Origin of the sequence: Vibrio gazogenes (assembly GCF_023920225.1) — a bacterium.
GTDB lineage: Bacteria > Pseudomonadota > Gammaproteobacteria > Enterobacterales > Vibrionaceae > Vibrio > Vibrio gazogenes.
Genome location: NZ_CP092588.1, coordinates 865072 through 922742 on the forward strand (window position 1 = coordinate 865072; position 57671 = coordinate 922742).

48 protein-coding genes, 2 pseudogenes and 1 CRISPR repeat array (2 of these 51 only partly in view) are annotated in these 57671 nt (G+C 45.8%); of the genes and pseudogenes, 18 read left to right on the forward strand and 32 right to left on the reverse strand.

What is annotated here, in order from left to right:
- The 4 genes in view from cas10 to MKS89_RS19495 are tightly spaced (at most 4 nt apart) and all read right to left on the reverse strand, a layout consistent with a single transcriptional unit that may run on beyond the window.
- Positions 1-2071: the 5' portion of a type III-B CRISPR-associated protein Cas10/Cmr2 gene (gene cas10 / locus MKS89_RS19480; RefSeq protein WP_072955518.1), read on the reverse strand. It extends 182 nt beyond the left edge of the window; only the first 2071 of its 2253 coding nucleotides appear in the window; the start codon lies at positions 2069-2071; the stop codon falls past the left edge of the window.
- Positions 2058-3752, reverse strand: coding sequence for an RAMP superfamily CRISPR-associated protein (locus MKS89_RS19485; protein WP_072955515.1), 1695 nt, complete (start codon positions 3750-3752; stop codon positions 2058-2060). Before MKS89_RS19485 ends, cas10 begins: the two co-directional genes overlap by 14 nt.
- 2 nt (positions 3753-3754) lie before the next feature.
- Positions 3755-5641 carry a hypothetical protein gene (locus MKS89_RS19490; RefSeq protein ID WP_131814865.1) on the reverse strand — a complete coding sequence of 629 codons (1887 nt, stop codon included), beginning with the start codon at positions 5639-5641 and terminating at the stop codon, positions 3755-3757.
- A gap of 4 nt (positions 5642-5645) precedes the next feature.
- The gene (locus tag MKS89_RS19495) at positions 5646-5963 is read right to left on the reverse strand and encodes an STIV orfB116 family protein (protein ID WP_072955511.1); all 318 of its coding nucleotides are present in this window, start codon (positions 5961-5963) and stop codon (positions 5646-5648) included.
- A gap of 99 nt (positions 5964-6062) precedes the next feature.
- On the opposite strand from MKS89_RS19495, the gene cas1 reads away from it, so the two are divergent.
- Positions 6063-9113, forward strand: coding sequence for a CRISPR-associated endonuclease Cas1 (gene cas1 / locus MKS89_RS19500; protein WP_072955508.1), 3051 nt, complete (start codon positions 6063-6065; stop codon positions 9111-9113).
- Complete coding sequence (gene cas2 / locus MKS89_RS19505) at positions 9098-9391, forward strand: CRISPR-associated endonuclease Cas2 (protein ID WP_205409149.1); 294 nt, start codon at positions 9098-9100, stop codon at positions 9389-9391. Before cas1 ends, cas2 begins: the two co-directional genes overlap by 16 nt.
- 59 nt (positions 9392-9450) lie before the next feature.
- A CRISPR array of direct repeats spans positions 9451-9958; the repeat unit is 35 nt; unit sequence GTCTTAACGGCCTGTTTCGGCCAAGGTATTTCCAC.
- A gap of 534 nt (positions 9959-10492) precedes the next feature.
- On the opposite strand, the gene MKS89_RS19510 is transcribed toward cas2, so the two are convergent.
- Complete coding sequence (locus MKS89_RS19510; protein ID WP_278247319.1) at positions 10493-11500, reverse strand: 2-hydroxyacid dehydrogenase; 1008 nt, start codon at positions 11498-11500, stop codon at positions 10493-10495.
- Positions 11501-11682: 182 nt separating this feature from the next.
- Between MKS89_RS19510 and MKS89_RS19515 the strand changes: the two genes are divergently transcribed.
- On the forward strand, positions 11683-13356 hold the full coding sequence (locus tag MKS89_RS19515; protein ID WP_072955747.1) for a SulP family inorganic anion transporter: 1674 nt from the start codon (positions 11683-11685) through the stop codon (positions 13354-13356).
- 69 nt (positions 13357-13425) lie between these two features.
- On the opposite strand, the gene MKS89_RS19520 is transcribed toward MKS89_RS19515, so the two are convergent.
- From MKS89_RS19520 to MKS89_RS19530, 3 genes are all read right to left on the reverse strand, one after another.
- Positions 13426-13635, reverse strand: coding sequence for a hypothetical protein (locus MKS89_RS19520; protein ID WP_072955503.1), 210 nt, complete (start codon positions 13633-13635; stop codon positions 13426-13428).
- 445 nt (positions 13636-14080) lie between these two features.
- Positions 14081-16066: a sensor domain-containing diguanylate cyclase gene (locus MKS89_RS19525; protein WP_077316392.1), complete on the reverse strand. Its 1986-nt coding sequence runs from the start codon at positions 16064-16066 to the stop codon at positions 14081-14083.
- 129 nt (positions 16067-16195) lie between these two features.
- Positions 16196-16972: a hypothetical protein gene (locus tag MKS89_RS19530; protein ID WP_131814864.1), complete on the reverse strand. Its 777-nt coding sequence runs from the start codon at positions 16970-16972 to the stop codon at positions 16196-16198.
- A 354-nt stretch (positions 16973-17326) separates the two neighbouring features.
- Between MKS89_RS19530 and MKS89_RS19535 the strand changes: the two genes are divergently transcribed.
- Entirely contained in the window at positions 17327-17992 is a 666-nt protein-coding gene (locus MKS89_RS19535; RefSeq protein WP_072955494.1) for a phage repressor protein CI, read from the forward strand.
- Positions 17993-18251: 259 nt separating this feature from the next.
- Here the strand turns inward: MKS89_RS19535 and MKS89_RS19540 are convergent, their stop codons facing one another.
- Positions 18252-18683, reverse strand: a complete 432-nt coding sequence (locus MKS89_RS19540; RefSeq protein ID WP_072955491.1) for a GNAT family N-acetyltransferase — start codon at positions 18681-18683, stop codon at positions 18252-18254.
- A 347-nt stretch (positions 18684-19030) separates the two neighbouring features.
- Here MKS89_RS19540 and MKS89_RS19545 point away from each other — a divergent pair, with 347 nt between their 5' ends.
- Positions 19031-19657 (forward strand): helix-turn-helix domain-containing protein, encoded by a 627-nt coding sequence (locus MKS89_RS19545; protein WP_072955488.1) that lies wholly within the window; start codon positions 19031-19033, stop codon positions 19655-19657.
- Positions 19658-19822: 165 nt separating this feature from the next.
- Here the strand turns inward: MKS89_RS19545 and MKS89_RS19550 are convergent, their stop codons facing one another.
- Positions 19823-20236, reverse strand: coding sequence for a GFA family protein (locus MKS89_RS19550; RefSeq protein WP_072955485.1), 414 nt, complete (start codon positions 20234-20236; stop codon positions 19823-19825).
- 312 nt (positions 20237-20548) lie between these two features.
- Between MKS89_RS19550 and MKS89_RS19555 the strand changes: the two genes are divergently transcribed.
- A complete protein-coding gene (locus tag MKS89_RS19555; RefSeq protein WP_072955482.1) occupies positions 20549-20974 on the forward strand; it encodes a VOC family protein in 426 nt (141 codons plus the stop codon).
- 98 nt (positions 20975-21072) lie between these two features.
- On the opposite strand, the gene galM is transcribed toward MKS89_RS19555, so the two are convergent.
- From galM to MKS89_RS19570, 3 genes are read right to left on the reverse strand one after another with little or no spacing between them, the layout of a single operon-like run.
- Positions 21073-22125 (reverse strand): galactose-1-epimerase, encoded by a 1053-nt coding sequence (galM, locus tag MKS89_RS19560; RefSeq protein ID WP_072955479.1) that lies wholly within the window; start codon positions 22123-22125, stop codon positions 21073-21075.
- A gap of 10 nt (positions 22126-22135) precedes the next feature.
- A complete protein-coding gene (gene galK / locus MKS89_RS19565; RefSeq protein ID WP_072955477.1) occupies positions 22136-23296 on the reverse strand; it encodes a galactokinase in 1161 nt (386 codons plus the stop codon).
- An 11-nt stretch (positions 23297-23307) separates the two neighbouring features.
- On the reverse strand, positions 23308-24360 hold the full coding sequence (locus tag MKS89_RS19570; RefSeq protein ID WP_072955475.1) for a UDP-glucose--hexose-1-phosphate uridylyltransferase: 1053 nt from the start codon (positions 24358-24360) through the stop codon (positions 23308-23310).
- A gap of 799 nt (positions 24361-25159) precedes the next feature.
- On the opposite strand from MKS89_RS19570, the gene MKS89_RS19575 reads away from it, so the two are divergent.
- From MKS89_RS19575 to MKS89_RS19585, 3 genes are read left to right on the forward strand one after another with little or no spacing between them, the layout of a single operon-like run.
- Positions 25160-25360: a DUF1656 domain-containing protein gene (locus MKS89_RS19575; protein WP_072955472.1), complete on the forward strand. Its 201-nt coding sequence runs from the start codon at positions 25160-25162 to the stop codon at positions 25358-25360.
- A 4-nt stretch (positions 25361-25364) separates the two neighbouring features.
- Complete coding sequence (locus MKS89_RS19580; RefSeq protein WP_072955469.1) at positions 25365-26219, forward strand: efflux RND transporter periplasmic adaptor subunit; 855 nt, start codon at positions 25365-25367, stop codon at positions 26217-26219.
- Positions 26216-28267 carry an FUSC family protein gene (locus MKS89_RS19585; protein WP_072955465.1) on the forward strand — a complete coding sequence of 684 codons (2052 nt, stop codon included), beginning with the start codon at positions 26216-26218 and terminating at the stop codon, positions 28265-28267. The genes MKS89_RS19580 and MKS89_RS19585 overlap by 4 nt, the downstream gene beginning before the upstream one ends.
- Before the next feature lie 25 nt (positions 28268-28292).
- On the opposite strand, the gene MKS89_RS19590 is transcribed toward MKS89_RS19585, so the two are convergent.
- From MKS89_RS19590 to MKS89_RS19600, 3 genes are all read right to left on the reverse strand, one after another.
- Complete coding sequence (locus MKS89_RS19590) at positions 28293-28829, reverse strand: thioesterase family protein (RefSeq protein WP_072955744.1); 537 nt, start codon at positions 28827-28829, stop codon at positions 28293-28295.
- Between the two features lie 201 nt (positions 28830-29030).
- Entirely contained in the window at positions 29031-31793 is a 2763-nt protein-coding gene (locus tag MKS89_RS19595; RefSeq protein WP_072955462.1) for an immune inhibitor A domain-containing protein, read from the reverse strand.
- 99 nt (positions 31794-31892) lie between these two features.
- The gene (locus MKS89_RS19600) at positions 31893-32162 is read right to left on the reverse strand and encodes a hypothetical protein (RefSeq protein WP_072955459.1); all 270 of its coding nucleotides are present in this window, start codon (positions 32160-32162) and stop codon (positions 31893-31895) included.
- 713 nt (positions 32163-32875) lie between these two features.
- Here MKS89_RS19600 and MKS89_RS19605 point away from each other — a divergent pair.
- Positions 32876-34282, forward strand: a complete 1407-nt coding sequence (locus MKS89_RS19605; RefSeq protein ID WP_072955457.1) for a glycoside-pentoside-hexuronide (GPH):cation symporter — start codon at positions 32876-32878, stop codon at positions 34280-34282.
- 186 nt (positions 34283-34468) lie between these two features.
- Here the strand turns inward: MKS89_RS19605 and MKS89_RS19610 are convergent, their stop codons facing one another.
- The 4 genes from MKS89_RS19610 to exaC form a co-directional block, all read right to left on the reverse strand.
- Entirely contained in the window at positions 34469-35155 is a 687-nt protein-coding gene (locus tag MKS89_RS19610) for a gamma-glutamyl-gamma-aminobutyrate hydrolase family protein (RefSeq protein WP_072955455.1), read from the reverse strand.
- Positions 35128-36102 carry an amidoligase family protein gene (locus MKS89_RS19615; RefSeq protein ID WP_072955453.1) on the reverse strand — a complete coding sequence of 325 codons (975 nt, stop codon included), beginning with the start codon at positions 36100-36102 and terminating at the stop codon, positions 35128-35130. The genes MKS89_RS19610 and MKS89_RS19615 overlap by 28 nt, the downstream gene beginning before the upstream one ends.
- Positions 36103-36328: 226 nt before the next feature.
- On the reverse strand, positions 36329-36940 hold the full coding sequence (locus tag MKS89_RS19620; protein ID WP_072955451.1) for a YagU family protein: 612 nt from the start codon (positions 36938-36940) through the stop codon (positions 36329-36331).
- Positions 36941-37253: 313 nt separating this feature from the next.
- Positions 37254-38774 (reverse strand): acetaldehyde dehydrogenase ExaC, encoded by a 1521-nt coding sequence (exaC, locus tag MKS89_RS19625; RefSeq protein WP_072955449.1) that lies wholly within the window; start codon positions 38772-38774, stop codon positions 37254-37256.
- A 298-nt stretch (positions 38775-39072) separates the two neighbouring features.
- Here exaC and MKS89_RS19630 point away from each other — a divergent pair, with 298 nt between their 5' ends.
- Positions 39073-40893: a sigma-54-dependent Fis family transcriptional regulator gene (locus MKS89_RS19630; protein ID WP_072955447.1), complete on the forward strand. Its 1821-nt coding sequence runs from the start codon at positions 39073-39075 to the stop codon at positions 40891-40893.
- A 70-nt stretch (positions 40894-40963) separates the two neighbouring features.
- Here the strand turns inward: MKS89_RS19630 and MKS89_RS19635 are convergent, their stop codons facing one another.
- Positions 40964-41824 carry a prephenate dehydratase gene (locus MKS89_RS19635; protein WP_072955445.1) on the reverse strand — a complete coding sequence of 287 codons (861 nt, stop codon included), beginning with the start codon at positions 41822-41824 and terminating at the stop codon, positions 40964-40966.
- A gap of 146 nt (positions 41825-41970) precedes the next feature.
- On the opposite strand from MKS89_RS19635, the gene MKS89_RS19640 reads away from it, so the two are divergent.
- Positions 41971-42900 carry a LysR family transcriptional regulator gene (locus tag MKS89_RS19640; protein WP_072955443.1) on the forward strand — a complete coding sequence of 310 codons (930 nt, stop codon included), beginning with the start codon at positions 41971-41973 and terminating at the stop codon, positions 42898-42900.
- A gap of 50 nt (positions 42901-42950) precedes the next feature.
- Here MKS89_RS19640 and MKS89_RS19645 read toward each other — a convergent pair whose 3' ends face one another.
- Together MKS89_RS19645 and MKS89_RS19650 are read right to left on the reverse strand one after the other, a co-directional pair.
- Complete coding sequence (locus MKS89_RS19645; RefSeq protein WP_072955441.1) at positions 42951-43721, reverse strand: DeoR/GlpR family DNA-binding transcription regulator; 771 nt, start codon at positions 43719-43721, stop codon at positions 42951-42953.
- Complete coding sequence (locus MKS89_RS19650) at positions 43721-44449, reverse strand: glycerophosphoryl diester phosphodiesterase (protein ID WP_072955439.1); 729 nt, start codon at positions 44447-44449, stop codon at positions 43721-43723. Before MKS89_RS19650 ends, MKS89_RS19645 begins: the two co-directional genes overlap by 1 nt.
- A gap of 232 nt (positions 44450-44681) precedes the next feature.
- Here MKS89_RS19650 and ugpB point away from each other — a divergent pair, with 232 nt between their 5' ends.
- From ugpB to MKS89_RS19675, 5 genes are all read left to right on the forward strand, one after another.
- Entirely contained in the window at positions 44682-45989 is a 1308-nt protein-coding gene (gene ugpB, locus MKS89_RS19655; RefSeq protein ID WP_072955437.1) for a sn-glycerol-3-phosphate ABC transporter substrate-binding protein UgpB, read from the forward strand.
- A gap of 88 nt (positions 45990-46077) precedes the next feature.
- Positions 46078-46959 (forward strand): sn-glycerol-3-phosphate ABC transporter permease UgpA, encoded by an 882-nt coding sequence (ugpA, locus tag MKS89_RS19660; RefSeq protein WP_072955434.1) that lies wholly within the window; start codon positions 46078-46080, stop codon positions 46957-46959.
- On the forward strand, positions 46959-47807 hold the full coding sequence (ugpE, locus tag MKS89_RS19665; protein WP_072955431.1) for a sn-glycerol-3-phosphate ABC transporter permease UgpE: 849 nt from the start codon (positions 46959-46961) through the stop codon (positions 47805-47807). The genes ugpA and ugpE overlap by 1 nt, the downstream gene beginning before the upstream one ends.
- A 3-nt stretch (positions 47808-47810) precedes the next feature.
- Positions 47811-48917: a sn-glycerol-3-phosphate import ATP-binding protein UgpC gene (locus tag MKS89_RS19670; RefSeq protein WP_072955428.1), complete on the forward strand. Its 1107-nt coding sequence runs from the start codon at positions 47811-47813 to the stop codon at positions 48915-48917.
- Positions 48910-49719, forward strand: a complete 810-nt coding sequence (locus MKS89_RS19675) for an HAD-IIB family hydrolase (protein WP_072955426.1) — start codon at positions 48910-48912, stop codon at positions 49717-49719. The genes MKS89_RS19670 and MKS89_RS19675 overlap by 8 nt, the downstream gene beginning before the upstream one ends.
- A 104-nt stretch (positions 49720-49823) precedes the next feature.
- Here MKS89_RS19675 and lepB read toward each other — a convergent pair whose 3' ends face one another.
- From lepB to MKS89_RS19690, 3 genes are read right to left on the reverse strand one after another with little or no spacing between them, the layout of a single operon-like run.
- Positions 49824-50645: a signal peptidase I gene (gene lepB, locus MKS89_RS19680; RefSeq protein ID WP_077316245.1), complete on the reverse strand. Its 822-nt coding sequence runs from the start codon at positions 50643-50645 to the stop codon at positions 49824-49826.
- A gap of 31 nt (positions 50646-50676) precedes the next feature.
- Complete coding sequence (locus MKS89_RS19685; protein ID WP_106406920.1) at positions 50677-51423, reverse strand: carbon-nitrogen hydrolase family protein; 747 nt, start codon at positions 51421-51423, stop codon at positions 50677-50679.
- A gap of 36 nt (positions 51424-51459) precedes the next feature.
- Positions 51460-52338, reverse strand: a complete 879-nt coding sequence (locus MKS89_RS19690) for an alpha/beta hydrolase family protein (protein ID WP_077316246.1) — start codon at positions 52336-52338, stop codon at positions 51460-51462.
- A gap of 524 nt (positions 52339-52862) precedes the next feature.
- Between MKS89_RS19690 and MKS89_RS19695 the strand changes: the two are divergent.
- Positions 52863-53258: pseudogene (locus MKS89_RS19695) on the forward strand (transposase); the annotation flags it as partial.
- Positions 53259-53298: 40 nt separating this feature from the next.
- On the opposite strand, the gene MKS89_RS19700 reads toward MKS89_RS19695, so the two are convergent.
- From MKS89_RS19700 to MKS89_RS19725, 6 genes and pseudogenes are all read right to left on the reverse strand, one after another.
- On the reverse strand, positions 53299-53889 hold the full coding sequence (locus MKS89_RS19700; protein ID WP_072955420.1) for a DUF6988 family protein: 591 nt from the start codon (positions 53887-53889) through the stop codon (positions 53299-53301).
- Positions 53890-54014: 125 nt separating this feature from the next.
- The gene (locus tag MKS89_RS19705; protein ID WP_072955418.1) at positions 54015-54962 is read right to left on the reverse strand and encodes a DUF4365 domain-containing protein; all 948 of its coding nucleotides are present in this window, start codon (positions 54960-54962) and stop codon (positions 54015-54017) included.
- 124 nt (positions 54963-55086) lie between these two features.
- Positions 55087-55770: a hypothetical protein gene (locus MKS89_RS19710; protein ID WP_131814862.1), complete on the reverse strand. Its 684-nt coding sequence runs from the start codon at positions 55768-55770 to the stop codon at positions 55087-55089.
- Between the two features lie 131 nt (positions 55771-55901).
- Positions 55902-56486, reverse strand: a pseudogene (locus MKS89_RS19715) (LAPAL motif-containing putative phage structural protein); the annotation flags it as partial.
- 45 nt (positions 56487-56531) lie between these two features.
- The gene (locus MKS89_RS19720; RefSeq protein WP_235862469.1) at positions 56532-56861 is read right to left on the reverse strand and encodes a hypothetical protein; all 330 of its coding nucleotides are present in this window, start codon (positions 56859-56861) and stop codon (positions 56532-56534) included.
- A 643-nt stretch (positions 56862-57504) separates the two neighbouring features.
- On the reverse strand, positions 57505-57671 hold the 3' end of the coding sequence (locus MKS89_RS19725) for a HEPN domain-containing protein (RefSeq protein ID WP_072955738.1). The gene runs 715 nt beyond the window's last position; 167 of the gene's 882 nt are visible here — the last part of the coding sequence; its start codon lies beyond the right edge, outside the window; its stop codon occupies positions 57505-57507.

Below are 57671 nucleotides of genomic sequence, written 5' to 3' on the forward strand. Positions count from 1 at the left end.
AATCATCTAACCAAGCAAGGTCGGTGGTTCTGAGTTGTTCTGAGTTGTTCTGAGTCCGGAGGTACTGAGAAACAATAAGTGATTTCAACATTTGCGGTTGATGATCCTCTACATAATAATAGTTATCTGCTTTTGTCTGGTGATCGACCTCATGCCGTTTCGGATCCAGCATGTTCATTCGCTGGGCTATCTGGCGTAGCTGATACAGAAAACGATTGCTGGTTGTTTCATCACTGCGACGAAGACCGTCAATAACCCGATATAAACGACTCTGACTCTGATCGAAAAAGTCCGGCCATTGCGTCCCCCACTGCTGCTGCATACCATCTTGATTCACGATACGGATCGCAACCGCGTTTCTGCCATACTGACGCTTGGCAACTCCGGACAACAATTGTTGAACATCACGTAACACGCGCATTAGTGGCACATTCACATGGTTAAACTGCACCGCGGCTGAGATCGTTGGTTTGTACTCAAAACGTTTATGAACGGATTCAGTAAAATCATCATGTAGCTGCTGTACACAGTTGAGCGCGTAGGCACCGGGTAGCAAGGCAACCAAATCTTCACCACCGGCATACACTAAAAAGCCATGATGCTGAGCAACAGTTTTTTCGGCTTTACCGGTATAATCATGCAATGCCTGACTGATAGCGGCGACATGAGATGAATCATTCATATGTTGTTGAATCAATTGGCCAAACCTATCACCATCGAGGGCAATCACCGCATAATAACTATCCGGTGAGCGCAGCGTATTTGGCAATTTATCTTTGAGCGCGTTTAATGCCGCAATTTTTTCTTTCAGCCTTTGCTTTTGCTGTTTACCCCGAAGCCCATTCATTTCTGCCTGTAACAGGAAATCGTAGCAACTGTTTCCGTCTAACTGGCAAATTGCATATGACTCGTCTTCTGAATCACCCAAACAGTCTGAGAATTGCTGTTGGAAATGCTTCAAATAACGACTTTGACCACTATGTTTATCACTGCCGACCCGGACAAAATCTTTCAGGCAAGCCACTAATTCTGGATCTTGCGCTTGCTGAATGTACTGGCCAATGCGTAATAGCCAATCGACCGCAGACAGATAAGTTACCGATGGTACCCGGGCATCCAGTGACCAGCCCCGTAGACAAAGCGGCGGAGACTCTAACTGCTTAACCGCATTTTTTGAAGAAAATAACCAGTTGGTGATCCGGTGTTGCCACCCAATACTCTCTTCTTTAGCTGCTGACCGGGAAATATCCCCGATCGAAGCAGAAAAATATTCAAAATAAAAAGCGAAACGCCGTTTGAAATACGCGACTGCACTCAGCATCTCTTCGTCATCAACATCATGTTCCAGTCGAATCGTTTTATCCGTCATCTTCTGTGTTCTGAGTTGTGTCCAGAAATCCTGAACGACCGTCATCCGTAATGAAATACCTTTTCTCGGGACTGTCATCCCAGACATTTCTTGCAGTCCGGCAAAGTAATTACATTTCACCCCCGGCTCAGGTTCATCGGATGCAACATGCGCACGGAACAACTTACGGCTGGCCATAGCATCTACACCCGATGACAGCGAATCCGTGATGACCCATTGTATATCCCAATAGTGAGTCAGCTGACGTTGCCACACAGCATAACATTGCTTGATTTGTGCCTCACTGAAATCCGCCTTTTCTAATCGCGTTTTTACATCAGCATCAAACACAAATTGCCAGAGCTGGTTCCAGAATGTATAGATATCATGGATCACAAGTGCCGCATCTTTGCGGTCAAACATTATCGGCACTCGGGCAGAGAAACGGTTCGGCAAACGCGCATATTGCGGGCCACTATCTTTATCGACAAAAGCATCGACAAGGCTCTGGTTTTCTTCTGGCAAGATCGATTGAAAAACGAGTTCATCTGACGATTGGCCGCGGTATGCGTGAGTTATCGAACGCTGCCCGACCGCACACAATAAAGAGAGCAAAAATGAACCTGCCCAGAAATCACGGGTTCTGCGCCCACTGGTGATGAACTGCTGCACCGGTGTGATAGAAAAGTGGATATATCGGCACTGAGGACTATTTTGCTTCATGCGACGGGCGGCCTCCGCGATCAATTGAAAATTTTCGGGATACTTTCGGCTCTTCAGATTCTTTGCCGTTATCGGGCAAATAGGTGAGCAGATTGGCAACTAATACATTAAAAAAGCTTTGGGGATTCTCAGGATTCTCAGGATCCTCAGGATCCTCAGGATTCTCAGGATTCTCAGGATTCTCAGGATTCTCAGGATTCTCAGGATCCTCAGAACGATATAACAGATCAGTAACTGCTGAAGGATGAAACTTTACCTCTCCCTCTCTAGTCGAGAGAAAAGCAGATGTCTCAGTTTCCTTTGAAGGCAAGAAATCGGATGTTAATAGCAATACATTCAGCACAATGGTCTTATTCTGAGTCACAGTGAATGAAAGATAAACCATCGACCCTCGGCGGTTGATCACAATTTCCCTATCTGAATAAGATAAGGAAAGGTTCGTTTTAGCGACATTTAAGGGAAAACCAACCTGTAACCGAGCCGGGATCTCTTCTTTCTTTATCCAATCATGATCATGTTCTCCGATGGTCAAACGGGCATAGTGATATGACTGGCCAATGATCGCCAGCATTTGATTGGGTTCTATACCCGAGAATTCCAACTGAATCCATTTCGTGGCCGGAGAAAATGCCGGAATCGGCGGTAAGTCCGGATGCTCAGTCGCAGCATTGGAATCAATAACAGCATCTTCAATCAGTTCTTTGAGTCGTTCCCGTAATGTGTCAACCGATGCTGACGACACCATCTGTTGCTTGAGGCCTTCAATTGAAAACGAGCCAAAGCCTTTGCGGGAACGAGCGCCCAAACCACCAAACTCCGCCACACAAAGCAGCGCATATAACACTTGTTCACGCTGTTCCGGTGTCAAATCCGAATCAAGAAAAAGCTGTACACGAAACCTTTTATCTGTCGGAATCATTGGTTTGATACCACCAATATCATACTTTTTGGTTATATTTTCACGAGTAGGTATAGCGTTGAACTGTCGTTTGAAAGCTTGCCCCATCAGATATTGCACAGGGTCCACATATCGACTACATAACTTTGTATATTCACTTTTCCATTTTGCCGCTGGAACTTTTCCTTTCTTATCATCACGATAGTCTTTTGCCAACTGTAAATGCCCCTGAGCTTGCTGATTCGGGTCGGCAGGAAAAATCTGAATCCGCACCTTAGAGGCTCCGGCGCCTTTTTCCTCTTTATCTCCTGTTCCCCCCCAAATCTGACGTTCTTGTTGATGTAGTTCCTTAAGAGCCTTAGACTGCTCCGAGGGCGCATCAGCATATAATGCCCGCACATTGGACCATTGCATAGCCCGCCACCAGTATCTCAGTAACCCTTTCAAGCTACTCGCTGGCGGGAGAATCGGCGGTTCCTTGGTGACTTCTTTTATCAATAGCTCAATTTCACGCTGTATGTTTTCTATTTGATTTTTTAGTGACGTCAACTCCGCTGATTTTTCGTTGTTATACTGCTTACATATACGAGAGTGCTTTGTTATTTTGATATTTATTTGTTCCCAGAGCTTCGGATAGACTTGTTGCGGTGCTGGCGTTAATGCCGGAGAATGAAATCGTATATAACAGGTCATCATCTGTCCGGAGGTATTCTCATTATATTTATCTGCCAACCGATCTTTCAGCTTGTTTTGTAATTCACGTTTTTCTTCCGTCGTTGCCATCCTTATCCCCCCACTTTGGCTAAATCGTAATAGCGTAAATCAAACTGTATCGCCTGATATTGTCCATCAATATACTGTGCCTTAATATCCGTCGTGGTCGTCATTACACTGGCGACCACGCTGGCAACTTTGTTCCCTGACGTAAAATCAATCACCGTATCCCACGGGGCAACGGGTTCACTCGCCACAGTCTGGCGGACATCAGCCATACATTGCTCAAACTGGTAAAAATCTGTCCCGTATTCGTCAATGTTAAAATCAGGTTGAAGCACTGCCTGATCGCAGGGGGCAAAACAAGGATGCACAGAGAGATATTTACGCACCTTATCACTCAACACCGCAACCTTGGTCGTATTGCCATACCCGTCACTGATTTCTCTAGGATGCTCATTTTGAGCACACACAAATTCATCCGTCACTTGCACCAACGGCTGGTGCTCATCCTTCCGGTAAAACTGTATCCGGGCCTTTTCGATCCGGTTATACACCAGAAACAACGTAATCAGGTTGATCAGATTCCCCATCTGCCGATTACTGCCTTCAAGGTGAACTTTGTGATGAGAGGATTCATCTCGATGATTAGACACGAGGAGTGTAACCGGAGATTGAGACATATCTAAATGCTGTTGCCTGTCCTTTATATCATTCAGTTGCATATGATGTTCTAACGCGACAAAAAGCATCCGCCACTCTGTTCTTGGCCTGTCACAGCCGAAGTAATCCTGAGCAACATCATAAATACCGATTAATTCACTGAACTTCAACGACTGAGGAAGCGCTTGTTCTAAAGAGAGGTCTTGCTCTAAAAAAAGCGCAACATATTGACTGATCACCTGTACCAAATCGTAGTCATTAATTTGCAGAGACTTCTCCTCTTGCATATGCTCCAGTTCTTTCCTATCCCCTGAAAACAAAGGCTTATAGCGTGTTTCCTCTTTCAGCGGATTGAGTAACAATTCACAAGCACGCTGATGATCAAAACCACCTTGTTGCTTGCTTTCTTGAATCCGCTGAAGATTGGCACTAAACCACCGGAGAATTGCCGTTGCTCCGAGCATAAACTTAACCGCATTGTCACCTTTTTTATACTTTTCGAGCAATTTATCACCAAGCATACTCTTCGCGGCCTCGAATGCATCATTTCGAAAACATTTTTCAATCCGGTGTTCAGAGCACGTAGAGACAAATAAAATCAGATGATGATGCGACGAAGCATCACTTTCCGGCGCTTCGTTAGTCGGCACCGAATGTTGACGAACCTGCTGTAAAAACAGGTATCCGCCAATCAGAGCAAACCAAAAATAATGACCCACAGAGATCGGGTGCAGACAGATATGAATCACAATCCCGCTGACAGCAAACAACAGAGCCAGATAGAAATCCGGGGAGATTTTCAGATAATCCCAGGATGCATATCGCTCTCGCCCGCCAAACAGAGAATAGACAAACAGGCAAAGTACCAACAACATCACAATGCCGACCCACCAGGCGAATGTCACTGTGTGAAAATCAGACCAGTTCTTAAACTGTGCATTGATGATATCCTTACCGATATCCAGTACCACGGCAAATAATAGCAACGTTACCAGCAACAATATCCGAGAGCGATACGAGGGCAACTGATTGAATGCATGACGTGCGTTGGGCTGTCTTCCCAGCGCAATCCGTGTTTGCCAAAGAGTCATCATACTCAGTGCCGCCAGCAGGAAAAATAGCAAACCACCAATGATAAAAGTCATCCACTGAAAAGAGTTGCCTGTCTGCGGTCCCAACAACCAGACTTTCAGTTCAGTCGATAGCCAGCCGGTGCTGATCGCCGCAATCATGGCGCTCAGGACATAACCGACCAGCCGGATATTCTGCGACCGGAAAAATTTCATCTTATTCAATCGATTAGCCCTCCCTGACTAAACGCCCAAACTGAAATGTTCCTTCCGTAAATTCAACGAATGATTCAGTTGAACTCGGCAATCGCCGGAGTAACTCAAAGACGATCGCTTCATCACCGACTGCCATGTCGATTTCAATACGCTGATACGCAATACTGATCCCGATCAGCCCAGAAAGAAATTCGGCAGTACTACGGTGTCCAATGGCAGAAATAAAACCACCCGATAGTGTTTGTCTCACTTCGTCAACAGTTAGTGGCCCGGAATACTGATAGCTTCCGAATGCTGTTAACACCGGAGAATTCACAAGATAAACCGCCATCGATGCACCTATATGATAATATATTTATTTCATACCAGAAGGTAAAAACTAATCACCTATAGGAAGAACTGTCAACCTTTCATCAGGATATTTTCAGGAATGATCAGAGAAATTGATTTTAAACATTTACTGCCGCTCAAAGGAATTGATATTCGTCTACGCTGCTTATCCTCATTCGAATGCCCGCCATTTCACTATCCAGTCATTTCTGCCTGGTTGAGATATCTCCTCGATTTGGGAGATGACTACTCAAAATATTTTTGTATCGGGCTGGCAGAAAGCGGTAAAACCATATTCAGTAAAGGGGATGATTATCATCTGAGAATTATTCTGCTTTCACCTCCGGACTCACTGCTTGAGCATCTGTTCAGCCAGCTACAACGACTACCCGACAGCTTTACTCATATATCTGATGGACCGTTCGGACGGAATATGCAACTCATCGCCATCAATGATTGCTTTTCACTCATGCCTGTAACTCTCCCGGAGCAACTGAGCAGTTTTGATGAAGCTCGTTTAAACACTATCGCAGAGTCACTACAACCCATCGAACGCTTTGTCTGGCGCTGGGATAGCTTTGTACGTTTAAGGAAGCCTCAGAAAAAACACCAAAAACTCTCAGGTGATCACAGATTTTGCCGGGACAATCATGATTTTTCGACCTCCCTGCTACTGGAACGGGTTTTTTCATCACTGGCTGATCTGACCAACAAACATCACCATGGTGAACGCCCGACTCTGGGCGACATACCGGATCTCCGTCTGGTCAACTGCCACAGTTTCTGGATGGATAACACATACCAGAATGAGAACGGTCAACTTAAACCGATTGGCGGAGCCTACGGCGAACTGCAGTTTGAAGGAACACTTGATATCACCTGGTGGCGGTACATTATTCTCCTCCACTGGCTGGGCATGGGCCAGAGCCGGGTGTTCGGTCTGGGCCGTTTCAGTCTGCTGACGCCTGACGGAACGCCAATCTTACGCCACCCGCTACAACCGGCACTTCGCTGGAGTCATATGCTCCACCGGGAGCACTATATCGACAATGCTCTGAGTAAAAGTACCGGCACCGTACATGAACCGCTTCCGGATAAACCACAGCTACGCAAAATGGTTACGGCATTGCTCCAGCGTACTTACGTCGTCCCCGATTTACAGGGCAGCATATTACAACAGGAGGGTAAAGCCCCGCGTGCACTGGCTTCCCCGCCTCTGGCCGATCGTGTGCTGCAACGTATTGTCCTACAGGTCATTCAACACAGTACCGAACGCTTTTTCTACGATGGCAGCTATGGTTACCGACCAGCTCATTCCCGCCAACAGGCAAGGGATCATATCGTCAGTCTGGTACAGGCAGGTTACCGCTGGGTGTTCGAATCTGATATCGAAGATTTTTTTGACACATTAGACCGTGAAAAACTGGCACTGCGACTTCGGTGTTTACTCAATGATGACTGTTTAACCGACTATCTGCTGGCATGGATGTCCGCGCCGGTCATCTATCAGGGAGAAAAAATCATCAGAAAGAATGGCATTCCTCAGGGCAGCCCACTCAGCCCGCTGCTGGCAAATCTGATGTTGGATGACTTTGATAATGACCTGAAATTACAAGGTTTCAAACTGGTTCGGTTTGCCGATGATTTCATCATTATGTGTAAAAGTGAGGCCAGAGCAAAAGAGGCCCGTCAACAGGCAGAACGCTCTTTAAAAGAACACGGATTATCACTGAATCCGCATAAAACCCGCATTACAGAGATCGACCGGAGTATCCAGTTTCTTGGCTATCTGTTTGTGAATGACATGGTCTGGGACAACCCCAGAAAAGCGACCGCAAAAGATCTGTCCGTACCGCCGCATTCATGGCTGGCAACCTATTACGAACGGCAGAAATCAAATCAGGCAGTATTATCACAACCAGTCACAGAGACCGGACACGCTTTGGAAGACTCAACACTAATTCCCGTCGAAAGCTGTCATAACACATCAGTTGATGAACAAGAGATTGACAATAACTGCGACCTGATTGAAGACGACAATGCTCTCTATTCTGATGATGCCGATGAGCATGATACTGTAACAGACGATACTGAACCGGAGGTGATACCGGACAACCAAATGCCGAGCGACAGTTCAAATTCTCTGTTGACACCGGAGCTGACCACCACAGGCCACAGAGACAGCCGGGGAACAGGGATCTATATTTCGGGAGATCCGTGTATTATCCGCACCTATCGCAACCATATTATTGTTCAGCGAGGCGACAGAATTCTGACCGACACACCGTGGACTGCGGTCAGCCACATCATTCTGTTCGGCCATCATCAGTTAACCAGCCAGGCAATTCATCAGGCATGTGAAAACAGCATTGCCATCCACCACGCGACCGGAATGGGCCGTTATATTGGTGTCACAGCATCTCCCGAACTGACATCCGCCAATCAACAGCTTCCACAACAACAGCAACAACTGGATGATGAACGGCGGCTTTGGATCAGCCGTGCGCTGGTCATTGCCCGAATACGCAGTTGCCGTGAAGTCCTCCGCCGCCGTCATCGTCCGGAACAGCATGAATTAAAACGCTATCAGCAACAGGCAGAAACAGCGGCAAATTTGATGCAATTACGCGGTTATGAAGGCTCGGCAACCCGGCTTTATTTTGGGGCTCTACAAGAGATTTTACCTGACTGGGCTGGTTTTTCCGGGCGAAACCGTCTTCCGCCGCAAGATCCGTTCAATGCTTTATTATCGCTAGGATACACACTGATTTATGGCTATACCGACAGTCTGCTCAGAGCCAGCCACCTGCTCTCCTGGTCCGGAATTTATCACCAGCCCGGCGGGCGTCACGCGGCACTGGCTTCGGATATGATGGAGCCATTTCGCTATCTGGTAGAGCGCACGGCACTGACGCTGGTGAACAAAAAAATCCTGACGGAAAACGATTTCGAGATTCAGCCAGAAGGCGTGAAATTAAAAACGGCAGGACGCCAGCGCTATCTGTCAGCACTGTTACATGAACTGACTTATCAGACAAAAACCATATCATCACAGGCTGATTCGCTGTTTGAACAGTTACACAAACAGATTCACAGTCTGATCACAACCATTCGTACCGGGGAGACATTTCAGGCATGGCACAGCCGATAATTATTTACGCGGTCTGTTTTGATATCAGTGATGACCGGATCCGCCGCAATGTTGGCAAAATTTTGCTGGGCTACGGTGATCGGGTTCAGGAATCGGTATTTGAAATCGCCGTCAAAACACCCTATCAACTCCATCAGCTCATCGGACAGCTCCGTCCACTGCTGGAAGAATCGGACAAACTGCGCTTTTATCGTCTGTGCGCCAACTGTCGGGAACAATCTCACGTCATCGGAGAAGGCCGGATCGCCGACTGGCCGAACGCCATTATTATCTGCTAACCGCGGGTAAGCCCGCTTTTATTCTTTCAGAAATACGAAAGGCTGCCATGCAATATGGCAGCCTTTCGGCCTGTTTCGGCCAAGGTATTTCCACCAACCAGTTCTTACCTCAATCTATACCCAATACGTCTTAACGGCCTGTTTCGGCCAAGGTATTTCCACCAACCAGTTCTTACCTCAATCTATACCCAATACGTCTTAACGGCCTGTTTCGGCCAAGGTATTTCCACTTGTTACATCCTTGTTTCTGCAACAGATACATCGTCTTAACGGCCTGTTTCGGCCAAGGTATTTCCACGTGGATTTTGAAGCCGGGTATATCCAGGTAAAGTCTTAACGGCCTGTTTCGGCCAAGGTATTTCCACTGAGTACAACCGTCTTGAGGATGTACTCAAAAGTCTTAACGGCCTGTTTCGGCCAAGGTATTTCCACAGTTATTACTCATCAGGTTGGGGAAAAACTAAGGTCTTAACGGCCTGTTTCGGCCAAGGTATTTCCACTCAAACAAATTAAACATGAGACAAGCCATTTTGTCTTAACGGCCTGTTTCGGCCAAGGTATTTCCACAGCACTCACTGCAACCCCCATCAGACAAGGCCTGAAAACGATGATTTGGCGCATCTGTACGTTTATACATATCAAAATCCCCATTTCCAATCGATTTCAGTCAGGTTCAGCCAATTGACCAAATCCCATGTGGACAAGTGATCATAGCATCGAATCCCCCGACGGATAAAGTAAGATGATCACAAAACCACTTTGCAGCTGCAACCGAATAACCTTGTTCGATAACCAGATGTTCTCTTTGTAGCATGACTCACGCCTAAAAAATGAAAAGAACCACCTCACTATCGATTTTTATCAACAAAAAAAGCCAACCACAAAATTGTGATTGGCTATCAATATGAACAAAATAGGTTCACTAACAACGTCAGTTGGCTAGGTGACCCTCGGCTTAATAAGGGTCACTGTCATTATTGCAGTATACGTGCCAACTTTTAATGTCAATTTAACCATTTGATTTTAAATAGCTTGTATAAATATAAACCTCTTCTCAATACACTAAAACTCATATGCAATTTTCAAAATGCAAAATGATTTTTATTTTGCAACAACGAATTCAACCTCATTACCGCTGCGAATATTCTGCTGGAAGCTGTTCACATTGTCGAATGTCGTACCGGCGATCGATAATAAGGCTTCTTTAGTCAGAAATGCCTGATGGCCGGTAAACAGGACATTATGGCAAGCCGATAAACGGCGGAACACATCATCGGTAATCACAACATTGGATTTATCCTCAAAGAACAGTTCTTGTTCTTCTTCGTAAACATCCAGCCCCAGAGAGCCAATAACCCCTTGTTTGAGTGCTTCAATCGCATCAAGTGCATTGAGTAATGCGCCGCGACTGGTATTGATGATCATCACGCCCTTTTTCATTTTGGCAAAGGCCTGAGCATCGAGCATATGGTGATTTTCTTTGAATAGCGGACAGTGCAAACTAATCACATCCGACGCTTGTAATAGTGTGTCTAAATCGACGTATTCTGCCCCGAGCTCAAGTGCGGCAGGGTTTTGATAGGGATCATGCACCAATAACCGCATGCCGAATCCTTTCAGAATTCGCAAAGTCGCGACACCGATTTTTCCGGTTCCGATAATGCCGGCTGTTTTACCATACATGTTGAACCCGACTAACCCATCGAGTGAAAAATTGGCATCTCGGGTGCGCTGATAGGCTTTATGAATCCGTCGGTTCAGGGTCATCATTAAACCGACGGTATGTTCAGCCACGGCTTCAGGTGAATATGCCGGAACCCGAACCACCGTGATGTTGTGCTTTTTGGCGGCTTCCAGATCGACATTGTTATAACCCGCACAGCGCATTGCCAATAATCGGGTGCCATTTGCAGCTAAGGTCTGTAGCACCGGCTCAGACAGATCATCATTCACAAATGCACAGACAACCGGGCTGTTATGCGCGAGTCTGGCGGTCTTTTGATCTAACCGGACTTCATAAAACTCAAGCTCGAATCCATATGCTTGATTGGCTTGGGTAAAATACGCCTGATCATAAGCTTTCGAGCTAAATACTGATATTTTCATCACTTCATTCCTCAGACTGAACAATAAACGGCAGCGATTCTTATTGATGATGTTACGTTCATGTTGACTATTTTGCTGTCCTCTCTGGTTTTATACCGAAATCATGAAATTATTACTAGTTGCTCTTTACAGTGTAAAACATCCTTGTAAGATCTAGTCTCCTTTCTCTTTTAATGGTTATGGTCATGATTGCCTGTTATGAGTCCTATAAAGCCGGGCTCTTTCATCCTTCTCAATGGTTACGAAATATTAGCGCTGGCGTCATTGTCGGCGTGGTTGCTTTACCCTTGGCAATGGCGTTTGCAATTGCATCAGGTGTGAAACCGGAACAAGGTCTGTACACGGCTATCATTGCCGGCATCCTCGTTTCGTTGTTCGGTGGGTCGCGCATTCAAATCGCAGGGCCGACGGGTGCTTTTATCGTGTTATTGTCCGGTGTTGTTCATGATTACGGTATCACTGGCTTACAAATTGCAACCATGATGGCAGGTGTTTTCCTGCTGCTGTTGGGTATTACCAAACTTGGCAGCATTATTCGGTTTATTCCTGATCCGGTCATTATTGGTTTTACCAGCGGTATCGGGGTCATTATCTGGGTCGGACAATGGCAGGAATTCTTCGGTTTACCGCAAATTCATGGTGAACATTTTCATCAGAAACTGCTATCCATCTATCACGCTTTCCCTCAGTTAGACTGGCAAACGACCGGCTTGGCTTTGCTATCTTTGGTGATTGTTATCTATGGACCGAAGATCCCGAAACTGACCAAAGTCCCCGGTCCGTTGCTGGCGCTGGTGATCGTAACACTGTTACAGAACACGCTGCATCTCGACGGTATCCGTACCATCGGAACTGCGTTTGGTGGCATTCCTCAAGGGTTACCATCGGTGACGCTGCCACAAGCGAGTCTTGCTGATTTGATTCCGTTGATCGGCCCTGCATTTGCAATTGCGATGCTAGGAGCAATCGAATCTCTTTTGTCTGCTGTGGTTGCAGACGGGATGACCGGGACAAGACACAATTCAAATCAGGAGTTAATCGGTCAGGGGATCGCAAATATGGTTTCTCCCCTGTTCGGTGGCATTGCTGCAACAGGAGCGATCGCCCGAACGGCGACCAACATCCGTAACGGTGGCAATAGTCCGCTGGCTGGCCTTGTCCACACCGCCACCCTCATTATCATCCTACTCCTGCTCGCGCCACTGGCGGTCAATATTCCACTTGCTACCTTAAGTGCAATTTTGTTCGTGGTCGCGTGGAATATGAGTGAAGCTCGACATTTTCTCAAACTCCTGAGACGGGCTCCGAGAGCTGATGTCCTGATTCTGCTGATTACTTTCTTCCTGACTGTCTTTGCCGATCTGGTTGTGGCGGTCAATATCGGGGTCATTCTTGCTGTTTTGCACTTTGTTAAACGTATGGCGACAAGTGTTGAAGTCAAAGCCAGTACCAATGTTGAACTGGCTGATGAACTGGCACATCAAGGCATCACACAATTGCCACCTGAACTGGCAGTTTATGCGTTGGAAGGACCATTTTTCTTTGCCGCCGCAGATGCCTTTGAACGTGTCATGCACAGTATTTCGGACAAGCCGCAAATTCTGATATTACGTCTGAAATGGGTGCCATTTATGGACATGACTGGCCTACAGACACTGGAAGAAATGGTTCAGGATTTTAGACGTCGAAATATCCAAGTGATAATCTCCGGCGCCAACGCTCGGGTCACGTATAAATTACGCAAAGTCGGTATCATACAACAGATTGGTGAAGATTATTATTTCGCTGAATTTCAGGCAGCGCTACATACTGCATTACAAATTATCGGATCTACACCACATCCATCAACAGAGACATAACGTTTACAAGGTTTCAGAGGGAAGACTTCAGGACATACCACCTGAAGTCTCTTTGCTCACTTGAAAAGATCAGGAAGATTCCGGTTCAGCCAGAGCAACGAGCTGAGGTTTATAGACACCTTCAAAAGAGAGCAAGCGGATTTCGATTGTTCCGCCGAAGAATTCCAGCTCAACACGAGGATCTTGACTATCCTTCAGTTGCGCATCGAACGTTTCAAACAGGTCAGCCATAAAATTCCTGACCGCCTGCTCGGAATATTCCGAATAATTTTTCTTCATATTTATACCTGCCAACGGTTTTGTGAACTGATCGTGTCGCCAGTTTCATAATGAATTATTGATGTGAATCACGTATATCAAGATAAGCCAAGGAGCAAAACTCTAGGGGCTGTTGATCTTTCATGGTTGAATTTTGTTCAATCTGAACGGGTATTGATCGCGGCGCGGGGCATGCCGCTTAGCTATCCTAAGCAAATGACCCGTAACAAAGAGCAAGACACGTTCAGATGAACAGCCCCTAGAGGTTTCGTTTTCAAATGGAGATATTTTTATATTTTAAAGCCACAATGGTCAACCGATCACAATGTGTTTTTTATCCCCTTCATGTTCATTCTGACGCTATCTATCACAAATATGTAACTTTTAAATGACAATAAAATTGATATATTACAATGCTGCATCAGTAAAATAAGCCTGTCATGTAATAAATGGCTGTGTGCTTTGGTCATGATTTATGTTGGCGCATTTGAATAAGCCGGCGCTCGCCTGACTCAACTCGATTTTTACCTCTGCCTTTGGCGGTATACAAAGCCATATCAGCACGCTCTATCATCTGTTCGGCATTTTCATTGTCCTGCTGTGTCACAACTCCGAAGCTACACGTGCAACGTCCCACCACATCAAAATCATGATTCATAAATAACTGACGGATATTTTCTGCCAGAATACGAACGCCATGGTGATCCGTTTCAGGACATACCACCAGAAACTCTTCCCCTCCCCATCGGCCGGGAATATCGGTCTTTCTTACATGATGTTTCAATAGTTCGGCAATTTTGCATAACACTTCATCACCGATTTGATGACCGAAGGTGTCGTTCACGACTTTAAAATCATCAATATCAAACATAATCATCGATAAAGGATGCTTATGACGGTTTGCCCGAGATATTTCTCTTTCCAGAGTTTCATCTAATTTCAGGCGGTTATGCATTCCAGTCAACCGATCAGTGACAGACAGCACTTCAAGATGCTTACGGTCAGTAATATTCTGCTCTACAGTGGTATACCCAATCAGACGTTTATTGGCATCGTAAGTCGGTTCAATATAAGCCAGCACCCAATATACTTCACCGGTTTTACTTAGCTTTTTGATCTCTCCACTCCAGGATTGGTCAGCCAGAATGTTATCTTTTATATCGGCCGGGAGATGTTTAGAGACATCCGGGTGACAAAGTCGATAATATGATTGGCCTTGTAGCTCTTCGGCTGTACACCCAGAGGCCTGACAAAAAGCCTCAGACACAGATTCAAGATGATCGTCTAAATCAACGGTAGCATGAATCACATAATTATCGATGATTGTATTTGCTACCAATAGCTTATTAATCGTTTTCTGTGATTTAAAATACATAGAGAAAATATAATAACCAAATAAAATAAAGAAAATAACAAAACCGCCAATCATCACAATATGATGATCATGGATGGATTTCTTTAAAACCTCTAAATGTTTTTTCTCAACATAATAGATAATTTTCAACGGATAGTGGGGGGACTTGCGTTCTGCATCGCTGACATAAAATCTCGTACCACTGAGCTTACCACTTTTTTCCACATTTAATAATGTGTCAAAGGCCCCGATTTCATGATCATCAATAAATGTTCCTGAGGTTTCTGCACTAATCTTTTTCCAAACTTGAAGATGGTCAATTGGCATTTTAATTTGATATTTCAACTTATATTTTTTTTCGAGTGAATTATCTGAAGCAATTTTAAACCATTGTCCCATATTGTTTGAAATCCAGAGGTTTTCATTAATGTTATAAATACGACTCAATAAATTATCGACTTTATAACTGATGATCAGCACCCCTTTCAGGCTTTTATTTTTCGACATATTTTCTATCTTCTCACCGAGTACCAACACGGGTACATCATTAATTGCGTTGATACTTTCTTTCATATCGATACTGAGTGGTGAGATAAATATTTTCTTTCTGGGGAATCCCATAATATCGTTAAAGTAAGACACTTTTCTAATATTGGTCAGCTCCTTTTCCTGAGTAACTGAGACTCCTCTTGCCTTGTAACTGATTTTAATTTGTTCTTGTCCAGAAAAATCAACCCATTTTACTTCTGTATAGACTCGACGAGATTGAATAAAAGTACGCCATAGTGATGTGATTTTTTCAGTTTTCAGATGCCCGGATTGATCGAACTCCGCAGCAGAGAGTGTCCTTTTAAAAAAGTTCATATCACTCACACGCCATCTCAATGCATTTTCAAGCGCTTTTCTAGCACTGAATATTTGGTTACTTGCATTGTTAATCATGGTCGTATCGACTTTATATAACTCGACCCGATAAAGCATTGATAACAAAAATAAAAATGTACCTACCAGTAGGCTATAAAACAAAAATAGCTTCGGAAATTTTCTGGTCAGTATCACTTTAGAGCTTCCATCAGAATAAATCCTATGAATTACCATTCATAACTTCTTAGCCCAGAATTTAGCATGGATTACATTAGTATAAACTAAGTATGGTGCATCGTTACAATAACGCAATATCTGATTGATTTTTCGAGCAGAAGCAGATTGACCAATAATACGGATGCTCTACTCCGGGAGTTCGGCCTCACTGATCACAAGCTCTGACATTTTATCAACCATCGCCTGTGAAAATATCGTTTTACGTTCGGTTTCCCACACTGGTGAGGCGATACTGACCAGCACCAAACCTAAACCAACGTAGAGTGAGACCGGAAAGGATTCTTCCAGAGAAAGTGACGCCCCGGCGGCGGTGATCGACTGGGCCAAGAGTGATTCATGCCCAAGTCCTAACTGACTTAACAGTTGCTCATCGTTAATTAGGTATTGCAACATATGCAGCGATTCCCCAATTAATATTTCTACCGATGAAATGACATGTGTTGCCAAAGAGATGTCAATTTCAATGCTTAGGGCACCCAGTCCTAATGTCAAAATCTGTGGATGCCGATGACGAAAGTAGTCACCAGAGAGTAAAGTCGTGAGATGTTTTCGATATCCCGGTAACACCAAATAAGTGTTGTGATTATAAGTTTTTACGTAAGCCGTGATGTCCAATTCCGCACATAACTGCAACGGATCATAAGGTGGTATCGTGGGATGTTCAGGCGACCGTTGATACTTCCGGTGATACAGTAGTGACAAAAATTCCCACCATTCATTCGGAGATAAAATCGTGATATCAACCCTATCAGAGATATATTTCAGTGGAATATCCCGTGCAGCTTGTTGTGAAGAGAGTGCCGGCCAATATATCGGTGAGTGTTTCCAGTAAATTGGACACTTTCGAGATTTTTCAGTGACGCATGCGGACGTTTCAGTATCCAAATCGAATTCATTGCTCATCATCATTCCCAGTACAAAATATCATTCAGCCATTCAGTGCTGAAACCTAGCTGAAAAAAAGCCCTCAAATGAGGGCAAAGCAATGACCGGAATCGACAAAAGAATTTCGTCATCATCCGGTACAGCATAGGTTTCGCGTAAAACGGGTTGTGGATTTCTCCATCATAGGCAACAGCAATTGAACATTTTATTGATTCAAATGCGTAGATTATGGAGTGACTTCATAAAAAGTGTATTTAAGGCTATTTGCAGAAAAGCCATCATGTTATCCTGTTAAGTCATTGTTTATTCAGCATGTAATGCAGGCTTGCCTTTCTACATAACATGCTCATTTGAGGATATTATTGATCGCATATGAGTAAAAAACAAGTTTCATTGCCGCCTTTTGACTATCTTGCTGGGAAGCAGGTCACAGAAAAACTATGCAACATATTAAACGTCAAAAGTACGCGCGCTCTGTCCGAGCAACTCAACGTCCCGACATCGACTTTCGCGACATGGCATAAACGAAATGTCTGCCCTTATGAGCTGGCAATAAGACTACATTTACATAAGGGGATTTCTTTAAAGTGGCTACTGCTCGATGAAGGTGATCCTTATCCGAATGCTGCCGCTCATGAATATCATGTCAATGATGAACCAAAACGTCTGGTACATATTGATTTGTTTGCGTTGAAAAATGGACAACTCAATCATCGCGGAACGATGACATTGGATCAGTTCTTTTTAGATGAATTGGAGATTTCCAATGTCATTGCAGTCCGCGATGGGGATATGACTTATCTGGTTGATCAGGAAGCTACCCGAGCAGTCAGCGGCACTTATCTGCTCAATGTTGATGGCCTATTATCGATTAATGCGCTGCAACGTTTGCCGGGTAAACAACTGGCTCTGAACTTTGATGGTTCTGCTTTGACAGTCAACGAATCCGATATCAAAGTCGCCGGAAAAATTGTCTTATTCATGTCCCGTAGACAATCTCAGGCCGAGACCCTCGATAAGACAGGTGAAACGGTTTAGTTTCTGGGGGCTGTTGACCTTTCGTGGTTGAATTTTGTTCAATCTGAACGGGTATTGATCGCGGCGCGGGGCATGCCGCTTAGCTATCCTAAGCAAATGACCCGCAACAAAGAGCAAGACACGTTCAGATGAACCCTCTGGGCAGCATTTGTCGCTCATTTATCCAGCGTTAGGTCATGGTTCATGTAGATCGCTACACTTCACATGACCTGCCTTGACTAAATGCACGACAAATTGCTGCAAAAAACATCACGAAAGGTCAACAGCCCCTAGAGTATATATCGGGGTACCAGATGTGCATCAACCTTTCGGGATGTTCAACTTGTACAAAACCATGTTGAGCATAAAGGCCGTGCGCATCTTTCGTTGTGAGTAATATACGCCGTAGCCCCTGCAAGTCGGGGGCCTCAAGAATCGTTGCCATCAACCATTTACTCAACCCTTTTCCGCGATGCGCTTCCAAAATAAACACGTCCGCCAGATAAGCAAAAGTGGCTTGATCCGTGATCACTCTGGCAAAACCAACCTGCTCTCCTGAATCTAAATACACCCCAAAGCAAAAGGCATTTTCAATCGCTTTGCGAAGTACAGACTCCGGAATATTTTCAGCCCAATAACTTGTTGATAAAAAATCATAAATAATATCGAAATTCAGTTCCTTCTTATCCGAGCTGATATAATACCCCTTCATGATGACCTCCTTGAAAAACATCAGACAACACCGCACGAACGCTTCTACCGAGAAGCGACCACACGTGAGAAAATATCAAGATATCATCTCATTATCTGACTGAATAACAAGGACTAACAATCAAGCAAGTCACATGATTTCAGATGAAAAACTTTTTCAGTGAAGAAACTTTTTTAGTCAAGAAGTTTGTCGCTGATCGCAGAACATGTTTGCATATGAAATAAATCTAACCCGATACTACGTCCCTCCTACAATCGATGGTATTCTGATTCGCACTGTTTGTTCAGCATGGATAACAGGCTTGCCCTTCTGTTTACATGCTCAATTGAGTTCATTATTGATCGCATATGAATAAAAAACAAGTTTTATTACCAACAATTGACTATCAGTTAGGTAAACAAGTGACTGATAGAATCAGAGAAGTCCTAGACATCAAGAGCGTACGGGCTCTGGCAGAAAATGCAGAGATATCTTATTCAACGATTACAACTTGGCACCAGCGCAATAGTTGCCCATTTGATCTGGCTATCCGGTCTCATTTGCATAAAGGTGTTTCTTTAAAGTGGCTGTTATTGGGAGAAGGGACGCCCTATCCAAATGCGGCAACGCATGCCTATCAGGGAGACAATAATGAGGTCAAAAAACTGATCGAGATTGATCTCTTTTGGCTGAAAAATGGCAAGTTGGTTCAGGATGGGACAATAACACTGGAGCAGTTCTTGTTGGATGAACTATCCATCACCAATGTGATTGCGGTTCGCGAAGAAGGTCATACCTATATTGTCGATCAGGAAGCACAACAAGCTGTTTCCGGGAGTTATCTCATCGATTTCGATGGCCTGTATTCAGTCAACGATATTCAGCGATTACCCGAAAAGCAATTGGCCATTGATTTTAAAGGTTCACCATTGGTTGTCGCTGAAGATACGCTGAAAGTCTCCGGAAAGGTCGTCCTACGAATGTCCCGCGGATAAACACCAAATAGGCGAAACAGTTGATGAGTCAGGATACGAGACCGAACAGTGTACTTCACTGATTCAGCGTTCGCCTTTCAATAACGGCAGCCAAGTTCCATGGCTGTCGTCGATTTGTGGTGTTCAGCAAAAATCAGGACGGTTTTCGAGCAAAATGCAACGCGCTCAAGCCTGTTTTTCGACCGTCGGCATTCCTTCCGGAATAATATCCCAACTCAATTTTTCACTCGTCCATGTATGAAGTGATGGTGCAAAAAGCGTATCGTCAGCCAATCCGGCTGGCTTCAATTTTAATTTGATGGCGTCCGGTTTCGCCGGATTTACATGATAAATACGCACACCACAATCCGGGCAGAATTTAGCAACATTGGTATTGCCACTCTCGGCAACTCGACGCCACTCTTTCATTTCTCCGGAGAAACGAATATTTTCAGCAGAGATCAGCGCTGTGACACTAAAAGGTGCACTGGACAGCTTTTGACACTCCTGACAATGGCAAGCAATGACTCTTTGCGGTGCAGCAAGTAATTCGTAGGTGACCTGACCACACGGGCAGGCTCCATGGATAGGGAACTCCATCTTAAATATCTCCTCGATTGTTGTATGTTTTCCGGTACGGACGCCCCCATTGAAGTACGACGTATCGAAACTAAACCATCATCGCAGAACAATACATTTGACTCAATCACTTGATGTGCGGTTTCCCAAAACCAACGCAACATCTGGCGTTGTGTAACTCAAACAAAAAAATTAAAAAAATGCTTTACCTCAAGTTAACTTGAGGTTTTATATTCGCTCATGAGTTAACAATAATGAGTAACGAGACATCTTGATGCCAAACCCAATCATATCGTTGGCGATAAATTCTCAAAATAAGATAAGGAGTTCATGATGATTCATTTAGAGCACGTTAATCTGGTTGTCCGGAAAGATGACATTCCTGCCATGCTGAAATTTTATCAGGCAGTTTTTCCACACTGGCATATCAGAGATCAAGGTGTATCGGATTGGTACGGTAAAGCTCGGACATGGCTCCACTTTGGCGACGATTATCAATACCTAGCGATCAGTGACAACGGTGAAGGAGAAAACCGGGACTTGACTGGTCATCAAGTTGGGTTAGCACATTTTGCTTATGTCACCAATAACCTTGACGCTGTCATTACTCGCCTGACTGATGCCGGGTTCGACATTGCAAAAGATGGCGCAGCACACCCACATCGGAAAAATATTTACTTTATTGACCCGGCAGGATTTGAAATTGAGTTTGTTGAGTATATGAGTGACATTGTCAGCGAAAGGAATAGTACGATTTAATCTGCGTGATCACTGATAATATGCCGAATAACAATGCTCCGGCATATTATCATAGACGTACATCAATATGCTTCAACAACTGCATATCGGGGCAGTTGTTAAAACTCAAACTGATAACAAGTTGTGTGCTGATAGGTTTCACCCGGTTTTAAAATACAGCTGGGTTGTTGCCATTCAGGATGGTTGGGGGAGTCCGGTAAAAACTGCGTTTCTAAAGCAATCCCCGCATATTGGGAGTAGACATGATCACCACGTCCCGGCGTGCCTGTCAGCCAGTTACCGGTATAAAGCTGGATAGCCGGCATCGTGGTGGTGACATGCATCTGAATCCGCTCATCAGCACTGGTTAATGATGCCACGCGGCTCGCTAAATCACGTTCAGCGCGGAATAAGTAGGCATGATCGTAGCCTTGCGCGGTCATTTGCTGCTGATCTTGCATTAAATCAGCTTGCACTTGTTTGGTACGCCGAAAATCAAAACCGGTGCCAGTCACATCTTGCAGCGACCCGAGCGGAATTCCTGTATCACTAATCGGCAAAAACGCATCCGCATCTAACCAGAGAGAATGGTCGAGACAAGAGTCTCCCAGATCGGCACCGTGCAGGTTAAAATAAGCGTGATTGGTCAGACTAACGGGCGTCGGTCTATCCGTTGTCGCATGATATTCAATCAACACCTGATCAGCTTCAGTCACGGTATACGTTACCGAAACGACTAAATCACCGGGGAATCCCATCTCACCATCCGGAGATGTGGTAGCAAACCGGACTTGATTGTCTGTCAGTTCCGCGACATCCCAGCGACGATTGTGAAACGCATGTTTGCCACTATGCAGACAATTACCGTTTTCATTCGCATCAAGCTCATATTGTTTGCCATCCAGTGTAAAACTAGCATTGGCAATTCGGTTGGCATAAGGCCCGATAGTCATCCCCAAATAGCTTGTCTGAGTCAGCAACGTCTGTTCAGAATCAACCCCCAGCAACACTTCTCGCATTTCCCCCTGACCGAGTGGTAACTGGCAACTGAGCCAAGTGGCTCCCATCGGGGTAAGTTCGAGACGCATCCCGCGCGAGTTCTGCAAAACAACCGAGTCTTTCCATTGCGTTTGATGCTCTGCCGATGTTTGTTCGGCAAATGATTTTTGCATAATTATGTCCTCATGATTCGGAAATCAGGCCTGCCCCTTGTGTCGATCGGCAGACATAGATAGATGCTTGCAAACCAGTCGCAGCTTGATACTGCGTCTCAACGGCAGTCCGGACTCTTGCCACGCATGCAGGCGGCACTAATGCAACCACACATCCACCGAAGCCACCACCGGTCATCCTGACACCACCCTGTTCGCCGATCTCCGTTTTTATCAAATCTACCAGTATATCGATTTCTGGTACTGTTATTTCAAAATCATCCCGCATTGACATATGGGACTGTGCCATCAGTTCGGCAACCGTGTGGATGTCACCGGCAGCAAGGGCTTGGGCCGCTTTACGAGTCCGGTCATTTTCAGTAATCACATGCCGGGCTCTTCGGGCAACAACCTCATCCAGCTCACTGAACCGTGCGTTTAGCTGTTCCAGCGTCACATCCCGTAACGCTTTGACACCAAACTGACGCGCCGCTGCTTCGCACTGCTCACGACGCGTATTATATTCGCTGTCAACCAAGCCGCGCTGTTTATTTGAATTGATGATCATGATAACCATCTCGGAGGGGAGCGACACCGCCTGAGTCGTTAAGTCCCGGCAATCAATCAACAATGCATGATTTTCATGCCCTTCCGACGAGATCAGTTGGTCCATAATCCCACAGTTACAGCCGACAAATTCATTTTCTGCCTGTTGCGCATTCAACGCAATCTCTTGCTGGCTAATTTCAAGGTTCAGTAACACTTTAAATGTTTGTCCAATCACGACTTCCAGCGCAGCAGAAGAACTTAATCCTGCGCCTTGGGGAACATTACCACTGACCGTTATATCCAGACCACATAGCGAATAGCCGCGTTCAATTAAGCACTTCACCACACCACGGATATAATTCGCCCACATATTATCAGGCTGAAATTCAATCGGTGCATTGAGATCAAATTCATCGACCGCATTCTGATAATCACAAGCCACCACCCGAATACGGGTATCCTGACGTTTCGCGGCAGCCACAACCGTCTGATAATTAATTGCACAAGGCAAAACAAACCCATCATTGTAATCGGTATGTTCACCAATCAAATTGACGCGACCGGGCGCCTGAATCAGATGACTCGGCTGATATCCGAAAACTTCGGCGAATGATGTTTTTACATTTTGAATTGGATTCGACATCTTGTTTCTCTTTATTGTTCTTTATAATGAATCTCACTGACATCACGCAAATACTGCGCCGCTTGTTCCGCTGTCAGATCTCGCTGCGTTTCAGCCAGCATTTCATAACCCACCATAAACTTACGTATCGACGCACTACGTAGTAACGGTGGATAAAACAACGCGTGCAGTTGCCAGTGGTCAATATCCGTCCCTTGCTCAAAGAATGGCGCATAATGCCACCCCATCGAATAAGGGAAGGAACATTGGAATAAATTGTCGTATCGGCAGGTGAGTTTTTTGATAGCCAGTGCCAGATCATCGCGCTGTTCATCGGTCAGATCGTTCATCCGACGCACATGCGTTTTCGGCAACAAAAGTGTCTCATAAGGCCACACCGCCCAGAAAGGCACCACCGCCAGCCAGTGTTGCGTTTCGACCACGGTTCGCGAGCCATCATTCAACTCAGTCTGAACATAATCGACCAGTAGATTAGAGCTATTTTGCTCAAAATACGCTTTCAGCTGTTTATCTTTACGCTCAATTTCATTCGGCAGAAAGCTGTTGGCCCAAATCTGACCATGCGGATGCGGCTGAGAGCAGCCCATCAGTTCACCTTTATTTTCAAAGGCCTGTACCCAAACATAGGACTGCCCCAGTTCTTCGATTTGCGCATTCCATGTCTCAATGACTTGACGAATCTGTTGTGGCGCAAGTTCCGGCAACGTTTTGCTATGATCAGGAGAGAAGCATATCACGCGGCTTAATCCCTGCACGCCCTGCACTTTCAGCAACGGATTGTCGGTTTCAGGTGCAGCGGGAGAATCCGGCATCAACGCTGCAAAGTCGTTGCCAAAGACATAAGTGCCCGCATAGTCAGGGTTCACCTCTCCTGAAACCCGCTGATTACCCGGACACAAGAAACAAGATTCATCATAGGATGGTACATCACTGTGACTGGGCGGTTCGTTGAGCCCACTCCATGGACGTTTAGCCCGATGTGGCGAGACCAGTACCCATTGCCCGGTCAGCGGGTTGTAACGGCGATGAGGATGAGCACTCGGATCAAATAATTGATTTGTCATTGTCACTTACTCTTTATGCATGAATGCAGACAGAAAACTCATGAACCATTCAGGTTGAAGACGACCAGTGCCAAACCATTCGCTCTTTCAGCACGCGTTCAGCTTGCCAGTCATCATCCCTAAATAAAATGTGAGTCTAACAGCACCACTCTCTCTGTTTCTGTGATTAAAACCACACTGTGGAAACGTTTACACTAGGGGCTGTTGGACGAAACGAGGTGTGCGATTTCTCCCCTTGATCAGGCCGACTCAGATGATGAAACCGAACCGTTTGAATGCTTTTCTTGTTAATACTTTTCTTGTTAATAAGAATGCGCTAGCATGAATTGATATCGCCCAAATCGCTTCGGCGTAACATCTTCGGTAGGGGCTGTTGACCTTTCGTGATGGTTTTTGCAGCAATTTGTCGTGCATTTAGTCAAGGCAGGTCATGTGAAGTGTAGCGATCTACATGAACTATGACCTAACGCTGGATAAATGAGCGACAAATGCTGCCCAGAGGGTTCATCTGAACGTGTCTTGCTCTTTGTTACGGGTCATTTGCTTAGGATAGCTAAGCGGCATACCCCGCGCCGCGATCAACACCCGTTCAGATTGAACAAAATTCAACCATGAAAGGTTAACAGCCCCTAGCACTGGTCAGGATACCATGCAGCAACCCATGCTGTTCTTTTCCGCGTGATATAAACGTCGTATCATAACCAACTTCCTGCCTGCGGGAGCGCCAAAGCAGTATCTTGATCTCATCTATCGCATGACTGTCATGAAGCCCATGACAGCTTAATTTAAGGGAGCATCAGTGTTACACGAAATTCCATTTTTAGGGCTGCTCTTTAGTCCGTTGGTGGTTTACATCCCTCTCGCACTCGGGATCACGTACCTTATCCGGATCGTGCTATTTCACACCGGTCTCTATGCAAAAATCTGGAAACCAGCATGGATGTTAGTCAGTCTTTTTGTCTGTATTTTATCTCTTTCTATCACACTCTATGGAGCATAACGCGATGAAAAAATTTTCGACTATCATCATGATCCTGATCGCCGTCTGCTCCGGTTACTGGCTCTGGCATCATTATATGCTGACGCCCTGGACCAGAGATGCGAGAGTAAACGCCCATATCATTACCATCTCACCGGATGTCTCCGGTTTTGTCACACAGGTTGCGGTCAACGATAATCAAGCCGTCCATCAGGGACAACCGCTGTTCCAGATCGATCCGAAACGTTACGAGATTGCTGTTTCTCAGGCCAATGCGACCCTGAAAAATCGTTTTGCGGCTTGGGAGTTGTCAAAGCACAAATATGAACGGCGTAAAAATCTGCCGAATCAAGATTCGATCAGTAGTGAAGATCTGGAAACCGCCCGAATCAACATGGATATCGCCAAAGCAAATTATCAACTGGCTCAGGCCCAGTTAGATGAAGCGCAGCTCAATCTCGCAAGAACTAAAATAACGGCACCATTTGACGGTACGGTGATTAATCTGAACTTACGCTCCGGGAATTACGTCCGCCAGGGGACGTCTGTGCTGGCATTAGTTGAAAAGAACTCGTTCTACATCACCGGTTATTTTGAAGAAACGAAAATCGCCAAAATCCAGCTCGGACAGCCCACGACGATTCAACTGATGAACGGACAACCCCCGCTGACCGGTAAAGTGCTGAGCATTGGTCGTGCGATTGCAAACAGCAACACCAATACCAACAGTCAGTTACTACCGCAGATCCAACAAACATTTAACTGGGTCAGGCTCGCTCAGCGTATTCCGGTGAATATCCGGCTGGATGATCAAGTCGATCAACAGCAGCTCAGTGCCGGCATGACCGCTTCAATCACCATACAGGAATCAGCTGAGTGAGTGCATCCGTCCTCGCCAAGGCCATCTTTTTCCCGCAGCGTTCGGCAGTTATTTTTGCCACCAAAGGGATTATCGCAATGGCCCTGTCATTATATGTGGCAATGTATTGTCAGTTAGATCGCCCTTATTGGGCGCTGGTCTCGGCTGTGTTTCTGCAAATCAGACCCGAAAGCGGACTGGTCATCGAAAAAGGAATCAGCCAAATCAGCGGCACCTTGATCGGGGGCTGCATCGGCATTTTGATTATGAACGGGTTGATGCCATTCCCGGAACTGGCATTACCGGCACTGGCGCTCTGGCTGGGAATCATGGCGTATAGCTCTGCCATGGTACGTAATCCCAATGCCACCTATGCCTATACGATGGCTGGTATGACACCGATACTCATCGTTGTGTTGACCATGGCGCAACCGGCAGCAACAATCTCCAGCCATACTGTATTTGATGTCGCTCAGGCACGGATGAGTGAGCTGATTGTCGGTTCGGTCTGCGCCACATTCATCAGCCTGTTTTTCTGGCCGACACATATCAAAGACAGTCTGCACGACCTATCCCGTGTGGTCGTCAATCGGACATTGCATTATCTCGATCATGAGCTGGACGAACACAAAACCCATCAGGAACGCCATCAGGCGCTTGACTCAATTTTGGAAATACTGGCCCAACTGAATGAAAGTACCAGTGCGGTTCAGTATGAAGGCCCGCAAGGTCCCAGTATTTATCGGGCTATTTCTCTGCTGAATAACAAAATCATGTCGTTGCTGGCTGTGATTCAAATCTTTGGCCGGGTCAAACGTTATCACCCCGAGCTGGATAGCCCGTTTCTCAATGAAATCGTCCGGCATATCCGCGAATCCGTCTGCCAGATGAAAGTAGAAACGGACCGACAAATCTGCTACCAAATTGCGAAAAATCTGCGCCAAAAACTGCTCATCCTCAAGCAGTCTACGGAGCAACCTAGCCCGATAGAATTACGCTTGATCAAAGTTGCTATGGAAATGTCGGCGGATCTGGTCGTGGTCTTAACCACCTATCAGGCGATTTTCCACCGTGAAGGCACGCGACTCCATGCGCCGAAGTTTCAACCCCATCGCGATCCGTGGATCGGTATTTCCGTCGCATTGAGAACCGTGAGTGTGTTCGCCATTTCTGCGACACTCTGGATTTTTACCGGCTCATCCGCGGTGATCCTGATGATGATTCTGCCCGTCGTCTTTTCGATGATGATGGCGCGTTTACCACTCAACATTGTCACCATCGTGCTGAAACGACTGACGATCAGTGCCATCGTAGCTGTTGGTGTCGCCATTTTTTATGCACTGAATATTCTGGCCCAAAGTTCGGCCGATTATATTTTGCTCTTGATGGTTCTGGCCGGCCCTTATTTTCTTGGTCTTCTGGCATTGGCAAACCGTCCGACCCTGCCTTACGGGCTCGGCTTTTGTATTCCGTTCACGATTTTGACTCGCCCCGGGCCGGATATGAGCCTGTCATTTTCTATCGACTTCGCGCTCAGTAGCGGGCTGGGAATTATCTGCGGCAGTTACCTGTTGTATTGGCTATTCCAAATTATCACCGGCCCCAGTCTGAAACTGATTCAAAAAGGCGTCTTAAGAGCAACGGTGAAGGATTTGAAGTCACTCTCATCTCATCAGGAAAATGAAGAAACCCGTTTTAACGCCCGAATGACCGATCGACTTCTCCGCTCCATCGCCGGAGAACCAACACCGGAGCGACAAAGAATGACAGATATTGTGCTGACGGGGCTCAATCTCGGCCATATTATTCTGCGTTTCAGCCGAATGTTAAACACGCTCGGATTGAATCAACACACCTCATCGTACCGACATTGGCAGACGGTATTGGCAGACGCTTATGGATTGGCCGCCCAAGGTCGGCATAGCGAACCATTTCAAATGGCTTCCGAGCAATTATTGGTCGACTTACAAGCCGCAGGGGTCAGCGAAGCACAAATTCGGATGATTGAAGGGATGATGCAACGGATCGGCTTTACATTTGAGAGAACAGCAAAGAGTATCAACGCGTGATACGCTACTGCATGATTGGTAATCCTCAAATCGCATTCTGCTCTTTCTTCATTTGTAACAAGGCTTTCCAATTTTGAATGTCTTGTGGCAGCTCCGGTGCATGATGTAATTCGAAGTCAGCGACCCGGAGTAATTGAGCCGTCTCCACTTTATGGCCTTTACAGATAAACAAGGCACGGATATTCGCAATCGCATGTAATCCGGCTTCACTGGTAAATCGTTGTTCCAGATAAAAATACTTCTCATCCCAACCGAGAATACGGCTATCAATATGGAATTTTTGCAAGGGCTTGATCGCACGTATAAACGTGAATTCAGAAGCATTGACGACCGGCAACCAACTGCGCTTGAGAAACGGTTTCAACAACCCCATTTCCGCCAACAGATAAGTGCGGCCTAAATCCATGAGTGCCGGATAACGTGCATTCGTCAGATGTAAATTGATATCACAATCCGTTGGCCAGGCGCGAAATCCTAATCGGGAATTATCCAACAAACCGAGACGCCGACAAAAGCGCATCCGCCAAATCAAAAGCCACATGAAACGGAAATAAAGGTTCATGATTTTCCCCTTGCTCTGCATTGCATCCATTCATTCGATAAAAAGCAGCGTAATCGAAAACTGGTCATACCACAATAAATATACGGGGTACAACTTGGTTTTATCACGTTGCTTTGACGCAAAAAGTGCAACCGAAAGGTTGCACTTTGTCTGTGTCAAAACACATTGCTGTCAATAGAAACGGGCGATAGAAACGGACCGTTATAGATTGATATGAATGATTTTGGTTGTCGTCTTTCCATCGTTGTCTGTAATCGTCAATAACACCTCATATTGACCACGTTTAGGGAACGTATGTATCAGCGACACACCATGCTTCTCTTCACCATCGGGAAGTGTCCATTTGGTATCAACGATATGTCCGTCTTCATCCCAACTCGTTGACCACATCATCACAGTCCGAAAGAAATTGAAATGCCAAACGCGTGCAATCGGTGCCTGACTCGGTTCAAACACAGTGACCGATTTACTGACGCTATCCGTTGCCCCCTGATCATCGGTAGCCGTTAAAGAAACACGATAAGTCCCTGGTTTTTGATACGTCCACGTCGGTGCTGCTGCGGTACTCGTCTGACCGTTACCGAAATTCCAGTGATAACTGACAATATTGCCGTCAGGGTCTTGGCTACGGTTAACAGTTGAGATGGTCAGATCACTTACCGTGAAATCAAAATCAGCCTCGGGTGCCGCATTGGGTGTCGATTGCCGGGCGATCTTAATCACACCATATTGATTATTTTCCCCATGTTCCAACACGTCGATTTGTAGTCCCAGTTCAGTCAATAACCGCCCTGCATCGGGTTGGCCGGGATTGCTGTAATCCTGATCATCGGCAAAATTAGCATTTCCAATCAGGCTGCTATCTTCCAGTACATCGCCATCATTATTGACCAGACGCAACGGCGCTTGATCTTGCAATGAGAATGCTGCATCACGCACTTGGTAACGAGTTTGTGCCGCTTGAGCACTGTTGGCCCAGACCAAAGTATTCTGGTCAGCATCAACCACACCGAGCCAGCCTTCACCGGGGTGATTGCCAACCCAGTTATCGGTTAAGGACTCATCCACATACCAAACCAGCAGACCCGGTTCGAACGACATTAAATCGTTGAAGCGCCGTAAGTGGCCCAGACCGGCATCGACACCTTCATGGCTTCGCCACTGGAGCAGATAGTAATGGTCAGCCGTATGGAAACCATTGTTGAGACGGAAACCGTCAAAAGTGAACGTCGGTGTACTTTCGGCATCATCAAGCAGCGTTGTTACGCCATCCGAGTCCAGTTGCAGGTTATCCACATAGAGACCAGCCATAGCCAGACCGCCGTCGGTGATGTACTCAAATCCTAAGTTAATTTCCTGACCGGCCCACTTCGACAGATCAAATTCAGCATCGACCCAGCCTTGTGATTCGCCTGAAATCGCGGGTACCAGCCCCGTGTTTTGCGGATCGTCCATGGTGGTGATATTGCCGACAACGGACTCACCATTCACCGTGACTCTCGCGAAATCATAGTCCTTCTCGATTTGATACCACGCTTTGAACTTCAACGTCACATTGGATGCATTCGGCACCATTAAAGTGCGATGCATTTTGTTCTTCAGGCTATCGCCTTTATCTGAATAAAAATCATAACTGCCTTCATACGGTGGCAAGTCTTCAACTTGTTTCGGCGGCAGCGGAATCTTAATCAGATTTTGTTGCTCAGTATCGTTGGTCTGATGCAGCTTAATCACTTTGGCATGTTGTGCTAGCTCATCTAACGTCACTTCTGTCGGGTTGACCCAATTACCACCGACGGCATCTTGCAAGAACTGTTTCGACCAGGCCGAAAATGCGGTCGGTTCTGTGCCCGGAACCTTTCCGGCCCAACTGCCTGAAGACATAATTGACCAGTAAGAGACCGGTTCACCTTTACCGGTATATTGCGTGTCATATTCATCGGGTAATCCCAAATCGTGTCCATATTCATGAGCACAAACCCCCGCGGCCGCATCGATGGGCTGCATGGTATAGTCATAGGCTGCATACTGGCCGTTAAACCGGCCCGGGACATTACTCTGTGTGCCTTTCAGGACATAAAACTGTCCTAGGTTATGGCGGTGTGACCAAATCGCATCATCACCCAACACCCCACCACCGGCTTCTTCGCCAACTGATGAGTGGAAGACCATCAGGTGATCGATCACACCATCCGGTTCACGGTAGTTGCCATCATTGTCGTAGTCGTAGCGATCTTCAATATCAAAATCAGCAAGGTTGATATTGGGATCTTTAGCTAGTTGATCGAGCGCTTCACGAACCAGTTGCTGTGGGTTGACATCATTGCCACCGGATTCACTGTGCCCCCCATAATAAGCCGCTTCATGTGTCGCGTGATACCATCCCATGACTTGACCGGACACCCCGTAACTATCACCGGATTCCTGATGATAATATTGACGCATTGAGATCAGATTCTGCCCGTTCGGACCGTCATAACCGGTATCAGAAAATAATAACGACTGATAATGTTCAGGCAGATAATCGGCATAGAACATATCGGTCAGTTCTGGGGTCAGCCGGTTGTCATTCCATGGCAAATCAGGAAAATCAATCAACAAGGCAAGCACTTTATCATTACGCTTCTGGCTAACATCCAGCGCAAAAACATTGTGTTTTTGACTCCCTTTCCCTGCTTTCATTGCTTTTAGCACTTTTGCCCGGTTGAACAGTGCTTTCTTCCCAAGCTGATCATCACCACGAAAGCCCTGATCAATTTTTTTTGCCAAGTATGCTTTGAGTGCACGGTATTTGGCCTCTTCAGAGGCATGACGATCAACCACACCCTTGCGAATCAGCATTTCAATCAGTTTTTCTTCATTCACAACCCCCATATCGACCGGAGCATGTGCATGGGTATAACTGCTGATGCCAATACAGCTCATCACTGCTGTTACGAGCAAGGTTTTCCTCATTTTTATCATTGGATAATCCTTCTTATTTTTTTATGTTACAAATAGCCAACTCTTCCTGAATTTTGATCAAGGATAAAATCAAAACAAACAGGTTCGTTGTGGGTGAAATTATTGTTTAGGTGGTGCAATGCATGATTTCGAAACAGTTGTTTCAGATGCTTCTGATGATTTAGCTTCTGACGATTTATCCGGATGCATTTTGGCTTTTCTATGCAGATAAATACGCAGTGCTTCTTGCTGTTCTTCGTAGGTTAAACCTTGACAGATAACACCACGTTGAATCAGTGACTGGAGTAGTTTTTCATCCTGAGGCGGAGAGCCGGAATAAACCTGAGCTGAGAAGCTCAACGTCAATAAAAATGCGATCCTTGCTTTCATATTGAGTCTTTTTCTGTAATTGATTTTTACAAAATATATTTATATTTACATTTTATCAACAAATAATTCTTAATTTAAACTATTTAGATAATACTTTGAAAATATCATGAACAGTTATCATAATATGACCACTACTAATTGATAAAAAAGAAGATATAGTGAAATATAACTATCATCCAAATTATTATCATGATAATAAAATAATTTATATTGAAATACATTTGAACAAATATCACAAATAAATCCAATTATCCCTGTTTGTATAGTTCATACAACACAAAGCGACATTTGTCTCATTTTTAGTATCGATGTTTCACAACAGAGAATGGTAAAATTAAATACATGGTGATTGTTTTCTTCTTCCATCTCTACTTTTAAATATTCACTCACCATGTGACTCGATAAATTATCTATTTTTTATAATCGGCTTAGACTAACAATTGAGTATTTTCCTAATGATTACGTTTTTTTATTCTTGATGTCTCCTATTGTTTAATTGTGTCTCATGTCGCAAATATCATCAAAACTTAGTTCAACATCAAATGCAAGTAATTGATTTTAAATATTTTTATTGTTTTACAAATGACTCTTTCTGTAATATTTGTCACATTAATAAAATATCATAAAACCATTATTAATTTAGACAAATTGATTATATCTCACAAACTAACACAATAAATATTAGTGAAACTGTACCCTGGAGAATAAATAAAATGACTACGACGACTACCAATAAATTGTCGGTCAGAGAGAAAGTCGCGTATGGCTTAGGCGATACCGGATGTAACTTTGTCTGGCAGACCGTCATGCTTTTTTTAGCTTACTTTTATACGGACATTTATGGGCTCTCTCCCGCACACATGGGAACCATGTTTTTGCTTGTCCGTTTCATTGATGCCGTGACAGACCCGATGATGGGTTCAATTGTCGATAGAACCCATTCAAAACATGGCCGCTACAGACCTTACCTGTTGTGGATCGCCGTCCCTTTCGGAGCCGCTTGTATGTTTGCTTTTTTCACCCCGAATTTTGGAGAAACCGGCAAACTGATCTACGCCTATGCGTCTTATATTTTCTTAACCCTGATGTATACCGCAATCAATGTACCATACTGTGCGATGGCCAATGCGCTGACCAATGATTCGAGTGAACGGACATCACTACAATCATATCGTTTCGCCCTGAGTACAGCGGGTGGTCTGATCGTCACCATGGTTGCACTCCCGTTGGTGGATATCATCGGCAAAGGAAACGTGCAGAAAGGGTATCTGGGTGCAATGGCCGTCATGGGCCTCGGTGCTATCGCATTATTCTTTTTCAGCTTCGCCAACACCAAAGAACGCTATGTCCCAACCGAGGAAAGACAATCTGCATTACAAGACTTAAAACGGTTAATGAAAAATAGCCAATGGCGAATCTTGTTCATCGTCAACGTCGTGCTGCTTACCGGTGTCGTATTTAAAGGCGCATCAACGATGTACTATGTGAAAGTCGTCATGGGCCGAGCTGACCTTGCTACTATTTTCATGGTATCCGGCATGTTAGCGAATATTGTCGGGGCGATGTTATCTTCTCCATTATTCGGCAAATATAACAAACCAACCATATACCGCATTCTGATTATCATTTCCGGGATTCTCGCAGCAGTACTTTACTTCGTCGAACCCACCAATGTTCCTGCTGTGTTTACATTAGTCGTTCTGTTAGGTGTCGTGCAGATGAGTACCACTCCGATTTTATGGAGTATGATGTCGGATGTGGTCGACTACGAAAAAACCCGGAGTAATCGCTCACTCAGCGGCATGGTATTTTCAACTAACCTGTTTGCCATCAAACTGGGTATCGCCATTGGTGGTGCGGGTGTTGGTTGGATTCTGGCGTGGGCTGGATATCAAGGCGGCGCAGCCGTTCAAACGCCACAAGCAATCAATGCGATCAACTTATTGTTTACTGTGATCCCCGGCGTTTTCTTTGCAGCACTAGCGATATTCATGCTGTTCTATAAACTGGATAACAATAAGTTAGCCCAAATCAAAGCTGACTTAGCCGAACTTGAGCTGCCTGCGTCACAATCAACAGCACCAATCCAGACCCAGAAAGATCGGGAGGCGTTAATATAATCGTTCTGATTCAAGAGATTGGGTTTGAATCGAGAGAATGTTGAAGTGGTCAGTATGAACTGTTGGTTGCCTCAGGCAACCAACAGCACATAAAAGCAAGACTCAACCGATCCCATGTGTCACATGTATCCATACTACAAATTTAATCATCTATTCATTGAGTGAATTGCGAGCCAACCCTTTGAATTATAATTGATCTGCTTGACAAGCGGCTCCCTGACAGCAAAGCCAACGGAAAATCGCGAGTTGAGTGGGTAAATAAAAGAGGTATTCGGGGTGCCACTGAACCCCTAAAATCGGCGCCTGATCGGTGCTTTCTACCGCCTGCGTAAATTGGTCTAAATCCCGACCAACCACTTGTAAGTCCTGACCGACATTTTTGATCGCCTGATGGTGCAAACTATTCACCCGTAAATGCGTCTTTCTACAGAGTGCAGCCAGTTTTGAATTCGCACTGAGCTTCACCTGTTTGGTCGGGAGTAGCCCTGAACGGTTATATGTCCGTTGCCGCAACTCACTGATATCAGTGTATAAAGAGCCACCTTTGACCACATTGATCAATTGTAATCCACGGCAGATACCCAACAAGGGCTTCCGGTGTTCAAGCGCCCATTCAATCCAGCCAATTTCCAGTTGGTCACGCTCCGGATCGAGCCGTACCTGTTGATTGACATCACCACCGTAATGCTCGGGGCTGATGTCATCACCGCCACTAATGATCAATGCATCCAACGGTTCACCCGTCCATGCGTGATGAACACTCAGCCGGATCGACCGCGCACCAACCAGCCATAATGCAATCCGGGTACACCACCACGAAGGAGACCAGCGCCTGCCGTTCCCCGTTACACCCACCCTTGGTCGTTGAGCCATTGTGAAATCTCCTTTACCCAAATTTTACGTTCGACACCAATCAAGGGACGCTCTAATTGAAGAAAGCGTGCAGCCAGCATCTCGATAGCCTGTGGATCCGCCGCAAGCTGTTCGACAACACACCACAAATCCCAGCTCTTGGTCAGGTCCCAATCGGCATCTTCAATCCGACAGTCCGGCAGGCGATAGTGGAATGTCGGGCGAGATTTGATTTTGGGGTCATCAACCACCTGACGAACCCGATCAGCATCGATTTCGGCCAACAACGGCAGTAAATCCAGCGCACGATTACGCGTGGGATTATGTTTGAGATAGCTGTCGAACAGATGCGTCAAATCAACGGATGTATCAATGAGCAGTTCTTTCACATAAGCTTCCGGGTAAAGCGCAATATACGGGCTGATTCGCCGCGTCGGATCAACATCATGCGCTTCGACTAACCACCACTGTAATAAAGCAAAGGCTTTGAGATAGCGATTGATCGTGGCAGCACTCAAATCCGGTAATTCCGGATTGATATGCACACCAAAAGCAGCAATCAAAGAATCTTCTGTCCCTTTTGCTCCCGCTTTTCGCAGCGCAGGAATAAGTTGATTAAGCGGCTCCAGTTGATCCAGCGGAATCGGCGGACTGACAATTTCAAGGGGGACAACCGGCAGAGCGGCCTGATGTAACATATCGACCAGTTGATGACCATCGTCTTCCTGCCAAGCCGTTTGGGCTTTACGTTTGAGGAAATCCCAGTCTAATTCGAGATTGAACGTCCCTAAATCGTCGGTATGCACACGAAACTCAACCGCAGACCGCTGTTCAACTTGCCCCTCCAGAATCGAGCACAAGGGTTCAATCACTTGTTCAAGCGTCAAACCGGTAAATTCCAATTCAAATCCTACTTTTCTGACCGCACCTTGTTGCGTGTCAGTGACAGGCGGCATCTTAAATGACATTGATCAATCACCATTGTTGTACATCGTTTTATCAGTCTAGCATATCGACCTCGGGCTTTCGCAAGATGGCTAGAAGTCTAACTAATTGTTATGCAATATACTTTTGTTGACTCAATATGCTTTTTTCTCAGAATCCGTTACCGCCAGACAGTACCGAAACAATCAAAAAAAATGCCACCACGTCAAAGCAACAGACGGGGCGGCATCTCATCGATGGCGGTTCAACTTACCGGGCGGTGATTGGCACTTCAGGGTCCGGTTCGTGCGTCATGCGATTGCGTAAATCGCGACGAATAATTTCAATCGACCAGAACCAGATTAAATGCCCGACAATTTCAGACACATGCTCATACCAAGGCAAGTCAAACACCGGTGGGGTTAATCCCATTAACGGGAAAGAGATCATATGGACAAACAGTTGTGCCAATGCACCGGCAAGCAACCCCTGCCATAATTTAAAAACCGGGAAGCGTTCCGTCACCACACAGTAACCAACGGCGAACACAATAGAGAAAATAATATGTGTCACGCCAACCCAGTTGAACACATGTCCGGCAAAAGTATATACCGCACTGTTCGGGTCAACCATTCCTAGCCAATCACGCAGAAAAACATACGGTGGATTTAAAAAATTACGCGAACAGTCAATTTGTTCAGCGACACGATTGAGTAATTCCGGCGCACAAGCCGCACTGAAAATATCATCGGGACTACGAGGCGGTAACGGATGCTCCGCTCCCCACTTAACGAATGCAGACACAATACCTGCGATAAGGCCAATGAATGCCGCGAGGCCATAACGGCGGCGAGCCGGATCTGATTGTTGAAAAATATGCATAACACCATCTCAAACGTTTACTTAAAAAATAATTTACAAAATAATAATTAAAAACAACAAGTTAAAACACTAATGCAAGAGGAGTTATAGCATCTATGCACATAAATGTACATCACAATTCTGACGTGAGGATGTGGCAGGATCAATAATCAACACGGAATCAGTAATCACAGAAATAGACAGCAACGCATTGATTACCAATAAAAAAGCGCCGCTGAAAACAGAGGCGCTGCGTAAGCGTGCTAAACTTTCCTTAGCTCCTAGCACAATAAGTGCTTCACAACTTCTCTTTTGTGAAGCGGGGAGACAAACCTTAGAAGAATCCCAGAGGGTTGGTACTGTAACTGACCAAGATATTCTTCGTATTCTGATAATGACCGAGCATCATCTTGTGTGTTTCCCGGCCAATGCCTGATTTTTTATAACCACCGAAAGCCGCATGTGCCGGATAAGCATGGTAGCAATTCACCCAAACCCGGCCTGCTTCGATATTTCTTGCCATGCGATACGCGAGGTTAGTATCGCGCGTCCATACACCGGCGCCCAAACCATACTCTGTATCATTGGCAATCGCCAAAGCTTCGGCTTCATCTTTAAACGTCGTAACGGCAATCACCGGACCGAAAATTTCTTCCTGAAAGACACGCATTTTGTTATGACCGAACAGCATGGTCGGCTGAATATAGTAGCCATTTTCGAGACCGCCATGCTGCTGTGATGTATCTCCGCCAAACAAAACTTGAGCGCCTTCGTTACGACCAATTTCAAGATAACTGAGAATCTTGTCGAATTGTTCCTGCGATACCTGCGATCCGACTTGCGTTTCAGTATCGAGCGGATTGCCCTGTTTGATGGTTTTCGCCCGCTCAATCACTTTCTCAATAAACCGTTCATAAACGGATTCATGCACCAACACCCGAGACGGGCACGTACAGACTTCACCTTGGTTGAAGAATCCCAGCAAAATCCCCTCAATACACTTATCTAAATATTCATCTTCGTAATCGAAAATATCGGAGAAGTAGATATTCGGAGACTTACCGCCCAGCTCAACAGTCGATGGAATCAGATTATCTGCTGCACATTTCAAGATATGGTTGCCCACTTGAGTTGAACCGGTAAACGCCAGTTTGGCAATTCGGTTACTGACGGCTAATGCTTGTCCGGCTTCAGCACCATATCCGTTGACGACGTTAACGACGCCCGGTGGCAACAGATCACCAATTTTTTCCATTAATACCAGTATAGACGTTGGTGTCTGTTCTGCAGGTTTTAATACCACACAACAGCCTGCCGCCAGTGCCGGGGCCAATTTCCAGGCCGCCATCAACATCGGGAAGTTCCACGGAATAATTTGTCCGACCACCCCAATGGGCTCAGGAAAGTGGTAACTTGCCGTGGTGCTGTCCAACTCTGCTGCTGAACCTTCCTGCGCTCGAATACAACCGGCGAAATAACGGAAGTGATCCACCACCAACGGCAGATCCGCAGCCAATGTTTCACGGACAGGTTTGCCATTCTCCCATGCTTCAGCAACAGCCAGCTCTTCCAGATGCGCTTCAATGCGGTCGGCAACTTTGAGGAGAATGTTGGCACGTTCAGCGACGGATGTTGCAGCCCATTGAGCACGAATTTCATGCGCTGCGTCCAAGGCAAGGTTGATATCTGCTTCCGAAGAGCGGGCAACCTGACAGTAAGGCTGACCATTCACCGGAGAAATATTGTCAAAGTAGGTTCCACCAACCGGTTTGACCCACTGACCACCAATGTAGTTATCATAATGGGATTTAAAGTTGATGATTGCATCTGCTGTTCCGGGTTGCGCATAGATCATATGTCGTTCCTTCTGGCCTATTTTATCGTTCACGTTCACGTCATTTTTTGTGATGACATTCTTTATTATGAGATTGTTTATTATGGGATTGTTCAGGCATTCTGTTTTGCCCGTAATTTTCTATGTAACGCAAATCACAGGCCAGCACGGAAAAACTTGTTGTTACTTTTGTGTAACACTATGATTAACAAAAAATAACAACTATAACTTATCGGCGTCGGGGTAACCCGATGATTCTCTGCAAATTGTTCAAGTGTTCCAAAATGGAACACCGTTCATGTGAAAGAGTGAAACAGTGATGCAACATGTTCAATTTTCTGCTGGTGACTGGCTGACATCATCCTGGGATCGCTGTCATCAAGCCGGTTTAAAACAGCGTAGACAGCCTGACAACATCATCATGTCCAGTGCGGAGCTCAAAGAACGAAAATGGTCGGTCAATCCGCTGATTCAAGCCGTCGAAACGTATGCGGTACCGTTGTTTAACCAGATGTTTGCCCATAGTGACAGTCGCCTGATCCTGACCGACCGGGAAGGCGTCATTCTGGCAAGCTGGGGGCAACCGCGGTTTAAAGAACGCCTGACTCAGATCGCATTAGAGAATGGCGTTTGCTGGCAGGAAAACCTCAAAGGGACCAACGCCATCGGCACTGCGATTGTCGAAGCGCGCCCCTTAACAATCATCGGTAAACAACACTACGTTCATCAGCACCAGTTTATTAGTTGCTCGGCCAGTCCGGTGTTTAACCATCACGGACAACTCATCGGTATTCTGGATATTACCAGCGAGCAACAGCAACACGATCTCTCGACACAAATGCTGGTGCAGAATATGGTTCAACAGGTAGAAAACCATCTGCTATGCGATATTCCCGACGGTGCAGTTAAAATCAATCTGGCTTGTGAGAAAAACTTACTCAACAGTGGCTGGCAAGGGGTGTTGGTTGCGGACGCATCCGGCAAAGTTCTTGCGCATAACCACATTGCATTTCAGTTACTTGAACGACCCAACATTATCGGGCTCTCCATTGAGGACCTCTTACAACAGCAAGACCGGGCGCTGGTTTTTGAACAACATCCCCTTCAATCCGCCGCGACAAAATCCAGCACGTTTCGCTCGGCCAGTGCATTCACCACATCTTGTGAACTTCATTTCGGCGATGACCGGATTGAACAAGCTTGGCAACAGGCGCATAAACTGATCGATAAAGATATTCCTTTGCTGATTCTCGGAGAAACCGGTGTCGGTAAAAATGAATTCGTCAAAGCGTTACATCAGCACAGCTCACGCAAACATCATCCGCTGGTGATCGTCAATTGTGGTGCGATTCCCAAAGACCTGATTGAATCGGAGCTATTCGGTTACGTTGCCGGTGCTTTCACGGGGGCAAGCCCCAAAGGTTATCAGGGTAAGATCCGCCAGGCACATCAAGGCATGTTGTTCCTCGACGAAATTGCCGACATGCCGCTGGACGCACAATGTCGCCTGCTGCATGTCTTACAAGAAAAAGAAGTGATTCCGGTCGGGTCGGGTCAGAGTCAACCGGTGAATATTCAGGTCATCGCGGCCACCCATAAGGATCTAACCGCAGAAGTCGCGGCCGGACGATTCCGCCAAGACCTCTACTATCGGCTCAACGGACTGGTGCTCGAATTGCCACCACTGCGGGATCGGCAAGACAAAGCCCAACTGATTGCGCATATTCATCGCCAGTATCGTCTCAATCAGCAACAAATCTGCCCGCAACTGCTGCACATTCTGCAAGCTTATCTCTGGCCGGGCAATATTCGCGAACTGGATAATATGCTGAAAGTCACTTGCCTGCTCACCAGCGATGAACCGCTGTTACAGCTAGCACATATTCCCGGCCATATTTTGAAGTCGTTGACGACATCTGCACCATCAACCGCCACCTCATCCATTCAACTGGCAGACACCGCGCCACCAGCGGTCAGTGACATGCGGCGGGAGGCGGATCTGAAAACCACGGTGGAAAATCGTTTACTACAAACCTATCAGGCGACGCAGGGAAATATCAGCCAGACCTCCCGTCTGCTCGGTGTCAGCCGCAACACGATCTACCGTAAGCTCAAAATGCTCGGTATTTTGAGTCAGTAAATCAGCCGCCACCCTGTCATCCGGCTGAGCACAGGCACACCGACCGGGACAGCCAGTGAACTTCATCCGGCTAGACGTTGGTGTCTGCTTTCAAATAAGCGCCGAGCCGTTTCACTTTACTGATCGCCTCAATTTCATTGAGTGCAGCCGCCACCGCGGGATCGCGGAGGTGACCATCCAAATCGATAAAGAAATAATATTTGCCGAACTGGGTACAAGTCGGCCGGGAAATAATCGACGTCAGATTGATTTTTCGGCGGGAAAAGGAGGTCAGAATTTCACCGAGGAAACCGGGATGATCATGCTCATCGACCACTATCAGGCTGGTTTTATAAGCGGCTTCAGGATCATAAGTCTCCGGGTAATGTTGGGCGGCAAAGACCAAAAACCGAGTCTGATTATTCTCATAGTCATTGACGTTCTCAACCACTGCGGCAAACGCCTCTTGCTGCACACTCTCAGCCGGTACGATCGCCGCGCTGGGTTGTGATGCCTGACATGCCAAGGCCAGCGATTCGGTATTACTCTCGGTCAGAACAATCTGACAGTGGCCCAATAATTCAATAAAGCGACTGCACTGCCCCTTCGCGACAAACTGGACAAACAGTTGCTGCACATCAGCAAATGCTGCCGTACCCACACAAGAAAACCGAATCGGAAGAATCACTTCACCAATGACTTTGAGATCCGCATGAATCAGTTGATCGAGCACGGATGGAATAAACCCCTCGGAGAAGTTTTCAATCGGCAACACACCGACATCACAATCCGAACCAATCGCATCCAATGCCCGTTCGATGGTCGGGAAATACACCAGCTCGGATGGCAGTGGCGGCGTATCCGTCGCTGATGCTGACAGCCCGACGATATAGCGACGGGTTGCGGTTTCCGAAAATGTTCCCTGCGGCCCCAGTGTGGCAATTTTTCTCATGTCCTTTCCAAACTCATCGATCTATCCTCGAAAATGAGCCGGCAGTCTAACATAAAACCGACCGGGGCTCTCATCGCACTACCCGCCTCCGCCGACACTCCGGTATGATAGACTCAGCAACCTTTTTGACGAGATGATCGATTTCAATGCGCCAGACACAACTCATCAGCTTATTACCGGATTTGGCAACCTTCATTCTGATTGTGAACGAAGGCAGTTTCACAGCAGCGGCAGCAAAACTGGGCGTCACGCCTTCAGCCCTGAGTAAGTTAGTCACCAGACTGGAACAATCACTCCACGCCAAATTGTTGGAAAGAACCACCCGCAAACTGATGATTACCCAGTCAGGCCAACAGATCTATGACCAATGTCTGGTGATGATGCAAGCGGCTCAACAGGCAGTTGACCTCTCGACTTCGGAGCATATTCATCCGTCGGGAACCCTGACGGTCGCAGCGCCGGAAGCCTTTCTCAATTCAGTCCTGCAACCTTTGGTTGTGCCTTTCCTCAAACACTATCCGGATATTCAGTTGCGTTTACGCTCTGAGGACGGCCACATCGATCTGTTTAAAAACAATATTGATGTCGCCATTCGTTTAACCGACAAACCCGATGAAAGTCTGGTGATGAAAGAAATCGGTAAGACGAATTTAGTACTGTGTGCCAGCCCGGATTATCTGACGGAACGCGGCCAGCCGGCCCATCCGTTGGACTTAAAACACCATGACTGTCTCTATCTGGCCGAACATAGCAAAGATAACATCTGGACATTCATGCATGCGCAGGAAACCCATACCGTCACTGTCACCGGACGCTATGCCGTCAATCATTCACAGATGCGGCTCAATGGCGTCAAACAGGGGCTGGGCATCGGTATATTTCACGATTTCGTGGTTCGGGAAGCATTAGCCAGTGGTGAGATTGTCCGGTTATTACCCGATTGGTCGATTAAAAGCAGCTATCACGGGGCGATTGTCATGCAATACGCACAAACCCATTACATGCCTGCCCGCGTGCGCGTGTTTATTGATGAAATCACACAACAACTGACCGAAGCACTCCGATGTCATCAATGACCGTTTGAAACGGTACGCCAATGATGTGACAAATGAGGCAAACACCACCGCTATGCGTCGGTCCGTCCATCTTGTGATAATTCCGCAGTAAAAATACGATCAAACCGGTTCAGCGCAATCACTTTTGCATTGGCTTTTCTTTGCCATTTCGCCTGACTGGCAACCAGCCATTTTTGCTGTGAATGATGGACAATCGCCTGACTGACCGCGGCCTCCCGGAGTTCATATTCCATGGCAAATTCCGCCAGTTCAGTTTCAGATCGGCCGGGCTTCGGCGGTTGCGTTAAGCGACTGACCGCAGCACAGCCAACAATGCCAATATCTGCGGAAAAGCGACTAAAAAACTGACTGACATGATCACCGACGATGTCACCGTCATGACTACGAATTCGCCCCTCCGGGAGCCAAATTTCTATGTGCTCATGGTGAGACAGGATATGCGCTGCTTCAAAATTATTAGTGACCACACGCAGTTCTTGATGATGCACCAAACGTTCTGCAATCAAGGCGATTGTCGTGCCGATGCCTAAAAAGACGGTACTACCGTCAGGGATCAGCGGTGCAACACGTTCAGCAATCAGGCGTTTTTCGGTCTGATCGGTTGCCTGACGCGATAAATAGCTGCGATTCGACAACGTCGCCGGTAAACCGACCCCGCCATGATGTCGCCTTGCCAGCCCCATCGAACAGAGTGTATTGATATCACGACGAATCGTCTGAGTCGTCACCGAAAAATGGTGGGATAATGCCTCAATGGCGCAGTATTCATCACGATGAACCAACGCCAGAATTTGCGCTTGCCGGACGGTTAAATCTTCCATCAATCACCTGTCAGCGGTTGTGAATAACAGTGCGGTTTATCGGTAATCATCATATCCACGCCCCACTGCCAGTGCTTTGTAACATCCAGCGGATGATTCGGGGTGTAACAATATAGTGCATAGCCATGCTGTTTAATCGCTGTGGCCTGCTGTTCATTCAGATGACGATAATCGCAGTGGACACTAAAGGCATCCAACGCTTCCAAAATGTCAAAGGCATGATTCGGTATGGTTTCCCATAACACCCCACGTCGAGTTGCAGGCATCACCCGTTGCATCACTGCCAGTGCCGTCGTACTGAAACTGGAAAATAGCAGTTGCGTCTGAGCAATCCCGACGGCATCAATCACGGCTGCAACCCGTTGGCAGAGCAGCGTTTCGTCATCTCCGGGATACAGCTTCAACTCGATATTCAGGTTGATCTGATGCTGTTTCGCCAGTTGCAAAGTCGCTTCTAAACTTGGCACCGTTTCATCACTGAATGCTTGATCAAACCAATGACCCGCTGAATATTGCGTCAGCTCGCTGAATGTCAGTTCACCGATTTTACCCACCCCATCGGTGCAACGTTCTAATGTCTGGTCATGAATCACGACCGGAATGTGATCCGCGGTTAACTGCACATCCAACTCAATCCATTGGCAACCAAATGCAATGGCTCGTTGAAATGCAGCTAACGTATTTTCCGGTGCCTGACTCGAATACCCCCGATGCGCCATGACTCGCATAATAACCGTCCTTACAGATGTTTTTTTCCTTCATCGATGAAGGCAGCATTCCAAACCGATGTGACGGAAAGATTACGTTCATATGACAGTTTATAGGGTTCAAATAAATTCATTTATCTGTCATTTAAGCGTCATTTTGCTTGCGTAGTGTTCATATGAACATCAATCGGGCGATTTCACGCCAAGTGAATGTTCGCTTGAATTTTAAATGAGAATAATAGGGAAAATTAGCATGATGCTTAAAAAACTCATTGGTTTGACGCTTGCAACGACACTGGTCAGCGCACCGGTCTTTGCCAAAACTGAAATTCAATGGTGGCACGCCATGGGCGGCGCTTTAGGGAAAAAAGTCGACCAGATTGCCACCGATTTTAATGCGAGTCAGGATCAATACGAGATCAAGCCGGTCTACAAAGGCACATACGCGGAAACGATGACCAGTGCCATTGCCGCTTTTCGGGCCAAAGAACAGCCGGCAATCGTTCAGGTGTTCGAAGTCGGCACCGCGACCATGATGGGCGCTAAAAAAGCGATTTATCCGGTTTATCAACTGATGAAAGATACCCAAGAACCATTTAACCCCAACGATTATCTTTCCGCAGTGACCGGTTACTACACCACCAATGATGGCAAAATGCTGTCAATGCCGTTCAACAGCTCAACCCCCGTGCTGTACTACAACAAAAATATGTTTAAAAAAGCCGGTATTGTCTCACCACCGAAAACATGGGATGACATGGGCAAAGTGTCGCAGAAGCTCCTGCAATCCGGGGCAAAATGCGGTTTCACAACCACATGGCAATCCTGGACTCAGATCGAGAACTTCGGCGCCCGGAATAACATTCCGATGGCGACCCAAAACAACGGTTTTGGCGGTCTGAACACGCAATTCGAATTCAACACCAAGCCTTTCGTCAACCATATCAGCCAAATGGCTCAATGGGCGAAAAATGGTGTCTTCAAATATGGCGGACGCCAGTCTGATGCGATGCCGCTGTTCTATACCCAAACGTGTGCGATGAGCATGGGCTCTTCAGCCGGTCTCGCCGGGATTAAAGAGAATATGAAAGGCATCGATGTCGGTGTTGCCCAACTGCCTTATGACTCGCATGTGATCAAATCACCGCAGAATACCATTATCGGCGGCGCTTCGCTTTGGGTCCTCAGAGGCCACTCCAAAGCCGAATACCAAGGTGTTGCGAAGTTCTTCAAATATTTGTCCAGCGCGAAAGTTCAGGCGGACTGGCACCAATTCACCGGCTACCTGCCCATCACTAAACAAGCGTATGAGCTGACCAAACAGCAGGGATTCTACGCGAAAAACCCGGGGGCGGAAGTCGCTGTCACTCAGATGACATCCAAGAAACCAACGGCAAACTCAAAAGGAATCCGTTTCGGTAACTTCCTTCAGACACGTGACATTATTAATGAAGAGCTTGAGGCGGTCTGGGCTGGCAAAGAATCTGCCCAAACGGCACTCAACAATGCGGTCAAACGCGGTAATGCACAATTACGCCGCTTTGAACGGACGCAAAAATAACCGGTTCCACGCACATTGATTATATACACCATGTTACACAAGCGGATCGGTTCGATCCGCTTTCACCTGAAATAAGTGACTGATTATGATGTCATCTCAAGTGGTGTTTAAGCATCGTTGGTTACCACTGATGCTTATCGCACCTCAACTGTTTATTACGTTTGTATTCTTTCTCTGGCCTGCCGGACAAGCGATTGTGCAGTCCACACAGCTCGAAGATGCCTTTGGCATATCAACCGAATTTGTCGGCGCCGAAAACTTTCTGCGTTTATTTGTCGATAGTCACTATCTTGGGTCGCTCGGCACCACGTTTGTGTTCAGTAGTGCGGTTGCCTGTCTGGCGTTAATAAGTGCGCTGGTGTTAGCGGGCGTAGCCGAAAATGTTGTCCGCGGGGCGCTGGCCTATCGAACGCTGCTGATCTGGCCGTATGCCGTCGCACCGGTGGTCGCAGGTTCACTGTGGCTGTTTCTGTTCGATCCGACCATCGGGATTATCAGCGACTGGATTCGTCTGCTTGGTGTTGACTGGAACCCGAAACTGAACGGCACACAGGCACTGATTATGGTTGTGATTGCCGCAACATGGAAACAAGTCAGCTACAATTTTCTGTTCTTTCTGGCGGCCTTGCAGTCGGTACCGAAGTCGCTGCATGAAGCAGCCGCCATTGATGGCAGCGGGCCGATCAAGCGTTTCCTGACGATTAGTTTTCCGCTGATCACGCCGACCAGTTTCTTTCTCTTGGTGGTGAATTTCGTGTATGCCTTCTTTGATACCTTCGCCATCATTCACGCCATGACTCAGGGCGGCCCGAGTAACAGCACCTCAACGCTGGTGTATAAAGTGTATAACGATGGTTTTATCGGGCTGGATATGGGCTCGTCGGCAGCACAGTCGGTCATTCTGATGATCATTGTCGCCCTGCTGACGGTGATTCAGTTTAAATATGTCGAGAAAAAGGTGACTTACTAATGGTTGAACAAAGACCCTTATTCAAATTGTTTTGTCACCTGACGCTGATTCTCGGCATTGCTTCGGTTGCATTTCCCGTCTGGCTGGCAATTGTCGCAACCACACACAGCAATGGTGATTTCGCCACCGGCACACCACTATGGTTCGGTCATTTGGGGCTGGATGTATTCAAGGCACTGTTTTCCTCCGGCGATAAAGTCAATGGCTCCGAGTTCCCACTCGCGCTGATGCTGACCAATTCGTTAATCATGGCGCTCTGTATCACCGTCGGCAAACTGGTGATTTCGATCCTGTCGGCTTATGCCGTGGTGTTTTTCCGCTTTCCGGGCAGAATGCTGGCCTTCTGGGTGATCTTTTTCACGCTGATGTTGCCGGTCGAAGTGCGCATTATGCCGACCTTTGAAGTGATTACTGACTTACACATGCTCAATTCGTTTTACGGACTGACAATTCCGCTGATTGCCAGTGCGACCGCGACATTTCTGTTCCGTCAGTTTTTCATGACCGTGCCGCACGAGTTGGTCGAGGCTGCACGTATCGATGGCGCAGGGCCGTGGCGATTTTTCTTTGACATCTTGCTGCCGTTGTCTCGCACCAATATCGCGGCGCTGTTTGTAATTACCTTTATCTATGGCTGGAACCAGTATCTCTGGCCGTTACTGATTACCACCGATATCAAATACTACACCATCGTGATGGGCATTAAGCAGTTATTAAACGTCAATGATGGCATTGTGGAATGGAACAAAATTATGGCGATTACCCTGATTGCAATGCTGCCACCGGTGCTGGTGGTGATTGGTATGCAAAAAGCATTTGTGAAGGGTTTGGTCGATGCGGAGAAATAAATCATGGCGACATTAACACTCACGGACATTAAAAAATCTTATCCGAACGGATTTCAGGCAATACACGGTGTCGATCTCGCGATTGATGACGGTGAGATGGTGGTTTTAGTCGGGCCAAGTGGCTGCGGTAAATCGACCCTGCTCAGAATGATCGCGGGCCTCGAAGAGATCAGTGCCGGGCAGTTGACGATCAACGAACAACCGGTCAACGATCTCGAACCCGGGCAGCGAGATATTGCGATGGTGTTCCAAAATTATGCGCTCTATCCGCACATGTCGGTGTTCGACAATATGGCTTACGGGCTGAAAAATCGTAAAGTTCCCAAAGAGAAAATACGTGAAATGGTGACAGACACCGCAACCATGTTAGAGCTTGACCATCTACTGGAACGCAAACCTAAACAGCTTTCCGGTGGGCAACGCCAGCGCGTGGCGATGGGACGTGCGATTGTCCGTTCGCCCAAAGTCTTCTTATTTGATGAGCCGCTGTCGAACCTTGACGCGAAACTCCGTGTCCAGATGCGGCTGGAAATCAAAAAACTCCAGCGTCGTTTGCAGACCACTGCGGTTTATGTCACCCACGATCAGGTCGAGGCCATGACTTTGGGCGATAAGCTGGTGGTGCTCAATCAAGGCAATATTGAACAGGTCGGCACACCGATGGCGATCTACCAACAACCCGCGTCGCTGTTTGTGGCAACCTTTATCGGCGCGCCTGCCATGAACATTCTGGATTGCCTTATCACGGCCGACGGGCTCGAACTGGGGCGGTACTCATTGAAGATGGACACCACATGGTGGGCACTCGGGCAAGTTAAACTGGGCATGCGCCCGGAACATATTCAGATTGTCGAAAACCATCCAATGTTTGAGGCAACCATTGAGATGATAGAAGCATTGGGTGCAGACGTCTTATTGTACTGCCACATCCGTGACAATGAGGCTCAAAAGCTAATTATTCGCGTCCATGAAGGGCAGCGATTTGATATCGGTGAAACGTTAGGTTTGGCAATTTCTCTCGAACATCTTCATCTGTTTGATGCGACCAGTGAACAACGCCTGCCCTCTCCGTTATCCGTCACCGTACAGAGCGAGATCATCAATGGTTAGTCTGATCAAACAACTGACCGCAGAGCGAGCCAAAAAGATAGAATGGTTACTCACTGATGTGGATGACACTTTAACGTGGCGCGGGCGAATTCCACCGGAAACGCTCACCGCTCTCGAACGGTTGCACCGCGCCGGGGTAAAAGTCGTTGCCGTAACCGGCGCTTGTGCCGGATGGTGCGATCATATCGCCAAACTTTGGCCGTTGTACGGAGTGATTGGGGAAAATGGCGCATTCTGGATGATCAAAAATCGCCACGGTTTTCAAACCCACTACACCCAACCGGTTGACACGATGCGTGTGCGTCAGGAGCAGCTCAGAGAAAAAATCGGGACGATTTTAGCCGATTACCCGGACGTCGATTTCGCCACAGACCAAGGTTACCGAATCTGCGACGTTGCGATTAATTTAAGTCAAGATCGCATTCCGGTGAACAAAACCATTGCACAAGACATTGCCCGGCGGATTGGTGACTTAAACATCGATGGCTCCCCCGTCAATGTGATGGTGAGCTCGATCCATATCAATGCGTGGGTGGGAGAACATAGCAAACAACGCAGTGGTAAGTCGTTTTTACGCAGCATCACGCAGCAGGATGAAATCGATTTGGCAACCGTGACCTACATCGGTGATTCTCACAATGACGAAAGTATGTTCGCTTGGCTGCCACTGACCTTTGGCGTCAATAATATTCTTGCAGTCATGGATGATTTGACTCATCAGCCCAGTTTCATCACCGAACGCAACGGCGGCTATGGATTTTCGGAACTGGCCGATAACTTATTACAACTGCGTGGCACATAACCACGCCTTTTCCCGAGATGTGTTGCTTTTATGAACAGCCCCAACGTCTCTCAGGCGCTGGGGCTGTCATTGGAAACCTGTACGGGCATGGATGCAGATGCGTGTTATTTAACCGTTTTGCCAATCCTGCTGGTATCGTCGGCAAACCAGATTTGCGTTACCTGACCAATCACATCATTGACCGGGACAGTTCCCCAAAACCGGCTGTCGCTGCTGTTATCTCGCCAGTCGCCAAGAACAAACAACTCATTTTCAGGAATACGTCTTTCATTCATAGAGACCGAAATATCTCTGACTCTGCGATCCTCCGGGACAGCGAGCGAGGGCTCAGGCTTGCCATTACGATATACCACGCCATCGTGTATCGAGACCGTATCATCCCCCACTGCCGCAACCCTTTTAACATAGAGGATCCGCCGATCTTTCGGGTATAAAAATACGATCACATCCCCCACTTTGGGTTGGTGATATCGGGTATTCACCGTAATAAAGTCACCGGCCTGCAAAGTCGGTTCCATCGCTCTGGAAGGAATCTGATACGTTTGATAACCGAGAATCGCACCACGCGCAGAGAACAATGTATTGGCAATCAGCGAGACAGCCATCAATATCGCCAGATACCAATACCAGCGGTTATATGGCTGTAATGGGTATTGCCGGTTTTTCAGTGCCAGTCTCACTGAACTGATGATGACAAAAATATAAAACCCGATAAAAAAGACAATCAGCGCTGCAATGCCATAGAACGTCGATAGCACACCAGCGATGCCCGCCACGAGGATGACACCATATTCAATACCGATAAGTGACAAGCCCTTTTTTAAATCGCCGGCATAGACATGCCCAAGACCCGGTGTGAGCACTGACAACAGTGCTGCCCAAATTGGGTTTCTCTTTTTCGTCACGATGATTGCTTCCTCGTTCATTTAGATATCATCACTTCCGATGACAGAACCGTTATATTTTCGCGGCTTCGATCTGATTGCCAGTGACCGTCCCCAAGACCAGACAGCTATCTTTAGTCTCAGAACTCAACACAAGCTCGCCATGTGAGTTCCAGACGGCGTTGCGACCACACGTGTCCCACCCGCCGGTGACTGAAATATGATTACTCAAAAAAACAGGAAAACCATGTTCAGTTGCTGTTTGAGATAAAATCTTGCCATCCGGTACAAAACCGTGCTCTGAGATTAAAGCACTCACAACGTAGATATCGGCACCGGCTGCTTTGGCGCGCTGAGCATGCTGAGGGTCGGCAAAATCGGCACAAACCGCCAATGCGATTTGATATCCTTTGATGTGGAAACAGTAATCCGTCTCACCTGATGAGCAATACACCTCTTCTCCCGCATGTAAGGACTGTTTTACATAAAACTGCACAGTGCCGTCAGGAAAACAGATAACCGCACCGATTGTTGGTTTGCTCGATTGTTCCTGTTTAAGCGGGCATCCGGCGATAACGACAATATCGTGGTCAACAGCGGCTTGAGATAGCGTCTGGAAGTGCGATGACTCTGGCGGTACAGCCAACTCAGCCAACAGCTCAAGTTCATACCCCGTTAATGACAGTTCCGGAAATACCACCACATCAGCTTGGGAAGAAGCTGCGCGTTCAATCATGTAAAGATGCTGTTCAAGGTTGGCCTTTACATCGCCTTTGCTGACTGGGATTTGAGCCAGACTGATCGTAACACTTGTGTTCAAGTTTCCTCCTTCAATGACAAACATGCTAAATGATGATTATGTGTGTGGTGACAAAACTTGAATAAGATAAGTGGCAATTTGATCGCCAATACTTTTTTGGAACTCAACACGATCAAAGCCTTGCGGATCTTGTGCGATGACGCCTAACGTCGCTTTCAAAGAATCAGGGTAAGCCGTTAAAAATGAGTAATGCCCCGCATTAGGAATGACTTTGACCGTGAGTCGCCCCGTTTTTTCAAGGCCATTTTTTATCACTTGCGCATTGTACGCCGCAGTCAGCTCTTGATCTTTTCCTGCGACGAGCAATAACGTTGGAATATCGACATTGTCAAAGGCGTGTTTAGACAAAAAGAGCGCACCAACAGGCGCCATTAATACTTGAGCCCGAATTCTGGTATCTTTTGAATTCACCGTAATGTTTTGGGTTAATTCACCACTCAAGACTGGGGCACAGTAAGGATCGGGCAGTGTTGGTAAACTTTTACATAAATCAATCAGTGCTTTGGTCTTCGCGATGGCACCGGAAACAACCAGGGCTGTGTACCCACCAATAGAGTGCCCTAATACAGCAATTTTTTGTGGGTCAATATGAGCGCTTAACTTTGGTATTGCGAATAACTTGTCTATCGACGCAGAGATATCCTTCGGCCTGTTGACATAATTCTCGACCTTACCTTCCAGTGAATTATCGAGGTAATTATTGTGAGGATGCAAAGGCATCGCAACAATAAAGCCATGGTGAACGAGTGAAAGCGCGATATCCTTGTAGGATAAGCCACTGCTGCCTGAACCATGCGATAAAACCGCTAATGGAAAGCGACCGTCTTCCATTGCCCCGCCAATCGCAACATTCAGCGTAAAAGGGCCGAAATCAACCGACTTTGGCTTCGATGTGGTCGGATAAAGCACAAACATTGATAAACCATTTGTTGAGACGTTATCTAACCGTCGAAAACCAACATCATGGGCATTTGCCGATATTGATGTCAATACTATGAATAGCAACGCTATTTTCAAATCATTCAATTGATCAATCCCTTTAAACTCGCAGCTCACTCTCAGTCGAAGAATTCTAAAATGGTATACCGCTAGATTACCCAATGCCTACAGTGTGGCGAGCTGCCGCGCAAAAGTCTATGGCTTTTCATCGGGTTAAATCCATATCGTTATCTTTTCCCGAGACACTTCACACCAATGCATCGTTCATGCTATCTGTCACACCGACGATGCGATTGAGACGTCAAAAAAGAAAAAGCCGCAGACGAATATCTGCGGCCTTGAATGTAACGATGAGTCAGAAATGGTTATCTATTCAGTGACTTAAAAATCCTACGCGTGGCAATGCTTGTTATGTGTCGTCGCAACAATTTCACCCTTTGATAGCCTTAGAACAGAAACGTATTCCGCTAACGAATACAGTTGTAGTGACCTGCTCCCCTGAGTACCAAGCCAAAAATGAGTTACTACAAAGCATGCCAGGTGTCGGTAAAATAGTCGCCGCTTCTATCATCAGTAACGTACCTGAACTCGGTTACATCACCAATAAGCAAGCCTCTTCTCTCATTGGAGTTGCTCCAATAACAAGAGAAAGCGGTCGCCAAAAAGGTAAGCGAATGATCCAAGGTGGACGTGCTCAAGTGAGAACCGTTTTATATATGGCGATGATGTCGGCTATCCAGTGTAACTCCATTTTCAAAGCCACATATGAACGATTACTAGCGGCAGGAAAACCCAAAAAAGTGGCTATCGTTGCCTGTATGAGAAAGATGGTTGTAATACTCAATTCGATGTTGAGGGACGGTGTTATGTGGGATAAAGATAGCGTCAAAAATTAACTATTGACGCCATAGTTTCTTGTTATAGCGCAACTAGCCTCTAGCTATGAACCTCCATCAGTTTATTGAATATAGATGTTAATTCATGTGCTCTAGGTGCATCATTGAAGATATGGCATACCTCCAACGTAGTCAGGAATGAAAGCATCAAAGATTGCTTTACTAGCCACTGAATTTGCTCTTCTGAATGCCCACCGGCTATTCGATGACCTTTATCGCGACTAGCTGATTGATAAAGCCCACCGTGAGTGAAATCATGCAAGAACTCTTTTATTTCACTCATACGCTGAGACAAATGACCATGTCGATAACCTTCAGTTTGTTCGACTTGAGCAAGTTGGACTTTAATACCCGGTGGCTCTTTACCTTTCATAAACTTCAGTAGTTGATCTTCTGATGCACAACGATACATCCAGATACCGCGTAAGAACGCGTCCCTTTGTGGGCGAAGTAGGGCTAGCGCTGAACCATGATACCCAAGGCTAATTAATTTTATAATTGCAGCATTGTGTTCAAGCGCTAATTGTAACAAAGCGAGGGGAACAACTTTCTTATGTTCTGGTTCAAGTTCGAGACCATTGAGGAGCGACTCATAACTTTTAACCCAATTTTCAGCTAACTCTATTTTCATATTGCCCTCTGCGCTATAACGCCCTAATAACTGGCGCGTAGGTTGGCTTTGTTTTTGCCATCTTTTTCTTTTGCGAAAACGATGACAACTGTTATGCGTCCAGTTGATTAACTTGTTATATCTCTTTACCACTGTAAATCATCAGTTGTGAATGTCTTACCTTGGAATTTGCTCTTATCTGATAGAAAGCCATCTATTTCCATAAATGCCCTACCAAGATCATTTAGCTCTAGCTGTAATCGATATGTAGCAACTTCTCCATCTTCTTGATAAGGGACTATTTCATCTGGCTCGTTGTACCACTCTTCAAATGACATTCCATGTATTGCCCTACCTTCCTCTTTATCGTAAGCCATATAGCACTCGGCATCCCATTGGCCAACACTACCATCACGATGGGCCTCTAAATCCATTCGGAAATTAGCCCATGGCAAGAAAAATTCTAGAGCTTCTTCAATTGACATGCCAGGGCAATATGTCATTGGCCAATGCTGGCTGTCATCTTCACAACTCAGCCTTATTTGATACCTGCTAAGTGACTTATTGATCCAGTCATCAAATTCAACAAAAACCTCTTGCCCATCGTTTATTTTTTCCATCCAATAACGATCAAGCTTCAACTTGTTAAGCTTTTGTATGTAAGGCTCTGGCTGAGTTAGTTTGCTTAGAATTATTAAGCTTCGCTCATCCATAATTTGATTTTTAGGGACTTCTATTTTCCATCCTTTACCAGTGGAAACAACAGTGCTTTCATTAATAGCCTGCCAATACAAAATATCATCATCTGTATTGTATAAAACTAAAATCACTGGAAGCGTATGGTTAGACCAATATTCAATATGTTTATCTCCTGTTCTGAAAACATATAAATCATCCTTTTCTTCAGAGAAAAAGCTCATTCCTGACTTTATTTGTATACCTATTAATTGCCCTGTAGGGTACTTTTCATTGGTAGTTTCAACATGAGCATCAATACCGAAATCATGCACCATTTGCTCTCTGAACAACCACCCGTGAGAGGAAAAATAGTAATCTAGTTTGGTTACACCCAATCTTTCAGTTTGTGTCAGCATATTCCTCAGCCTTGCTTTGATTTATAACGCAAAGTTCATTTGCCGAGTGCTGGCGCGATATTTTGGGAACCAAAATTCGTGACAGTACGAGGTCAATTGGAACGTCTCTTGTTAGGTGTTTCTTCTATTTCTCAAGCTTTTCTGTTGCTGTTCTAACAGTTTGTATTGCTTCCCCTGTTGCAGAACCTAAGCTCTTTGCATAATTTATAACCGTTAACGAATCACTGTATGCATTTATATAATTGGGAAGGTCTAAGAATTTAATATTTAGCGTCTTCTTAGCCCACTCCGTCATCTGTTTTGGAACTCGATGAGGGTAACGAATACTTAAGTCTAAAATTTCTCTCGCTTGTCGTTGCAATATTTCAAACGATTCACGAGCACTTTCCAGTTCTCGTTCTCGTTCTCGTTCTCGTTCTCGTTTAGGCAATACCCCCTGATCCCATGATAAAGTTCGTTTTTCATCTTCGGTAAGGTTTTTAATTCCAGCTTGATACATTGAATAATTACTGACAACAACTGACCTCATGTATACCTTAAAGTAATTATCTAATATAGAAATCCTTCTTTCCGCAAGATTTTCACCAACTTTTAAATCAAGTTCATATTTACGGATGTTTTTTGCACTATTGTTTGAATTAAATTGATTAATACCAGAAAGAAGGACTAAAACGATAGAAAAAGAACCAACGAAACGTACAGCCATCTTGGCACGCGAGTTATCTGGAGATAGCACTCTATTTAAATGCCACACTGAAATAACACAGATAATTGAGAGCAATACTACTGATAAAGATATTATATTCATTATTAATTAAACTCTTATACATTTTTAATGGCTATTGAATGACACATAGTCACGTGCATCAAAGCCACAGGATAATATTTACTACAAGTGTCTGAGCAAATAATGTCTGCTGATGCACTTTTTAAAGTGCGCTAATCGAGGTTCGCAAACATGTCTTGTTGCCCATTTCTTAGTGCTTTTTGGTGACGGTGATTTTTACCTTGAGCAGTCTCTAGTAAAATGCCCTCATGACCGTTTTCGATCACTGTTTCTACTGAGTAACCCGTGATAGCAACCTCGCCGATTTCATCTAGTTTACGATGGATATGCAATACACATTTGATTGAAGCACCATGAGTAAAACTAATTTTCTCTGTCAATACATCATTTTTAAAGTCTTTATCATTCATGGAGAAACTGATGCTTTCACCTTGATAAACTCCCTTCCATTTGTGTTTACCAGCCTTCAATACGGGAGAAATAATTTCAATTACCGCTTCATCTTCAATTTGCACGGGTAAAACGTTCGAATGAAGGATAAAACGTTTAAAGTCAGTACGTTTAACAATCACCTCATCAAATACATCCTTACCCTCGATATCTAAGCCGTTGATTCCAATTTTTGTAACTCTCGGTGTGTTATTTAACTGTTTATAAAAATTGGATTTACGAGTTACTACTTTGTAGTTGCTATCAACTAACTTAGCAACCTTTTCAACAGTTTCCTTAGTAACGTTATCTGCTTCAACCTCATTTTCAAGTTTGGCAAGGCGAGCCTTACGCTAAAGTATACTAAGCTTCAGATCTTCTTTTTTAAGTTGTTCTAATTCAGGATTATTTGTTGGAATACGTGAAACTATAATGCTAGTAACACCAATAATCACAGATAACACCCCTGCGTTTGCATTTGCAAAAGCCCATATATCCCTGAGACCACCTTCTTTCCATGCCTCTGCATCGATGATGATATGAGTATTTAGAGCCTTAGCTACTTCTTGCACGATAGCTAATAGTTCTGCCTCACATTTATTTCGAACAATTGCATCCATACGGTGCAATTCATCATTCAAGTAGTAGTGCATCTGAAGTTTGGTACTGGGAGCTTGTTGCATGGAGTCACCTTTTAAATTTATCCACACATTTAATATGGTTTAATTCATAAAAATCAAGTGGTTTTAAATAAAATAGATTGTATATATGACTATTCGTGAGTAGAAATATAACATTTCTTATAAATACCACTCTATGAGAATACTTCCGTATAACTTAATTCTTTTTCTAAACTGAATCCCACAACTCACCATCAAATAGTAAAAAGTCGGATCTTTTTCAACATCTATCGCAAAATGCTGACTTGTTCGATCTAATTTATCCACGTTGTGATTTGATAAAAACAGTGCTGGAGTTATCAATGAAATCCCTGTTTCTCACGAATTTAAAAGAGTTGATGCAGGCTCGTCACTACGCGTGAAAAACCATTAAAACGTATCTTTATTGGGTGGTGTAAAGAGTCCGCTTTCACATCTCATGGTGTAGCATGACATTTTTCCACGCTACCGCTCTTTCGCATACGAAATGTGGGTATAAACATTTATCAATTCATTGCATATATTTATAGCAAAGAGTCACGGTAATGCCTACGGTAAATGAGGAATCGACTATAAAAAAACAATCTGGCTAGCGGATGAAAGATAAGGGGATAAAGAGGAAGACACAAGGCACACATCATTTTCGATGCGTGCTGCATAAGTGGAATCATACCTCAAGCCGCGTCAGACAAACCTGCTCCACCAGCCCTTTCAGCTTCTCCACTTCACTTTGCAGATACACCAGTTCTTCTTCGGTGATTTCGTAATGCATCGAGTAACGAGCGTCGATGTAAGCGCGTTGCAGGCGGCGGAAGCTGCGACGGTGGAATTTGT

Excerpts from the sequence above, each read along its gene's own strand:
- MKS89_RS19535 (WP_072955494.1), top strand. The coding sequence starts at position 17,327 with ATGAGTAAAAAACAAGTTTCATTGCCGCCTTTTGACTATCTTGCTGGG.
- MKS89_RS19600 (WP_072955459.1), bottom strand. The coding sequence starts at position 32,162 with ATGAAAGCAAGGATCGCATTTTTATTGACGTTGAGCTTCTCAGCTCAG.
- MKS89_RS19520 (WP_072955503.1), bottom strand. The coding sequence starts at position 13,635 with ATGAAGAAAAATTATTCGGAATATTCCGAGCAGGCGGTCAGGAATTTT.
- MKS89_RS19540 (WP_072955491.1), bottom strand. The coding sequence starts at position 18,683 with ATGAAGGGGTATTATATCAGCTCGGATAAGAAGGAACTGAATTTCGAT.
- MKS89_RS19590 (WP_072955744.1), bottom strand. The coding sequence starts at position 28,829 with ATGAACCTTTATTTCCGTTTCATGTGGCTTTTGATTTGGCGGATGCGC.
- MKS89_RS19485 (WP_072955515.1), bottom strand. The coding sequence starts at position 3,752 with ATGGCAACGACGGAAGAAAAACGTGAATTACAAAACAAGCTGAAAGAT.
- MKS89_RS19690 (WP_077316246.1), bottom strand. The coding sequence starts at position 52,338 with ATGTTTGTGCTTTATCCGACCACATCGAAGCCAAAGTCGGTTGATTTC.
- MKS89_RS19545 (WP_072955488.1), top strand. The coding sequence starts at position 19,031 with ATGAATAAAAAACAAGTTTTATTACCAACAATTGACTATCAGTTAGGT.
- MKS89_RS19640 (WP_072955443.1), top strand. The coding sequence starts at position 41,971 with ATGCGCCAGACACAACTCATCAGCTTATTACCGGATTTGGCAACCTTC.
- exaC (WP_072955449.1), bottom strand. The coding sequence starts at position 38,774 with ATGATCTATGCGCAACCCGGAACAGCAGATGCAATCATCAACTTTAAA.
- MKS89_RS19705 (WP_072955418.1), bottom strand. The coding sequence starts at position 54,962 with ATGCTGACACAAACTGAAAGATTGGGTGTAACCAAACTAGATTACTAT.
- MKS89_RS19610 (WP_072955455.1), bottom strand. The coding sequence starts at position 35,155 with ATGGCTCAACGACCAAGGGTGGGTGTAACGGGGAACGGCAGGCGCTGG.
- ugpA (WP_072955434.1), top strand. The coding sequence starts at position 46,078 with ATGTCATCTCAAGTGGTGTTTAAGCATCGTTGGTTACCACTGATGCTT.
- MKS89_RS19550 (WP_072955485.1), bottom strand. The coding sequence starts at position 20,236 with ATGGAGTTCCCTATCCATGGAGCCTGCCCGTGTGGTCAGGTCACCTAC.
- MKS89_RS19620 (WP_072955451.1), bottom strand. The coding sequence starts at position 36,940 with ATGCATATTTTTCAACAATCAGATCCGGCTCGCCGCCGTTATGGCCTC.
- MKS89_RS19635 (WP_072955445.1), bottom strand. The coding sequence starts at position 41,824 with ATGAGAAAAATTGCCACACTGGGGCCGCAGGGAACATTTTCGGAAACC.
- lepB (WP_077316245.1), bottom strand. The coding sequence starts at position 50,645 with ATGAACGAGGAAGCAATCATCGTGACGAAAAAGAGAAACCCAATTTGG.
- MKS89_RS19615 (WP_072955453.1), bottom strand. The coding sequence starts at position 36,102 with ATGTCATTTAAGATGCCGCCTGTCACTGACACGCAACAAGGTGCGGTC.
- MKS89_RS19605 (WP_072955457.1), top strand. The coding sequence starts at position 32,876 with ATGACTACGACGACTACCAATAAATTGTCGGTCAGAGAGAAAGTCGCG.
- MKS89_RS19525 (WP_077316392.1), bottom strand. The coding sequence starts at position 16,066 with ATGGTAATTCATAGGATTTATTCTGATGGAAGCTCTAAAGTGATACTG.
- MKS89_RS19675 (WP_072955426.1), top strand. The coding sequence starts at position 48,910 with ATGGTTAGTCTGATCAAACAACTGACCGCAGAGCGAGCCAAAAAGATA.
- MKS89_RS19650 (WP_072955439.1), bottom strand. The coding sequence starts at position 44,449 with ATGCGAGTCATGGCGCATCGGGGGTATTCGAGTCAGGCACCGGAAAAT.
- ugpB (WP_072955437.1), top strand. The coding sequence starts at position 44,682 with ATGATGCTTAAAAAACTCATTGGTTTGACGCTTGCAACGACACTGGTC.
- MKS89_RS19645 (WP_072955441.1), bottom strand. The coding sequence starts at position 43,721 with ATGGAAGATTTAACCGTCCGGCAAGCGCAAATTCTGGCGTTGGTTCAT.
- MKS89_RS19630 (WP_072955447.1), top strand. The coding sequence starts at position 39,073 with ATGCAACATGTTCAATTTTCTGCTGGTGACTGGCTGACATCATCCTGG.
- MKS89_RS19710 (WP_131814862.1), bottom strand. The coding sequence starts at position 55,770 with ATGAATATAATATCTTTATCAGTAGTATTGCTCTCAATTATCTGTGTT.
- cas2 (WP_205409149.1), top strand. The coding sequence starts at position 9,098 with ATGGCACAGCCGATAATTATTTACGCGGTCTGTTTTGATATCAGTGAT.
- MKS89_RS19495 (WP_072955511.1), bottom strand. The coding sequence starts at position 5,963 with ATGGCGGTTTATCTTGTGAATTCTCCGGTGTTAACAGCATTCGGAAGC.
- ugpE (WP_072955431.1), top strand. The coding sequence starts at position 46,959 with ATGGTTGAACAAAGACCCTTATTCAAATTGTTTTGTCACCTGACGCTG.
- MKS89_RS19515 (WP_072955747.1), top strand. The coding sequence starts at position 11,683 with ATGATTGCCTGTTATGAGTCCTATAAAGCCGGGCTCTTTCATCCTTCT.
- MKS89_RS19595 (WP_072955462.1), bottom strand. The coding sequence starts at position 31,793 with ATGATAAAAATGAGGAAAACCTTGCTCGTAACAGCAGTGATGAGCTGT.
- cas1 (WP_072955508.1), top strand. The coding sequence starts at position 6,063 with ATGATCAGAGAAATTGATTTTAAACATTTACTGCCGCTCAAAGGAATT.
- MKS89_RS19580 (WP_072955469.1), top strand. The coding sequence starts at position 25,365 with ATGAAAAAATTTTCGACTATCATCATGATCCTGATCGCCGTCTGCTCC.
- MKS89_RS19570 (WP_072955475.1), bottom strand. The coding sequence starts at position 24,360 with ATGACAAATCAATTATTTGATCCGAGTGCTCATCCTCATCGCCGTTAC.
- MKS89_RS19700 (WP_072955420.1), bottom strand. The coding sequence starts at position 53,889 with ATGAAAATAGAGTTAGCTGAAAATTGGGTTAAAAGTTATGAGTCGCTC.
- MKS89_RS19720 (WP_235862469.1), bottom strand. The coding sequence starts at position 56,861 with ATGCAACAAGCTCCCAGTACCAAACTTCAGATGCACTACTACTTGAAT.
- MKS89_RS19530 (WP_131814864.1), bottom strand. The coding sequence starts at position 16,972 with ATGAGCAATGAATTCGATTTGGATACTGAAACGTCCGCATGCGTCACT.
- MKS89_RS19670 (WP_072955428.1), top strand. The coding sequence starts at position 47,811 with ATGGCGACATTAACACTCACGGACATTAAAAAATCTTATCCGAACGGA.
- galM (WP_072955479.1), bottom strand. The coding sequence starts at position 22,125 with ATGCAAAAATCATTTGCCGAACAAACATCGGCAGAGCATCAAACGCAA.
- MKS89_RS19555 (WP_072955482.1), top strand. The coding sequence starts at position 20,549 with ATGATTCATTTAGAGCACGTTAATCTGGTTGTCCGGAAAGATGACATT.
- galK (WP_072955477.1), bottom strand. The coding sequence starts at position 23,296 with ATGTCGAATCCAATTCAAAATGTAAAAACATCATTCGCCGAAGTTTTC.